General features: G+C 30.5%; 56 protein-coding genes and 1 other annotated feature. Of the genes, 11 read left to right on the top strand and 45 right to left on the bottom strand.

Annotated elements, in window-relative coordinates; genetic code table 11:
• Positions 1-152: 152 nt before the first annotated feature.
• Genes GXK57_RS00260 through proS form a run of 3 tightly spaced genes read right to left on the bottom strand, consistent with a single transcriptional unit; the run spans position 153 to position 2,598 of the window.
• Entirely contained in the window at positions 153-518 is a 366-nt protein-coding gene (locus GXK57_RS00260; RefSeq protein WP_160669720.1) for a hypothetical protein, read from the bottom strand.
• A gap of 54 nt (positions 519-572) precedes the next feature.
• On the bottom strand, positions 573-1,106 hold the full coding sequence (locus tag GXK57_RS00255) for a GNAT family N-acetyltransferase (RefSeq protein ID WP_160669717.1): 534 nt from the start codon (positions 1,104-1,106) through the stop codon (positions 573-575).
• A 49-nt stretch (positions 1,107-1,155) separates the two neighbouring features.
• The gene (gene proS / locus GXK57_RS00250) at positions 1,156-2,598 is read right to left on the bottom strand and encodes a proline--tRNA ligase (RefSeq protein ID WP_160669714.1); all 1,443 of its coding nucleotides are present in this window, start codon (positions 2,596-2,598) and stop codon (positions 1,156-1,158) included.
• A gap of 281 nt (positions 2,599-2,879) precedes the next feature.
• Positions 2,880-3,102 (bottom strand) — a binding site (T-box leader).
• Between the two features lie 547 nt (positions 3,103-3,649).
• Here proS and GXK57_RS00245 point away from each other — a divergent pair.
• On the top strand, positions 3,650-4,432 hold the full coding sequence (locus GXK57_RS00245) for a sugar phosphate isomerase/epimerase family protein (RefSeq protein ID WP_160669711.1): 783 nt from the start codon (positions 3,650-3,652) through the stop codon (positions 4,430-4,432).
• Positions 4,433-4,602: 170 nt separating this feature from the next.
• Here GXK57_RS00245 and GXK57_RS00240 read toward each other — a convergent pair whose 3' ends face one another.
• The 5 genes from GXK57_RS00240 to GXK57_RS00220 form a co-directional block, all read right to left on the bottom strand.
• On the bottom strand, positions 4,603-5,016 hold the full coding sequence (locus GXK57_RS00240) for a cupin (protein ID WP_160669708.1): 414 nt from the start codon (positions 5,014-5,016) through the stop codon (positions 4,603-4,605).
• 20 nt (positions 5,017-5,036) lie between these two features.
• The gene (locus GXK57_RS00235) at positions 5,037-5,924 is read right to left on the bottom strand and encodes a fructoselysine 6-kinase (protein ID WP_160669705.1); all 888 of its coding nucleotides are present in this window, start codon (positions 5,922-5,924) and stop codon (positions 5,037-5,039) included.
• Positions 5,925-5,979: 55 nt separating this feature from the next.
• The gene (locus GXK57_RS00230) at positions 5,980-6,795 is read right to left on the bottom strand and encodes a sugar phosphate isomerase/epimerase family protein (protein ID WP_160669702.1); all 816 of its coding nucleotides are present in this window, start codon (positions 6,793-6,795) and stop codon (positions 5,980-5,982) included.
• Between the two features lie 54 nt (positions 6,796-6,849).
• A complete protein-coding gene (locus tag GXK57_RS00225; protein WP_160669699.1) occupies positions 6,850-8,169 on the bottom strand; it encodes an anaerobic C4-dicarboxylate transporter family protein in 1,320 nt (439 codons plus the stop codon).
• A 383-nt stretch (positions 8,170-8,552) separates the two neighbouring features.
• Entirely contained in the window at positions 8,553-9,563 is a 1,011-nt protein-coding gene (locus GXK57_RS00220; RefSeq protein WP_160669696.1) for an SIS domain-containing protein, read from the bottom strand.
• A gap of 182 nt (positions 9,564-9,745) precedes the next feature.
• Here GXK57_RS00220 and GXK57_RS00215 point away from each other — a divergent pair, with 182 nt between their 5' ends.
• Positions 9,746-10,459: a GntR family transcriptional regulator gene (locus tag GXK57_RS00215; protein ID WP_160669693.1), complete on the top strand. Its 714-nt coding sequence runs from the start codon at positions 9,746-9,748 to the stop codon at positions 10,457-10,459.
• Positions 10,460-10,650: 191 nt separating this feature from the next.
• Here GXK57_RS00215 and GXK57_RS00210 read toward each other — a convergent pair whose 3' ends face one another.
• From GXK57_RS00210 to GXK57_RS00165, 12 genes are all read right to left on the bottom strand, one after another.
• Positions 10,651-11,652 (bottom strand): acyltransferase, encoded by a 1,002-nt coding sequence (locus tag GXK57_RS00210; RefSeq protein WP_160669690.1) that lies wholly within the window; start codon positions 11,650-11,652, stop codon positions 10,651-10,653.
• A gap of 933 nt (positions 11,653-12,585) precedes the next feature.
• On the bottom strand, positions 12,586-13,992 hold the full coding sequence (locus GXK57_RS00205; protein WP_160669687.1) for a DHA2 family efflux MFS transporter permease subunit: 1,407 nt from the start codon (positions 13,990-13,992) through the stop codon (positions 12,586-12,588).
• Positions 13,993-14,138: 146 nt separating this feature from the next.
• Positions 14,139-14,267 (bottom strand): hypothetical protein, encoded by a 129-nt coding sequence (locus GXK57_RS26795; protein WP_279285467.1) that lies wholly within the window; start codon positions 14,265-14,267, stop codon positions 14,139-14,141.
• Between the two features lie 323 nt (positions 14,268-14,590).
• A complete protein-coding gene (locus GXK57_RS00200) occupies positions 14,591-15,592 on the bottom strand; it encodes a hypothetical protein (protein WP_160669684.1) in 1,002 nt (333 codons plus the stop codon).
• A gap of 295 nt (positions 15,593-15,887) precedes the next feature.
• Positions 15,888-17,549 carry a recombinase family protein gene (locus GXK57_RS00195; RefSeq protein WP_160669681.1) on the bottom strand — a complete coding sequence of 554 codons (1,662 nt, stop codon included), beginning with the start codon at positions 17,547-17,549 and terminating at the stop codon, positions 15,888-15,890.
• Between the two features lie 319 nt (positions 17,550-17,868).
• On the bottom strand, positions 17,869-17,994 hold the full coding sequence (locus GXK57_RS26790) for a hypothetical protein (protein WP_279285466.1): 126 nt from the start codon (positions 17,992-17,994) through the stop codon (positions 17,869-17,871).
• Between the two features lie 80 nt (positions 17,995-18,074).
• A complete protein-coding gene (locus tag GXK57_RS00190) occupies positions 18,075-20,636 on the bottom strand; it encodes a hypothetical protein (protein ID WP_160669678.1) in 2,562 nt (853 codons plus the stop codon).
• An 82-nt stretch (positions 20,637-20,718) separates the two neighbouring features.
• Entirely contained in the window at positions 20,719-21,366 is a 648-nt protein-coding gene (locus GXK57_RS00185) for a hypothetical protein (protein ID WP_160669675.1), read from the bottom strand.
• A 325-nt stretch (positions 21,367-21,691) separates the two neighbouring features.
• Positions 21,692-21,985 (bottom strand): hypothetical protein, encoded by a 294-nt coding sequence (locus tag GXK57_RS00180; protein WP_160669673.1) that lies wholly within the window; start codon positions 21,983-21,985, stop codon positions 21,692-21,694.
• A 245-nt stretch (positions 21,986-22,230) separates the two neighbouring features.
• Entirely contained in the window at positions 22,231-22,368 is a 138-nt protein-coding gene (locus GXK57_RS00175; RefSeq protein WP_160669671.1) for a hypothetical protein, read from the bottom strand.
• A gap of 101 nt (positions 22,369-22,469) precedes the next feature.
• Positions 22,470-23,099, bottom strand: a complete 630-nt coding sequence (locus GXK57_RS00170; RefSeq protein WP_160669669.1) for a hypothetical protein — start codon at positions 23,097-23,099, stop codon at positions 22,470-22,472.
• Positions 23,100-23,166: 67 nt separating this feature from the next.
• The gene (locus GXK57_RS00165) at positions 23,167-23,367 is read right to left on the bottom strand and encodes a helix-turn-helix transcriptional regulator (protein WP_243156336.1); all 201 of its coding nucleotides are present in this window, start codon (positions 23,365-23,367) and stop codon (positions 23,167-23,169) included.
• A 156-nt stretch (positions 23,368-23,523) separates the two neighbouring features.
• Here GXK57_RS00165 and GXK57_RS00160 point away from each other — a divergent pair, with 156 nt between their 5' ends.
• Positions 23,524-23,874, top strand: a complete 351-nt coding sequence (locus tag GXK57_RS00160; protein WP_243156335.1) for a helix-turn-helix transcriptional regulator — start codon at positions 23,524-23,526, stop codon at positions 23,872-23,874.
• 26 nt (positions 23,875-23,900) lie between these two features.
• On the opposite strand, the gene GXK57_RS00155 is transcribed toward GXK57_RS00160, so the two are convergent.
• From GXK57_RS00155 to GXK57_RS00140, 4 genes are all read right to left on the bottom strand, one after another.
• The gene (locus GXK57_RS00155; RefSeq protein ID WP_160669665.1) at positions 23,901-24,257 is read right to left on the bottom strand and encodes a hypothetical protein; all 357 of its coding nucleotides are present in this window, start codon (positions 24,255-24,257) and stop codon (positions 23,901-23,903) included.
• An 18-nt stretch (positions 24,258-24,275) separates the two neighbouring features.
• Entirely contained in the window at positions 24,276-24,590 is a 315-nt protein-coding gene (locus GXK57_RS00150; protein ID WP_160669663.1) for a DUF960 family protein, read from the bottom strand.
• 20 nt (positions 24,591-24,610) lie between these two features.
• A complete protein-coding gene (locus GXK57_RS00145; RefSeq protein WP_160669661.1) occupies positions 24,611-24,898 on the bottom strand; it encodes a hypothetical protein in 288 nt (95 codons plus the stop codon).
• Between the two features lie 65 nt (positions 24,899-24,963).
• Positions 24,964-25,326: a hypothetical protein gene (locus tag GXK57_RS00140; RefSeq protein WP_160669659.1), complete on the bottom strand. Its 363-nt coding sequence runs from the start codon at positions 25,324-25,326 to the stop codon at positions 24,964-24,966.
• A 156-nt stretch (positions 25,327-25,482) separates the two neighbouring features.
• On the opposite strand from GXK57_RS00140, the gene GXK57_RS00135 reads away from it, so the two are divergent.
• A complete protein-coding gene (locus tag GXK57_RS00135; RefSeq protein WP_347709073.1) occupies positions 25,483-25,914 on the top strand; it encodes a phosphohydrolase in 432 nt (143 codons plus the stop codon).
• 672 nt (positions 25,915-26,586) lie between these two features.
• On the opposite strand, the gene GXK57_RS26785 is transcribed toward GXK57_RS00135, so the two are convergent.
• From GXK57_RS26785 to GXK57_RS00045, 20 genes are all read right to left on the bottom strand, one after another.
• The gene (locus GXK57_RS26785; RefSeq protein ID WP_279285465.1) at positions 26,587-26,712 is read right to left on the bottom strand and encodes a hypothetical protein; all 126 of its coding nucleotides are present in this window, start codon (positions 26,710-26,712) and stop codon (positions 26,587-26,589) included.
• Between the two features lie 46 nt (positions 26,713-26,758).
• Positions 26,759-27,862: a Ger(x)C family spore germination C-terminal domain-containing protein gene (locus GXK57_RS00130; RefSeq protein ID WP_160669657.1), complete on the bottom strand. Its 1,104-nt coding sequence runs from the start codon at positions 27,860-27,862 to the stop codon at positions 26,759-26,761.
• Positions 27,859-28,932, bottom strand: coding sequence for a hypothetical protein (locus tag GXK57_RS00125; protein ID WP_160669655.1), 1,074 nt, complete (start codon positions 28,930-28,932; stop codon positions 27,859-27,861). Before GXK57_RS00125 ends, GXK57_RS00130 begins: the two co-directional genes overlap by 4 nt.
• Positions 28,929-30,260 (bottom strand): spore germination protein, encoded by a 1,332-nt coding sequence (locus tag GXK57_RS00120; protein WP_160669653.1) that lies wholly within the window; start codon positions 30,258-30,260, stop codon positions 28,929-28,931. The genes GXK57_RS00125 and GXK57_RS00120 overlap by 4 nt, the downstream gene beginning before the upstream one ends.
• A gap of 897 nt (positions 30,261-31,157) precedes the next feature.
• Positions 31,158-32,768 (bottom strand): ABC transporter ATP-binding protein, encoded by a 1,611-nt coding sequence (locus GXK57_RS00115; RefSeq protein ID WP_160669651.1) that lies wholly within the window; start codon positions 32,766-32,768, stop codon positions 31,158-31,160.
• Positions 32,746-33,996, bottom strand: coding sequence for a radical SAM protein (locus tag GXK57_RS00110; protein ID WP_160669649.1), 1,251 nt, complete (start codon positions 33,994-33,996; stop codon positions 32,746-32,748). Before GXK57_RS00110 ends, GXK57_RS00115 begins: the two co-directional genes overlap by 23 nt.
• A 13-nt stretch (positions 33,997-34,009) precedes the next feature.
• Positions 34,010-35,311, bottom strand: a complete 1,302-nt coding sequence (locus tag GXK57_RS00105; RefSeq protein WP_160669647.1) for a radical SAM protein — start codon at positions 35,309-35,311, stop codon at positions 34,010-34,012.
• Positions 35,312-35,397: 86 nt separating this feature from the next.
• Positions 35,398-35,529, bottom strand: a complete 132-nt coding sequence (locus GXK57_RS26780; protein ID WP_279285464.1) for a hypothetical protein — start codon at positions 35,527-35,529, stop codon at positions 35,398-35,400.
• Positions 35,530-36,007: 478 nt separating this feature from the next.
• On the bottom strand, positions 36,008-36,331 hold the full coding sequence (locus GXK57_RS26470; protein ID WP_243156334.1) for a type I restriction endonuclease: 324 nt from the start codon (positions 36,329-36,331) through the stop codon (positions 36,008-36,010).
• Positions 36,332-36,381: 50 nt separating this feature from the next.
• A complete protein-coding gene (locus GXK57_RS00095; RefSeq protein WP_160669645.1) occupies positions 36,382-36,642 on the bottom strand; it encodes a helix-turn-helix domain-containing protein in 261 nt (86 codons plus the stop codon).
• Between the two features lie 275 nt (positions 36,643-36,917).
• Positions 36,918-37,397 carry a 23S rRNA (pseudouridine(1915)-N(3))-methyltransferase RlmH gene (rlmH, locus tag GXK57_RS00090; protein WP_160669643.1) on the bottom strand — a complete coding sequence of 160 codons (480 nt, stop codon included), beginning with the start codon at positions 37,395-37,397 and terminating at the stop codon, positions 36,918-36,920.
• Between the two features lie 651 nt (positions 37,398-38,048).
• Positions 38,049-40,088 (bottom strand): LPXTG cell wall anchor domain-containing protein, encoded by a 2,040-nt coding sequence (locus tag GXK57_RS00085; RefSeq protein WP_160669641.1) that lies wholly within the window; start codon positions 40,086-40,088, stop codon positions 38,049-38,051.
• Positions 40,089-40,526: 438 nt separating this feature from the next.
• Positions 40,527-41,168, bottom strand: coding sequence for a lactate utilization protein (locus GXK57_RS00080; RefSeq protein WP_160669639.1), 642 nt, complete (start codon positions 41,166-41,168; stop codon positions 40,527-40,529).
• Positions 41,169-41,450: 282 nt separating this feature from the next.
• Positions 41,451-41,861: a hypothetical protein gene (locus GXK57_RS00075; RefSeq protein WP_160669637.1), complete on the bottom strand. Its 411-nt coding sequence runs from the start codon at positions 41,859-41,861 to the stop codon at positions 41,451-41,453.
• Between the two features lie 345 nt (positions 41,862-42,206).
• Complete coding sequence (locus tag GXK57_RS00070; RefSeq protein ID WP_160669635.1) at positions 42,207-44,204, bottom strand: methyl-accepting chemotaxis protein; 1,998 nt, start codon at positions 44,202-44,204, stop codon at positions 42,207-42,209.
• A gap of 496 nt (positions 44,205-44,700) precedes the next feature.
• Entirely contained in the window at positions 44,701-45,204 is a 504-nt protein-coding gene (locus GXK57_RS00065; RefSeq protein ID WP_160669633.1) for an SEC-C metal-binding domain-containing protein, read from the bottom strand.
• A 186-nt stretch (positions 45,205-45,390) separates the two neighbouring features.
• Positions 45,391-45,558 carry a CxxH/CxxC protein gene (locus GXK57_RS00060; protein WP_160669630.1) on the bottom strand — a complete coding sequence of 56 codons (168 nt, stop codon included), beginning with the start codon at positions 45,556-45,558 and terminating at the stop codon, positions 45,391-45,393.
• 23 nt (positions 45,559-45,581) lie between these two features.
• Entirely contained in the window at positions 45,582-46,373 is a 792-nt protein-coding gene (locus GXK57_RS00055) for an MBL fold metallo-hydrolase (RefSeq protein WP_160669627.1), read from the bottom strand.
• A 26-nt stretch (positions 46,374-46,399) separates the two neighbouring features.
• Positions 46,400-47,662 carry a UDP-N-acetylglucosamine 1-carboxyvinyltransferase gene (locus GXK57_RS00050; protein ID WP_160669624.1) on the bottom strand — a complete coding sequence of 421 codons (1,263 nt, stop codon included), beginning with the start codon at positions 47,660-47,662 and terminating at the stop codon, positions 46,400-46,402.
• A gap of 925 nt (positions 47,663-48,587) precedes the next feature.
• Positions 48,588-48,752, bottom strand: a complete 165-nt coding sequence (locus GXK57_RS00045) for a DUF1540 domain-containing protein (protein WP_128210902.1) — start codon at positions 48,750-48,752, stop codon at positions 48,588-48,590.
• 160 nt (positions 48,753-48,912) lie between these two features.
• Between GXK57_RS00045 and GXK57_RS00040 the strand changes: the two genes are divergently transcribed.
• From GXK57_RS00040 to GXK57_RS00020, 5 genes are all read left to right on the top strand, one after another.
• Complete coding sequence (locus GXK57_RS00040; RefSeq protein WP_160669621.1) at positions 48,913-49,461, top strand: 2'-5' RNA ligase family protein; 549 nt, start codon at positions 48,913-48,915, stop codon at positions 49,459-49,461.
• A gap of 647 nt (positions 49,462-50,108) precedes the next feature.
• Positions 50,109-50,585, top strand: a complete 477-nt coding sequence (locus GXK57_RS00035) for a dUTP diphosphatase (protein ID WP_160669618.1) — start codon at positions 50,109-50,111, stop codon at positions 50,583-50,585.
• Positions 50,586-50,826: 241 nt separating this feature from the next.
• Positions 50,827-51,258 (top strand): DMT family transporter, encoded by a 432-nt coding sequence (locus tag GXK57_RS00030; protein ID WP_160669616.1) that lies wholly within the window; start codon positions 50,827-50,829, stop codon positions 51,256-51,258.
• A 52-nt stretch (positions 51,259-51,310) separates the two neighbouring features.
• The gene (locus GXK57_RS00025; protein WP_243156344.1) at positions 51,311-52,090 is read left to right on the top strand and encodes an MBL fold metallo-hydrolase; all 780 of its coding nucleotides are present in this window, start codon (positions 51,311-51,313) and stop codon (positions 52,088-52,090) included.
• A 184-nt stretch (positions 52,091-52,274) separates the two neighbouring features.
• Complete coding sequence (locus tag GXK57_RS00020; protein ID WP_160669611.1) at positions 52,275-53,468, top strand: S8 family serine peptidase; 1,194 nt, start codon at positions 52,275-52,277, stop codon at positions 53,466-53,468.
• Between the two features lie 241 nt (positions 53,469-53,709).
• On the opposite strand, the gene GXK57_RS00015 is transcribed toward GXK57_RS00020, so the two are convergent.
• Positions 53,710-54,912 (bottom strand): M23 family metallopeptidase, encoded by a 1,203-nt coding sequence (locus tag GXK57_RS00015; RefSeq protein WP_160669608.1) that lies wholly within the window; start codon positions 54,910-54,912, stop codon positions 53,710-53,712.
• 376 nt (positions 54,913-55,288) lie between these two features.
• On the opposite strand from GXK57_RS00015, the gene GXK57_RS00010 reads away from it, so the two are divergent.
• Positions 55,289-56,275: a DnaD domain protein gene (locus GXK57_RS00010; RefSeq protein WP_160669605.1), complete on the top strand. Its 987-nt coding sequence runs from the start codon at positions 55,289-55,291 to the stop codon at positions 56,273-56,275.
• The gene (locus GXK57_RS00005) at positions 56,268-57,245 is read left to right on the top strand and encodes an ATP-binding protein (RefSeq protein WP_160669602.1); all 978 of its coding nucleotides are present in this window, start codon (positions 56,268-56,270) and stop codon (positions 57,243-57,245) included. The genes GXK57_RS00010 and GXK57_RS00005 overlap by 8 nt, the downstream gene beginning before the upstream one ends.
• The last annotated feature ends 426 nt before the right edge of the window (positions 57,246-57,671 follow it).

The following is a 57,671-nucleotide window of genomic DNA, read 5'->3' as shown; positions in this document are numbered from 1 at the left end:
TCAAGACATTTTTTAGGATTGCTTAGTTCTATCAACACTAAGCAATCCTTATTTATATATCAATTTTTACAAATAATAAACATATAGCATAAATTTTAATGTCGCATGTAAACTATATTTTATAATCTAAGCTTCCAATTAAGATTCAACTATCACTTCACTACACTCAAATCTCCATCAGAGAATCCTGTTGTTATATGTTCTACTTTCAAAATTGGTAAGTCCTTTAATTCCGTAACTAAGCCTTTTAAAATAGTTTCTATTTCTTTAAGCACACTTTCCCAGTTATATGTGTCATCAATCCCGAGGTTAGGGCAACTTCTTTCCATTGGTACAAAATCTTCTTCACATGCCCAATCGTCATCTTCTTTGTCATAACTTGCTGAACCTATTAACTCAATTCCATAAGGCTCATATAATCCAAAATTTAAAGCGACAACATCTTTGGGCAAAGTTTCAGCTTCATTCATTCTTTGAATCCATGCTTTGATTATATCTTTCACACTCTCTTGATCCATAATTAATTGCTCCTACAAATTATAATTTCTAACTACATTTAATCAATATGACATTTACACATCTAAATAAAAATAAATATTACTCTTATCTGCTTGACTTGTTCCTCCATATAAATGTGTGTTAAATCCACCTATTACAAATTCAGATTTTATATAGAATAGACACGCAGAAAGATTGTTGTCTTGGCCGATGGTATAGATGCCTCGATAACCGTTTTCGGCAGCAATTTTCTTTCCCTCATCCAGTAATAGCTTACCTACTCCATGACTTCTATATTCCTTACATACCTTTAAATCATCAAGATATAGGTATTTAAGCCAATCATGTCTATAAATCGCTACTCCTACACACTTCCCGCTCTCATTATAGGCTCCAACAAAGAAGCAATCTTTTTTTAGTGCATTAAAATCGTAGTTTTCATCAGGAAATACCATCTCGCTAACTTTACTTTTCTCAAATTCCTCGGTGGTGTAAGCCCATTCGTTACCATCGTAGGTTGGTATCATTTTTCCCCACAAGGTAAAAGGTTCATTGGGAATATTAATATCATTCTTAGTCCCCTCATCAATCCTTTTTACTTCAATCATCTTCAATCTCCCCTACAAATTACTATTTGTCTACTACTCAAATGTGTCCCTAATATGCTTTGCCCCAATAAACCATTTTTTCTGCTTTTTTACCACAGCATACACACTTGGTATCAAGCTCTTCTTGCTCAAATGGAATACATCTAGAAGTTAATCCTGCTACTTCCTTAATCTTTTCTTCACATTCTCTTTCACCACACCACATTGCTTTAGTGAAGCCTGATTTATTCTCAGCAATATCTTTAAGCTCTTCTATTGTCTTAGCAACAAAAGTTCGTTCTTCTCTATTCTTTAAAGCCTTTTCATATAAGCTTTTATGAATTTCATCTAGTACAGCTAAAACTCTATCCTCCAAACTATCTAAACTAACTACCTCTTTTTCTCTTGTATCTCTTCTAACTAAAACTGCTTGATTGTTTTCTATATCCTTTGGCCCAATTTCAATTCTAACTGGTATCCCCTTCATTTCATATTCATTGAACTTCCAGCCTGGCATCTTATCCGAATCATCTAACTTAACTCTTACAACCTTAGAAAGAATATTCTTTAACTCATTAGCCTTATCAAGAACTCCCTCTTTATGTTGAGCAATCGGAACGATGACTGCTTGAATTGGTGCTACCTTTGGTGGCAATACTAACCCACTGTCATCGCCATGAACCATTATAATAGCTCCAATCAATCTAGTTGTAACTCCCCAGGAAGTTTGATGCACATATTGCAACTTAGAGTTTTTATCTGAATATCTTATATTAAAAGCTTTAGCAAATCCATCTCCAAAATTATGAGAAGTTCCACTTTGAAGAGCCTTCCCATCATGCATTAAGCTTTCGATGGTATATGTCGCCTTAGCTCCTGCAAACTTTTCTTTTTCAGTCTTTTGTCCTTTTAGAACAGGAATTGCTAAATACTCCTCTAGCATATCAGCATAAACATTTAGCATATCTATAGTTTCTTTTTCTGCTTCTTCTGCTGTTGCATGAGCAGTATGACCTTCTTGCCATAAGAATTCAGACGTTCTTAAAAATGGTCTAGTTGTTTTTTCCCATCTCACAACAGAACACCATTGATTATATTTCTTAGGCAAATCATTATAGCTTTGAATAATCTTAGCGTAATGTTCACAGAATAGAGTTTCTGAAGTTGGCCTTACTATTAATCTTTCAGCAAGATCCTCTCCTCCTGCTCTAGTAACATAAGCAACCTCTGGTGAAAATCCTTCTACATGATCCTTTTCCTTCTGCAATAGTGATTCTGGTATGAACATTGGCATATATACATTTTCATGTCCTGTTTCTTTAATCCTATTATCTAAGTACTTCTGAATGTTTTCCCATATTGCATATCCATAAGGTCTTATAATCATGCAGCCTTTAACCGTTGAATAATCAATAAGCTCTGCCTTTTTTACGATATCTGTGTACCACTTAGCAAAATCCTCATCTATGGCTGTTATAGCTTCAACAAATTTTTTATTATTATTTTTACCCATAATTCTCTTCCTTTCTATTTGATAATTTTTTATATAAAAAGGTTGCTGAAACAACCCTCTTCAGTGACTTTTTTTGCGTATATGCCTTTTCTGAACATATGTGAAGAACTTCTCACAACCAACATAATTTCTTTTTTACTACTTACATTAACTAGAACTTCTGAACCATTGAAGTTACTAGGTTTGGCTAGCAAAAAAACTTTATACTTAACTATAAAAACAAGTTTTCTATTATAATTTCGTAGGAGTCCTAGGAAATAAAAAAACGCCAAGAAAAATCCGAAAGGGACCCTTCTTGGCGTTACCACCCTAATTATTATAAAATTGTGCATGATAATCTTATAATCTCTCTTTATCTATAACGGGAATCCCCGCTGTAGCCTACTATTATTTCGGTACAGAACTCCAAGGCTGGTTCAGTATATAATTTCTAGGACTTTTCACCAAGCATTCCCTCTCTAATAAGAAATCACTATACTTACTATTCCTCTTCACAGCAATAATATTTTTCTCAATATTAACTCAATAACCAGCTTACGTCAAGCATTATATTTCCCTTTAGATTACTTATAACCCTTTATTTATAATATCATTTGCAATATCACTAATAATGATTCAAAATGATCTTTTCGATAAATCTATAGACTTCTGTTTTCATAGATTGCAATACAAATTAGCTTTGTATATTTTAATTCCTAACAAGCTAGATTATACAACTAGATGCTCAGACAACCTACGTTACTTAGCACTTAATAAAATTCATATTAGTTATTAATTATAATTTTTTATCATGCAGATTACCAATAGACTCATAAATTGGGCTAAGTATATAATGTTATATATGGAATATTTTATAATTATGCAATTTAAAATATAGGCTATGTTTAGTAATATTGCTGAAATTCAGTGGTTATAAATGAGATTCTATATGAGCGAGCAATTAGCGCAAGCTCATCTAAGCATCGGATGACTGACCACTTAATTTCAACACAGTACTTTAACAGAGCCTAAATATAAAACTATGGTAAAAAATTGATAAGGAGCTTAGTCTATGATTACTATTTATGATTGGTTTGGCTACGAATTGCCCATAAAGGAACGTTATAAGTTAATAAAGGATGCTGGGTTTGATGGAGTTTTATTATGGTGGAGTAATGGCTTTGGCCGTGACGTCTTTGGACAAAATGATTACCGCAAAGGTCCCCAAATTGCAAGGGAAGCTGGGCTTTTTATAGAAAATATACATACACCAGTGCAAAACCAAAACGACCTGTGGCTTGACAGTATTGAAGGTGAAACATTAACCGATTGCTATCTACAATGTGTTTCAGATTGCGCTGAGTTTGAAATTCCCACTATGGTGGTACATCTTCCCGATGAAATTAATCCATGCAATGACTTAGGAATTAGTAGAATTAAGAGAATCGCTGAAAAGGCTGAAAAACTTAGTGTCAATGTTGCACTAGAGAATGTTCGTAATGTCTCTAATTTGATGTATGTTCTTAATCAATTAGATTCTCAACGTATTGGATTCTGTTATGATTGCTGTCACCATCACAACTACAATCCAGACATTGATTTATTATCCCTGTATGGTTCACGGCTTATGGCACTACATTTGCATGATAATGGAGGAAGTCTTGCCCAGCACCAGTTACCCTTTGACGGTAAGATCGATTGGTATAAGGCTATGAAGAAAGTTGCTAAAACCAATTACTTAGGTGCCACTGCCTTAGAGCCAATGAATTGGGATTATAAAGATTTGACCATAGAGGAATTTCTAAAAAAGGCATTTGAAAAAGCAAAAGCACTTGATGCATTGAGAAAATTATAAGATATGCAATAGAAATAATATACAATAAATAAAATACCGGATATATCAAATATCCGGTATTTTTTCCCATGGAATATATGCTCAGGTAAATATATCACATTAACTTAATTAAACCATTATTTAATTCAAACAAGATACCTAAAGCAAATAGCTTGACCCTAATCTCATTACTATTTTTCAAAAAGTTTACGAGCATTAGTTTGAATATACTCTATTTCTTCTTTAGATAAGTCACAAAAATCACTATTATCCATAGAACAGTTTGAGTCTTGAACATACATCATCTTTGTATCTTTCTGTGTTATAGAGTAGAACCAGCACTCTGCAGGAACATTATATACTTTTCCTTTTTCCATTAAAGTCAGCTCAATATTAAATTTATCATTTTCTCTTTCCGCAGTAATTAATATTGCTTTTCCAGCTGACAAAATGAACTGTTCATCTGTTGAGTGATGGATCTCTAAATGAGCTATTCCCTCAATATCATTATCTGGCTTCCAATTTTTAATGCAGACAAGCCATTTCTCATTTTTATATACACAAAGTATTCCTTCTTCATTATTCTCATATATATTTGGTTTCATTTTCATTTCTCCTTTTTAATTTATATTTGAGTTTTTCCTTGTATTGGAACCCCGTAACCAAATGCGCCTTCAATTCCACACACCTTTGCAGCAAACATTGCTCCACTTTTCATAGCACTTTCTAACCTCATCTTCATGCTTTCTTTTGTTCCTTCAACTAACTTTCCTGTTTCAGAAGTCTGTAGAAGTGTGCATAGGAAAGCCGAAAAATATGAATCTCCTGCACCCATTGTATCAATAATATTCTCAGCCATATTAGCAGGAGTGTACAAAAACTCACCATTATAAAGTACATATGATCCATCTTCTCCTATGGTTCCAAGGACTATATTCACTCCATAATTCTGAACCTTTTTCATCTCTTTTTCTCGTTCTTCAGCTGTGATATGAGCACAGGATAAGATTGCTACGTCAATGTATGGACATACCTTTAAAAGGTATTCATCTGTCCATCTCATAGAAAAATCATAAGCGATTGGTACTCCTGTTGCATGAAGCTCCTTCAGATTATCCTCAATATAGCTATTCAAATTTGTGTAAATCAAATTAAATTTTTTAATATATTCAAAATCGTTTTCATCAAAATTATAAGAATACTCTTTAGCAATACCACCTTTATTAGAGCCAAGAAAAACACGATCGGCATTTTTCAAAGTAACTAGAGCAAATCCATTTTCTCCTTCAAAATGACGAGAATGACTATCATCAATTTCCATCTGTTTCAATGTACTTTGTACACATTCTGCCACTTCATCATTGCCATACTTTCCAATATAGGCTGTCTGTGCTCCATTCATTTTTCCATACACGCAGGTGTTAACACACTGTCCTCCTGGATACATCTTCCCTCTTGAAAGGTATTTATCACACACATTATCGCCAATAGCAACAATTCTATAATCCTTCATTTTTCTTCTCCTTCTATAACAGTATTTAAATTATTCAACAGAGGAACTATTAGATCTACTCTAATTCGTTTGTATTATCTTTCATCCAAGAAACAATATCATCAATGGCTTTATCAGGATCGCAATAATATCTTCTATCACAAATTTCAAAAGAAACATTTCCTGCATAACCTCTTTTTTTCAGTGCGTTATAGTATTCTTTCATTGGAAAATCACCATCTCCTGGTACTGTATGTCCTCTATCATTAAAATGAATATGCTGAATCTTTTCCCCAAGATTATCAAAATAATCATCAATTGTTTCTCCTGCATAGGTCATCTGATCTAAATCTATCAAACCTGCAATATTGGGAGAATCGATTTCATCAATCATATCTGAAATATCTTTACTAGAAATCAATACATTAGTTGTTGTTTCTTTTAATTCCTCAAGAATTAATCTAACGCCTTTTCTTTCACAGTAAGCTATAACCTGAGCCAAAGAATCCTGACAGTACTTCCAAGCTTCATCTCTTGGCTGGTCAAAATATCCAAAACCTGTACTAATTTGAACATTGCTACACCCTAAAAATTCAGCTGTATCTACTGCTCTCTGATAATAGCGAATACTGGATTCTCTTGTAATAACATCTGGTGTGCAAAAATTAACAGGATATATGCAGTTTTCAGGTGTAATTGCCATTACATCTAGTTTTCTTTTTCTTATACTTTTATCCAACTGGATTAGATTTCTAAGTGAATAATCAAAAATATTCAATTGCGGTGCTGAGCAATAAAGATCAATGCTATTAAACGGAGATCTTTCCACCTTATCAAGAAACTTTTCTATTGGGTAACGTAAATAATGATAATTCATAGGAGCAAACTTCATATACATATCCTCCTTCACCAACTATACATTAATTCAAATTATATTTTCTCTATACTAAAAAACTATTGCGCCAAGCACCAATGCAACTAATACAGATACTATTGTACATACCAATCCTGGAAGCATATAACTATGATTCAATACATATTTACCTATTTTTGTAGTTCCAGCAGAATCAAATGCTATTGCAGCAACACACTGTCCAGATGCTGGAATGAAGTAGTTTGAACTACAAGCAAGCCATCCTGCAATTATGATGTTAACTGGAAGACCTAATGCAATACCAATTGGTACCATAATCATTGTTGTAGAAGATTGACTGGTAGTAATTGCACCAACAACAAAAACTGATATTATATAAATCCACGGATATGCATTAGTTAATGAAGACATATTCTTAGTGATAAAGGAAGCTTGATCACTAATAAAGGTATTTACAAGCCAACAAAGACCAAAAGCTAATACTACTGCAAACATTCCTGTTGTGAATACTGGTTGCTCTAAAATTTTTCCACTATCTAGTTTAGTTGCAAGCACTGTAATAGCCGCAGCTGTAAGCATGAAAATCTGAATTACAGTTGTAAGTGGTAACTTTGTATTGTTTGCGAATACTGGAAGGAACTTATTTACTGCCCCTAAAAATACAATGCTAACCATTGCAATTAAGAAGATTATTACAGAAATCTTTGCTTCTTTAGTAGAAGGTTTTTCTTTTCTCTCTAATTTAGAGAAATCTTGAATCTTACCTTCAGCTACACGAGCTTGGAATTCAGGATCATCTGCCAATTCTTTTCCCTTCTTTAAAACTGATACTGCACATAAAACAGTTCCAATTAATGTTGCTGGAATACAAACTATAAGTAACGTAAAAATATTGACAGAAGTATATTGTGATTTAGCCATAAAAGCCAATACTGCTACAGTAGCTGCTGATATCGGGCAGGCTGTAATAGCTTGCTGTGATGAAATAATAGATGCCGAAATTGGACGTTCTGGACGAATTCCTGTATCAATGGCAATTTCATTAATAACTGGGAGCAAGCTGTATACAATATGCCCTGTCCCACTCATAAATGTAAAAAGATAAGCAATAACCGGTGCTAAAATTGTAAGCATCTTAGGATTTTTGCGAAGTATCTTTTCTGCTATCTTAACTAAGAAATCCAATCCTCCACAGGCCTGCATTGTAGCTGCAGCAGAAATTACTGCAATCATAATCAAAATTACTGTAATAGGCGGATCAGCTGGTGCCACATGTAAACCAAATGTCATAATCAACATTCCAAGTCCACCAGCCATCGCCAAGAATGTTCCACCTATTCGTACCCCTAGAAAAATAATAGCGAGAACAATTACTAACTCTATCCAAAACATAGATTATCCCCCTCAATGTTAGATTCATTTTTAAATTGATTGTTGTAAGAAAGTTCATTATTTAAGAATGGTGCGCACATTCTTAGTGACACAAAATCGAGCTAGCTCTTGTATTGCTTTGTATCATAATGTATTGTTTTGTATTTAACGCAATTGTATTCCTCGAATATATTTTTGTCAATTGCATTTTGACATTTATTTAATATACATAATAAAGGTTATCCCTTATTGTTGCCCATTTTAATGTAATCGTTTTTAACCTATCTAAATAAAAAAGTTGCTGAAGTGAGTTCTTTTTCCAGCATAAATAAAAGTATTTTGAATAATACTTTTATTTATGCCCATAGTTATTTCATAATACCTTAAAGCAAACAAGTAATATTTTAATATTCTACCTTCCACATGTAACGACGAGTAGCTAATGGATGCTCACGTTTTGTTGCAAGTGCATGGTTGTATATAGGATATACATTATTGAACAATGAATGATTGAAATAGTCAACAACAGAAGCATCAATTGTTGAAAGACCAAGTTCTTTAGCATCCAATACTTCTATACGCTTTGCATAAGTATTTAGGAATTTAAGAGCTCTTTCATCTAATTCACGTGTTGATCCCTCAGATATCTGTATCATGAATGGGCGGTTTGCATCAGTAATTTCAAAAGGTCCATGGAAATACTCGCCAGTATGTATGCTACTAGAATCAAGCCATTGCATCTCCATAAAAATGCATATACTTTCCATGTAAGCAGCTCCATAACCTGCACCACTTGCCATAGTATAAATAACTGAATCATCTTTATACTTTTCAGCAAACGCTACTGCTCTCTCTGCTACATGATTACGAGCCTTTTTTATAATATTGCTAATCATACCAGTGCCTTCATAGAACTTATTGTAGTTTTCATATCCTTCTGTCTGAGCTAAAAGCTCTACTGCAACCAAAAGTGCACATATTGTCTTCTCACCTGAATAGTCAATATCTCCTTTAAGATGATCTGGACTAGCATCGAAGCTATAGTGAATAATGTAATCACCAAATTCTATGATTTCTGATTCATTAAGCCATGTTAGTATAATAACAGTTGCTCCCATTTCCTTACCAAGTTTAGCAGCTGCAATTGTTTCTGGTGTATTTCCTTTATGACAAGCTAAACAAATTATTGAATTTTGTCCAAAGTCTTTAGGTGTATTGTAAACGAATTCATTACTGTTAATCCATGCAGATTTTATTGAGGCAGCTTCCTTCTCCATAAAAGTTTTTGCTGGATAAAGAGCTCCTAAAGATCCTCCACATCCTACGAAATAAATACTTTTTATTCCACCCTTTGTTTTCTTCTTCTCAAGAATTTCTGAAATAATACTTTTAATATCTTTGCTAGAATAATTCATTCTATTCATTCCCCTTTTCCTTTATTGTATTCATTTGTCTGTATGTATAGGATAATACATTATAATACATTGTGTCAATAAAAATTTCTATTTTTTTGTTTATATACTGTATATACATCGCTTTATCTTTGTATTATAATAAACACATACATTACAATTAGGTATTGGTATGGAGGTTACATATGGAACTAAATAATACAATTGCTACACCTTTGTACAAACAATTAGAAAAAAAGCTGCAGCAAGAAATAGACAGCGGTAAAAGACCTGCTGGTAGTCGTATTCCAACAGAGAATGAATTGAGCAAAACTTATAATGTAAGCCGTGTGACTGTTCGAAAAGCTCTTTCTGAACTATCCGCCTCAGGATATTTAGAGCGAAAATCAGGAAAAGGTACTTTTGTTGCTGAAAAAAAACTTCAACGTGGAATAACAAATGGTGTTTTAGGTTTTTCTGAGATGTGTAAGATGATGGACGCAATTCCAGGTGCTAAAATTATAAAAATTGCCCTTGAAGAGCCGTCCGAAAAAGATATACAGCAAATGTCTCTTGCTGAAGATGAAAAAATTCTTGTGTTAGAGCGTGTACGTTATGCCGATGGCAAACCAGTATTATTAGAATTGAATAAATTTCCCGAATCTTTCTCCTTTCTATTTGGAGAAAATTTAACCGATACATCTCTATACGAGATTTTAGAAAAACATAATATAATTTTAGATCATTCCCGAAAAACGCTAGATATTGTATTTGCAGATACAAAAGAAGCTAAAACCTTGGGGATATCTAGAGGATATCCTCTTTTAAGAATCAATAGTGTAATACATAACGCAGACAATACTGTTACTAACCTATGTCAACAACTCTGTATAGGAGATAAGTTCACATTTATAATTTAGCCGCTTAATAGTATTTTTAGAATCCCATTATGCTTCTATACTGCAAAGTAGGTACTATTTAAAAATGATTCTTTGGATTTATTATTCAAAGTGTTTTATATTTCTTCTAGCTATCTTACGGTAGTTGAAACAAAAAAACATCGATTTCTCGATGTTTTTTCTTTTCTATTATTTATCTTAAACTTTCTATTTTACCTTAAAAGAATTCTCTTTAACTTAGTTCTTCTCAAAATTGCTATGATTAACGCAGAAATACATAAAGTAAGGGTAAATCTAACCACTGTATTGCCAAAAAGCATTGGAACAAACGCTCCAAGTGCAAGCAATATTATTTGATGAGAACAATAGAGCCCTACACTGTATTCTCTACAAAGCGTACAAACTTTTCTTGAAATATTTTTCTTATAGTTAGTAGCCCAAATAAATATAAATGGAGCTGAAATTATAGAAGATAAATACATATTAGCATCTTTAGCAATACCACTTTTATTTAATATAAAGGTCTCAACTAATAGGACTATTATGAAGATTATGCTAAGTAGTCCTGAATTCTTTATTCTTTCATTCAACCTATATTTGCCTATTAATGCTCCTATAGATACAAAAAGCATGGATTCAACAATTCCTATCTGTGGAAGAAGCGCGATTGCATTATATCCCTTAATTACTGGGCCAAGCATAGTTTTCATAAACAATCCATAGTAAGTATCTGCGCTTGCTCCAAATAAAAATAGTATTATTCCTATTATAAGTAAAGGAAGTATTTTATCTTTCTTTAGCAAAGGTGCTATTATAAATATAGTAATAATTAAAGAAGCTATATACCAAAGACTTCCCGATATACCTATAAGTAAAAATCTTATGATGATCATTATTAGTGGCAATTTTAAAATACTTAAAACAATTGGAAATAACGTTATAGACTCAATAAGAACCCACGCAAAGTAGAGAATTAATAATCTCTTCAATGTAGTACTAGGTTCTTTTGGTGATTGAATTCGTTTGTATAAAAAATAACCTGAAACAATAAAGAAAAATGGTACTGCTAGCCTGCAGATTCCCATACTTGTTGCCATCCATAAGTCTTTGTTTACAGACTCTAAGGCCCTAGTATGAATCATCATAACTCCAATAGCAAATACCAACCGTAATAAATCAACCATTCCATAGTAAGGACTATTCTTTGTTTCCATAATCACTATCCCCTATTAAAATTATTCCTAGTTTCCTTTACCATTCGCTCGGCAAATACTTCAAGCTCACTTGAATACGATATCATAATTGTATAAATCATAAAACAAGCAGCTCTCCTACCATTAACGTATTCTGCTCCTTTATTATTTATGCAGTATTTATCTTCTAAGTTGCTTTATATTTTTAGCTCTCAACAAACTTATCAAAATCACCATAACCATTTAACATTTCTATTTCTTGCTTGTCCCCTCCTTAAAGCTAGCTACCGAAATGTACAAAAACATCTCCGTTACTTATGTTAATGCTCTCCGTATCTAGTACAATTGAGGTTTTTTTCACCTTATTGCCGTGTATGTATCCTACATAATTATGGTATAACTCTAAAGTAGAATTTAAGATTTCCGTAATGGATGGCTACGGTGGTTTTGAACATTTGCCCCTATGCATTCCTAATACTATCCATAAAGATTATTAATCTTTATTTTCTCCTTGGACTACTGGTGAATTACTTCACTATAGCTAATGGGTGATACTAAATAGGTTTAATACTTTTATAGCATGTACGTCAATTATTTATGTGATTAAATTAATTTTAAAATATAGTCTTTTCATACATCATATAAAGATTAAAATTAAACGTCTTGGTATTGATATAGAGGTTAAAAGCAAAAAGGTGCTTCATCTCACAAAGATTAGCACTTTTCCTTCAAATTAATTTTAAGTTAATATGATCCAATAACCCTAAAACAAAATAAGTGTTATAAGGATTAGCTTAGTGTTAGCACACTAAGCTTTTGTTATTTATATAATATCAAATTTCAATAAAAAATAAACATAAACAATTTCAATGAATTTCTTAACTTGTCCTTCAATTTATTATTCTATTTTTCGTCTTATATCAATGTATATCCTACTTATACTTATACTTATACTTATGATTTATTTCTGCCAAAGAAAAAAGATAAAATTAATGCCACAAGTGCAATTCCGCAAACTACCATCGTTGCAGCCGAAAATCCAGTAGCTACCGCAACTTCATTAGTCGCACGGTGTACTTCTAATGCATTGATTTGAACTGCTGACATTATTCCAATAAAAAGTGATGATCCTATGGCAGCAGAAATTTGTTGAAGCGTATTTACTATTGCTACTCCATGAGGATAGTATTCTTTTGCCAACTGATTCAACCCATGGGTTTGAGAAGGAGACATAAATAGTCCAATTCCTATGCTCGTACATATATATATTATCACTAAGTGTGCCAACGATGTATCGCTTTTAGATAAAGATATTAAAAATACAAATACTGTTACCATTGCTGTTCCTAATGGTATTAATAATTTCACCCCAAATTTGTCGTAAATCTTCCCACCTACAGGCGCGGCTAGTCCAGCACAAATTACAGCTGGTAATAAGGCTATTCCTGCTACAAAACTTGATTTTCCAAGAGCTCCTTCTATAAACATTGGTAACATGATACTCATAGTGAAAGTAACCATCATAGCTATCATTACTAAAATTGTTGCCATTACAAACTTTGGATACTTAAACGGAGATAAATTTAACATTGGTTGTTTTAAGGTATTTTGACGTTTGATAAATGTTATTAAACAAATAATTCCTATTATAAAGCACATTAAAGTTGTTTTAATATTTCCTCCACTTATACTATTTATAGAATATATTATTGTTCCCACTCCAATTGTAGATAACACTATAGATAAATAATCCATTTTAGGTTTGGTTATTTCTCCTACATTAACTAAGAATAGTTTTCCTATAATCATAAGTACGATTATAATTGGTATTAACATTATAAACAATGCATGCCAACTAAAATATTGTAATACAATTCCTGATACTGTTGGACCGAATGCAGGTCCTAGTAAAATTGCTGGCACACATATTGCCATTGATATTCCTAGTTTTTCTTTTGGTGCTACTAATAATATGGTATTCGTAACAATTGGTATTATCATCCCTGTACCTGATGATTGTATCATTCTTGAAATTAATAACATCGCAAAAGAATTTGAACACGCCGCACATATCGTTCCTATAAGCAATAATCCTATTGCACTAAAAAATAATGTTTTTGTTTTAAATGATTGAATTAGAAAAGCAGTAATAGGTACCATTACTGCTGCTACTGTCATATAAGCTGTCACAAGCCATTGAACAGTTCCAGCAGAAACATTCATATCCTTCATAATTCCAGATAACGCAACATTTAGTATGGTTTCATTAAAGGTTGCCACAAATGCACTAGCTACTAATATAGCTATAATACTTATAAAATTTATTTTTTGATTACTTTCTACCTTATGTTTTTTGTTCATAGTTCCCTCCATAAATTAGACCGATATAAATAATTGATTGCATAGTAATGTACTCCTGTTGTCTATATTAAAATTTAACTCAGTCTTATTGATTAATTATTTGCTTAACTTGTTTTCCAGTTTTCCTTAGGTATTGTGAATTTTTCTTAAACACCTTCTGTCATAGAAGAAATAGCCACAGCCATGGTCCTTGCCTTATTTATCTCAATTCTGCAATCAAATATAATCACTCCTTTTACATCGCTTTTTTTGAAATACAGTACTTGCTTTGTCATTATACTAAGGTTTCATTACGTCTCGTAAGTTAAATTTTTTCTAAAAATCAAAAAAATTTTTTCAATTTCAGTTATCGATTACATAATAGTATTTTGCAAACTATACTTACCTAACTTGAGGCAATATAGTGATTAATGTAATAACTGCATTTAATAAAATTGATTACACCAAAGAATAAAAATCCTACTAAACAAAAAAATAACCTATATTATAATTCATATAATATAAGTTATTTCCTTAACTAAACATGCAGTTTTAATAGCTTATCATTTATTTGTGGTATGGTTCACCGTAACAGTTGCAAGTGAGGTTTTTTCTTTTATTATTTATCGTTAAAATCTTTAAATAAATCAAATTTACTATTTTTAAAAATCAGCATACCCATTAATGAGATAAACTTTTTATAACTAGACACCTTCAATTTATGTGCATATCTATAAAAATCTTGCTGTTCTTCTTCACTCCAGCTATTCCAAAGTTGTGGTCCTAATGTTAAATTTATATCCTGACATACAAGTATTTTATTAAAGTATCTCTCTATAACTTCATATTTATTTTTCTTGACATACTCATCTATCTGTTTGCATAACTTTCTGCAATATTTGCTATCTTTGAAATATGATATTACTATATATGCTTTATTCCCCTGAGGAAAAATATTAAAGAATGCTTCCTCCTTCACATATCCTTTATATATTCTCTTTAAGTCAGTAAACGGGTAAAAACAACTACATGATATGAAATCTATCCTTTTATCCAATATAATATTATATGTTTCTATCTCACCCCACTCGTCTTGTATATAACATTTCTTAAACCTTTCAAATAACTTATTCCTTCTATTGAGAGAAATCTCTGCCACTCCATCTATATACTTATTCCCTGAACTAAAGTTGTTTTTTATACAATTTTTGGAGTAATCAAATGTAAAGGCTCTAAGTGCAAATTGGAAACACTGCTCTTTGTTATTTATATTAAATTCATTACCATTTTCAATAGAATCAAATAACTTTTTATCATGTACATCACAAAACACTTTATATCTGTGAGCTCTTTTCACATGAACTCCTGTCATTTTTCTTCCATATCTATAGTAATCTTCATCTTCTACATTACAAATCATAACCTTTCCGTTATAAGCAATTCTATCTAAATAATTTCTTCTCTGAATTAGATGATTCTTTTTTAATCTTTTTTTCTCCTCATTATTACATTTAAATTTTATATCGTTAAACAAACATTTTGATTCTTCTCTGAGCTGAGCATTCTTACTTATGGCACTCTTTGTATTTTTATTTAACAAGTCGTATTCTTTTTTATACATTATCCACTATTTGTTACCTTTCGTAATCTCAATATATTTTTTACTAAAGCCCTAATCTTCACTAAATAGGCTATATATATTTTTTGCTTCTTATATTATTTCTATAGTACTTGGTTTATTCTCTAATATATCTATACACTCTTTATTATAAGTCTTTTTACTATCTAAACACTTTAACAAAGAAAGATTTAATTGCTTATAAGTAGGTATTTGCAGATTTATTCTACTTTTAGCAAACCCTTTTTTTATATTATTCTTTAATTATATATTAGTAATATAATTATAACATTTTAACTTATATTTCTATATCTAAATTCAATACATTTATTCCTACATTTCTTAATATAAAAGAAGAAGGAGTCCCCTTCACAGGTACTCCTTCTTTCTTATTTAGATAATCAACCAGACTATCATTTATTTTTAGTTTTATTGTTTCTATTTCTCTTAATTCATTTATTGTAATTTCTGAAATTATCATATGTAATAATTTCTTCTTTTGCTCTCTGCTTATACTCTCTATTAATACTTCACCAAAGTTTCCCAATATGTTTTTTATAAAATCATATGGAATCTCCTGATTAATATCGTCTGACAAAGTTACTATCAATGGAGCTTTCTGCTCTTCAAGTTTTTTTGCTCTGTTGTTTAATTCTTCTCTTCTTTCTAAAAATTCATCTTTAGTTATTAGTTCGTCTTCATACGCTTCAAAAATTTTCTTTTTCTTCTTGTCTAATTTTTCTAGTTCCTTATCAATTTTCTCTATTTCTCTTTTTGCTGGATTAATCTTACTACTTCTCTCTTTATTAATATTGGTTACAATGGATTTAATCATTTTTTCATTAGTCAGCAACTCTGAAAGCCTATTAAAGACAAATTCATTAGCTTTTTCAACTCTGATTGAATTAGAGTTACATACCGCTGTGCCCTTATTCTTCCAGTTACCACAAGCATAATATGCTATTCTTTTTTTGCTCCCATCTGCTAACTTATTTATAGTTCTCATTATTACCATTCCTGCTCCACACTTAGGGCATTTTAATATTCCTGTTAAAGGGTATTCTCCATCATATATTCTTGATGGTTTACCTTTTTTAGATTGCATTATAGCTTGTACCTTATCCCACGTATTAATATCTATAATAGGTTCATGTATTCCATCTACCACTATTGGATTCGCATTTATGTTCTTTCTTCTTTTCTCAGACCAATTCTGTCTCACATTGTATCTTATTTTGCCTATATAGACAGGGTTAGTTAGTATATCCTTTATTGAGCTTATTGAAAAATTATTACCTTTCTTAGTCTTATGTCCAAGTTTATTGAGATTAGTAGTTATTGATTTATAACCTTTTCCATTGCAAGCTTCATTGAATATAAATCTGACCACTTCTGCTTCTAATTTATTTATAACTAGCTTGGTTTCACTTCTCTTCTTATTCTGGGAATCTTCTATCGGCACTACATCATATCCTAGAACTTTATTTCCACACCACTTTCCTTCTCTTGCTCTCGCACACATTCCCATCTTGACATTTTGTGCTATAGTCCCTCTTTCAAACTCACCTATCAATGCCATCATCTGAAATTGCATTTTACCAGCTGGCGTATCTGTTGCAAACGGCTCTGAATATGACTTAAAAGTTACGTTATTCTTTTCAAATATATCTACAATTTTCAATACATCTGATAATTTACGACTTAAACGATTAATCTTCCAACATATAACATCAGTTACTTTTCCTGCTTCAACATCTTGTAGTAACTCTTTCAAAGCTGGCCTATGCTTTATGTCTTTTCCACTTATCCCTCTGTCAGAGTAGCACTTGTATACATCTATATCATTTTTATTACAATATTCTAATAATAATCTTTCTTGCTCATCTATGCTGTAACCACTTTCCGCCTGCTCAATTGTACTTACTCTAGTATAAATAGCCATAACTTTTTTTATACTCATTCTTTATTCCTCCTTAGATCTTCATCAAAAATATAATATATATATGAATTCAACTTTATTACTTTCTTGTGGGCTTCTATAGTAATCGTAGAGCTTTACTGTTAAAGTATATGTATACCTAAACCTTCTTTTTTTATAATTGATATTGAGTTAGCTAATAGACTTATTCTAAAGTAATAATAAACATTAAGCCATATAGCAGCAAACAGTACTGTGTAAAAAGAAGCTTATTCACTATTCTTTCAATCCATTTTTTAAGTTGTTTTTATTAATATCTCTATGTATTCTTATTACTTACGCATCACTTCAATCACTTCAATCACTTCAATATTTTCGTCTCTAAAGTGTTTGATGTACTAACTTTTCTCTTACTATTTGATATGTAGTCTAATATTACCTCTGATATTGTAATAATAATTTCATTTATTTCTTTATCTTTACTCATTATTAATTCTCCTTAGTATCTTATTTTTGAAAATACCGACATTATTGAAATATCGAAGCATCAATAATGTCAGCATTAAACTAAAATTCTATAACTTCTGAATCCAGCTCATTAAATGAATCTAAGACATCTTTATTGAATGAACATTGAGTATTTGAAAGCTCACCAGTAGCTTTTCGTATTTCAATCTTTCTACCAGTATTTGTATTTCCTTTTAAAAAAGTTATACCTTCCATAAGTAAGTTGGATTTTATTTCATTTAGTCTTCTACTAAGAACATTAGGTTCTCTTGCCCATAACTTTGACGTAACATCTATACTTAAATCAGAGGCTATCTGATTTAATGCTGCTAATAATTCAGAAGGTGTCCCTTCAAAGTACTGATTTGTTTCCATAAGTCTTATTACTGCACTTGCGATTGGATTAGAACTAACTGCTTCATCGTTGGCTTTGTATTGATTATTAAGATACGCTTCCTTAAACTTTTCTCCACCAATACCACAAGCCTCAGCCACAGCATACCCCCACCTCGTAAAGTCAGCCATTCTTCCTAATTTATTTAACTCTACAGTAGGATAAATTTTTAATGTTTTTGATATAATATGAAATATTGCACCAAGCATTTTAGGCTTATCTTTCTCAAATTCTTCCCATACTACTCTTTCTTCTTTTCTCTCATCCTCTGGTATTCTTTCAAGTCCTAAAAGTAAACTTCTATCAAGTAAATCTGGTCTTGTAGCAACGACGTTTATACCATTTAAAACTACTGGTACTTTAAATTCATAAATTGTTTCTTCATCATCTGTAAATAGTTTTCTTCTACTAAACCCACCTCCAGTTGCCGCAGTACAGAGAATATCACTCTTCTCCGCAGAAATATTGTCTATGTTGTCAATACATGGCATATAATTATTATTTAATACTAAGGACAAATCTGTAATAGACTTTGGCATTGAAATCACATCTCTTACTGCAGGATCTACTATGCTTCTATCCATTCTCATAGTAGTTGTCTTAGATGCACCTTTTTCTCCATGATATACAGTTATCGGATTACCAATATTTAAAAACTTAGTTACCAGACTTACTGTGTGTAGGATTCTATCCTCTTCTGTTTTAAATCTATAGTGTTTATCTATTATAGATATATCTTCATGCTTTTCTGGCATAACTTGTGGTCTCATATTGTTACGTCTTATAAACAGTATTTGACCGTCTTCATCCACTTCCCACCCATTCTCTGTTATTTTAATAAATGTCCAATTTTCATCCCCTAAATCATAATAAATAGCATCTTCTATTCCAGTGCATCTTCTAGATACATTTATTTTTTTTCCTTCATATTGAGCAATTGCTTTTAGTACCCCTACTGCTTGATTAACCGAATCTTTAGAAGGTGCTTTTCTAGTATCCCTAAAAAAACGTTTTACTAAAAGAGATTTGTAGGATTCTTCGTTAATTTTATATACGGATGGATTTCCTTCTTTTTCTATTGCTACATAACATTCATTAGATACATCATGAAAAAATTTATCTCCAGCTTCCATAGCAAGTTCAATCATTCCGTCTGCCTGGCTTTTTCTTTCTTCTTTTGTATTATTGTCATAATTTTCAGTCTTTTTTTCTTTATATTCGGGTTCATAAAGTTTTCTTAAGGTGCCCCAATTCTCATTCGAACAACTATCATGATGACATTTAGCACTTATTCCCCCATTATTAAATTGAGTTACTGATGCTGATTTATCATCATGGCTAGAATTCCAAGGACACCTCTCTAAAACATAACATACTCGATCCTTCTCTGCCTTTGTATGACTTATTCCTATTCCATTTCTCTCAAGCCATTCTTTTGCGTCAAAGTTTGAATTGATAGATGTTTTATTCTCTACTTTACTAACTTTCTTTTCTTCCTCAGTACTGTGTCCTATTATCTTTTTAATAAAACTTTCTTCTACAACATTGAACTCCTCTGGAGTATCAATTATACTGGATCTTCTATGAGGTCTTCTTTCATCGTTATCACCTTTACATGCTATAGTTCCATAAAGTTTAGTAATCCTTGATGGATTAAAAGTTGTTGTATCAATTTTAGCTTTATCTGTGCTAAAAAGCTTGTCCAAGGTATTCAAAAATTCCTTTATCATATAAGTAATCTCCTTAGTATTAGGTAAATCAATCTTATATAATAAGTGAAACCCGTTACCACTACAAGCCTTAACTGGGTCAGGAAACCCATTATCTGATAAGTACTGTCTAACTCTATCTGCCACTTCATTAGCAGACTTTAACTCCTCATCACTTGATGAAATTCCAGCCGCTCTCTGTGGATCAACATCAATAAGAAGAAGTACTCTTCTAGTTATGTCAGAATCTACTGTAGTATTTTCAGCAAAAAATCTAAGCTTGTTTTTCCCTCTAATAATTAGGTCTTCTGAAAATGTATTTAATGTGAAGAAAATATTATTTACTCCATCATATCTAGTGATGTCTTGTATAAGTTTCTCCTTATCCTCATAGTATCCTGATATAACACCTTTACTGGTTTTAATCATCCTTACCTCTATTGGTGCATTAAGCTTTTCTAAAACCTCCATCGCTTTATTAACTTCGTTTCTTAGTTCTTTAACATCTTTTTTTATCATAATGATTCCTCCCTAGCATGTATGTTTCTTTCCATGCCTAGAGTTTATCATCATAAAAAAAGAAAAGCTAAGACAAAAAATCTTAACTTTTTTTGTCCTTGCTTTTCTTCTCTTTTATATTACGAACCCCGTATTGAGATAAACCTTTCAATATTTTTTCTTTATATCTCTCATCATCAATCTCATCCAATTCTTCACAACGCTTTTGCAACCACACATTCAGCTCGTCAACTTTTGTTTCATATTCATCTAGTACAATATTCATTAAATCTGTAGATTCAATATCAAAATATGTAGGAATTATATTTACAAAACGTGTAACCTTTCCAGTTATATTTTCTATTTTTTTATTTATCAATCTCATACCATTAAAAATTTCTTTATCTTTTTCATTATCTATATACTTATAAAAAAATTCATGATACATATCATCTTCTATTTCCGTCAGTTTTTTCTTTCTACTTATTTTAAGAATTACTTTTTTTAATTCTCTATCGTTAATTAACTCCCTTATCATTAAAACATATCTGTCTCTATTTCTTTGTACTACACCAGTTGTCATAGAAAAATCACTAATTTGCCTTAGTAATTTGTCTATTCGTTGCAACTCTTTGTAGCAAGCTTCATAATTTTTAGCAGTCTCCTTATCGATATCATATATATCTTCTACTAATTCAGTTAGTGGATATACTTTTTCTAATTCTTCAAATTTACTTTCTTCTTTTTTCATAATGTTTTTTTACTCTACCTTTCTTATGTTATTCTCATAACTTTTTGTAATATTTGTATCTTTAAGCCTATTTTAACATGAAAATATCGATATATTGATTATGTCGATATTTTCATTTTTTTTATAATATTCTAACTGTTATATATTAATTCCACCTATTTTTTTTAATTCAATATATATATATTAAATAATTTATCTTTCACTTTTACTTTTAAGTATTTAATTACAAAAAAAAAAAGAGGATACCCTCTTTTTCTATTATGTATAAAGTTAATTTTATTAATGATACTAGACTCATAGTTTATCCTTGTTAAACACATCTTAACTATTTTAACTTATTAAATATACGCTTTCCTATTGAACCTAATATGGTTATTATAGCTACTACTTTTATAAGAAACCAGATAATTGAAAAAACACCTCCAACTATCCCTCCTAAAAAATTAATTATAACAGCAGCTACTATACAGCAAGTAAACCACATACCAGCCATAGCTCCAAAACCAAAATGAACAATATCAAATATTTTATGTAACAATATAAATATTACTGTTCCCCCTACTATAGCACCAACTACCGCTATAAAAGTTATAAATCCGCCTGCATCAAAAACATTCATTTCTTTTCAGCTCCTTTATATAATTTATCATTATTTATAAGTTATTAAGTATTTGTCTTTTAGATTATTAGAACCCTTGATTCTATATTAAGTTTTTCGTTAATTATCCTACTAAATATAAATCATAAAAAAATAATTTCTTTAACTCTATCCAAAAGTATAGTCACATATTCTTTTTATCAAATATATAGTAATCAATTATCATTGGAGTTTTATTTTTCAAAGTCCAATGATAATTGACTAATTTATAAAAACTCTCTTAAAAATGATGCTGAAATATTATGCTCATTTGCTATTTTATTTATTGCAGATTCTGAATCCATACCTCTAGCTATCAATTCTAAGATTATTATTACTATTCTCAGTATATAAATGGGGTTCATATCTATTCTCCTTCTTTGATTATATGCTTAAACTCTCGATGTTCTCTGTTTCAGATAATCTAAGCAATATTTCTATTAGATATATAACTTCTATGCTTGTACTATTTTACAATTGCTATTGCTTTAGTCTTATCTGTAAGATTACAATTAAGTATTTCTGAGCTAGTTCCTTTAGATATAAGCGTAATATTTGTATCACTTTTTTTATCAATAATATATCTAAACCCATCTTTAGAAGCATTCCCTGAACTATTATCCATAACTAAAAATAAATTAGGCATTCCGTCTATTATCTTAATTTCATATTTTCCCTTAATCTTAGCCCTATTATCTCCAAAGATAAATCTTAGCTCCTTATCTGTATCAGGATTTATAGGAAATAGTATAAGATATTTCCCCGTATCAGCCTTCCATGCTGTATCGACTAATAAACTTTTTGTATCAATCATCAACTGTTCCTCTGGAGAAATATTAGTATTTGAATCCTCCGAGTAACCGTCAGCTTTTACACTTGATCCTGTATCCAACGTTGAATTGTTCTTTTCTTCAGCCTTAGAACCGTCTTTTTGATTATTATCATCTGCCTTACTATCATTTGGTTTACCTTGCTCATTTTGCTGAATTTTTGGCTTAGACTCAACATCCGCTTTTTTATTACCCTTATTCCCACATCCAACTAATGATAGTGAAACTATTCCAGTAACAATGATTACTATAGTTTTTTTATTCATAATTATTTCCCCTTAATCTAATTTTGTATATTTTATAATTATCTTAACTTATCTCTTGTATATAAAATTATAGGAACCTCTTAATATCAACTTCCAATGCTTTTGAAATCTTCTCTAATGTCTTTAATGAAGGTGATGTTCTTCCAACTTCTATGTCTGAAAGGTATGTGTTTGATATTCCCACCTTTTTAGCTAACTCATATTGTTTTAAACTTTTCTTGAGCCTTTCACATTTGATTTTTTCCCCTATATAATCCAAAGTTTCCACCCCCATACTCTTATTATACGATAAAAACGTAATTTTACAATTATTTTTACGTTAATTATATAATATTTTGTCATATTTACAAAGTATTTTACATTCTATCAAGTTTTGTTTATACTAAAATTAATACGTTATTTACGGAATCATGAGGAGGATATTATGGAATTAGGAGATAAGCTAAAAGCTATAAGAAAATCGAAAAGATTATCTTTAAAAGAGTTATCAGAAAAAACTAAAGGAAAAGTATCTTTATCCTTTCTTAGTGATATTGAAAACGGAAGAGGAAACCCATCAATAGATAGCTTAAAAATTATTGCTAACGCCTTAAATGCACCAATATCATACTTTGTAGATGATTCACAAAACAGCGTCTTTAACGAAGCTATCGAAGATATAGAATTCATTCCAATAGTTGAATTGCTTAGAGATTTCAAAGATTGGGACATAGAAGATAAGAAAGAGTTAATCTATTATTTAAAGGCTAAAAAGACTATTCGGGATAGTATATAGAAAAGTTATGTTATGTGAAGGGCTCTTTATTTCATATAAGTGTATATATAGCTATAGGAATCTCTTACTGGTATAAGCTTAATTGCATAATCAGCATAATCTAATGAAATTGAAAATAAGGTTTCTTTGTCGTAACCATTACCATTGCAGTACTGCTCTATTCTTTCAAAGTTTGAAAGAAGTTCAAACTGAATGTAGTTAATTTCCTGCTGTAGTTTACATAGGTAAATCTTTGAATTATTTGTTATATGGGTTAGAAGCTTTGTAGGATTCCATTGATTACACAAACCTCCATCACTTCCGCAAAAATCAATTCTCATTGTTCCAATTCTCTTTTTTTCATCAATCTTAAATATTATCCCTCTCCATAGATTCTTGTTCATTTACATCACTCCAATCTTTTAATATTCTTTTGATAATAACATAGTAGAGTATTCTCCGCTGTCAATAATAAATATTTTTTCATTAATTGGCTTTTCTACATTAATCAGATACTTTTTATTGTATGGTGGCTCTTCTTGTGAATGAGTAATACTGAGATTATACTTTTCATTACCAGTAACGTACTCAAAATTAAATATCTGTAGATAATCTAACTCTATGTTTTTATCTTCCTTTAATGTATCTATCATATTCCATAGTAGTAACTGCAAATTAATACTTAGTCTTTCATTAGCTCCTCTAGTAATGTAACGATCTTTCTTATTTTCAAACATTTTATACTCCTCCTAGCTTTTTATTGTAATATTTGAGATAAGCTCTCTATAAAATTTTTTGAGAATACTCCTTGTGCTATAGACTGTTTAATTAACTGTAATAATTGTTCTTCAGTTACATCTAATGAGCGCGGAATATAAGTCTCTGTTGACCTTATTGTGTCTTTATAAAGACTAAATCGAATTTCATCTCTCTTTACAGCTTTGATAAATATTTTTTCAATAGAATAAGTATATTCCTTATCAGCTATTTTCCCTTGACTTAGTATCTGACAATACTTAGTATCTTTTATTACTTTCCTTATCATTGAGCCCTCCTATATTCTATTAATAACAAAAACCTTAATCACCACTCTATTGGCAATTAAGGCTTTTAATCAATAATATATTTTCTTAAATTATCTGGTGTTAACTCTAGTGGAATTATAATAGATACAGCATAATCACTATTGCATATTATCAGGCTATTAGTATAGACTACTCCGGTACTACATACTATCTTATCTACATATTCTGCAATAATTTCATCACAATCAATATGAACTCTATCTTTTAGTTTATTGAAATCATCAACATTTTCTACTACAACTACATACCCTCCATCATCTTTATACTTATCTCTATCTTCTCCATATTCATAATCAAGTATTTTCAATACTTTTTTTATAGATTGCTGTACCTCTGATGGGAATTTCTTAATAAGTTCTCCTTCCTTTAAATGGGTTAGTTCTATCATATATATTACCTCCTATATTATTAATCAATGTTATAATATATATTTATATTTTAGACTCAGTTAAAAGATGCTATTGAAATTGAGTAATTTGACAAAAAAAGAACAAACGTTCGACATTCTGTGTCTATGGAAATTTTATAAATAGGAGGTAAATATATGAATACAGAAACTAAACATAGAAAGATTATAGAAATTGTTCAAGATAAATTAACTTGTTCAGCACATAATTTAGGCAGTGTAATTGCAGACGATATATTAAGAAACTTAGAATATGAAGAAGATAAAATTGAGAAGACAAAGCACTGTATTATATCGCATAGGTTTAGAACTAGAAATAAACCTAATTCAATAGAAGCAAAAATACCCTTTGATTCAGATAAACTTGATGTTATAGGAGCAAGTGGATTTGCTCGTACCTTTATGTTAGCAGGTCAATTTTGGAAAAGACTAACAATAAATAAATCATTAAATGATAATCTCAAATTTAACACTGTTGAAAATGGAAGATTAAAGGATGTTTCAAAACACACCCCTTTTATTGAATACGAAGTAAAGCTTAAAAAAATTCCAGATAAATTATATACTTAAAAGGCAAAGGAAATTGCAAAAGAAAGACTTGATTTTATGGAGGTACATTTTGACAGACTGAAATTAGAAATAGATGCCATGAAGTAAAAATTATTGCGTCATCTTTTTAAACTATAAATTAAGTGGACAGAAAATAAAGTTTCCTTAACTTGTATTACATTATCAACACTGTTCTCTAACATATCCTTATTTTTTTATTATATTACTCTTTGTATATATCTACCTGAAGATATTTGATCTTAGACAACTGCCTTCATTGTTATTATTATGTTAAAAGCCTATACATTTTATAAGAATGTAGCTGACTGACCTCACTAATATGAATAAATTAACTTATACTATTAAAGAGATTAGATGAAATAATGATGTTAGACTGAATTATAAGTAAAAAGATAGATATACAAGTATTATTAATAATTAACTAATATAAAATGACGTCATATTATGCTGCAATGGATTACTTTACTAAGTTAACCACAAAGGTTTTATTATATTTTTGCATTAATTAGTGTATAATAAGAATGTAGTAAATATTCCTCATATGCCTTGAATCGTATTTATATACTCTCTTCCCCTTAAATACGATTCTTTTTTATTTTCTTATTAATTCTTTTTAACTATATTGCTTCAATATACAATTTTAAATTTTTATAATACTTCCACGCTTGCGAGCTAGATGTGTTTATCGTCTGAATATGCCATTTTAAATGCTACTATTAGCAAAACTGCTGAAAGAATTATAAAAATCACTAAATCTGCGTTTCCTAAATACTTATCTAGTATATCCATAAGATTCAATTTTCTCACCTTACTCTTTTTAAAATTGTACTAATGTTATAAATAATTATCTTGCAGAGCTTTTTCCCTCCAAACTAGTATATACATTAACCTTAAACTGTATTCTAGTATAATACTCATTAATCCAATCATCACTTAAGTCATAATTAGGTCTATATTCCCAATAACTTAATTCTAAATTTAATGGATCCGCTTTTTCTTGTTGAAATTTATCTAGCAACTTAAGAATTTTAGATTTTATCTGACTTTGGATTAATTTTCCAGCTTCTTCCTTTGAGAGATGATATTCAGTGCCCTCTTCAGAAAGCAACTTCAATTTAACATCTAAGTTACAAATAAGCTTATTCTTTTCATTATTGAATGAGTATTTAGTTTTTGCTCCTTTTAAATTAAAGCCTACTATTTTGTCTTTATCTTCAATTGAGTATATAAACGCTGAGTTTGGTGTCTTATTAAGCAGTATATTAAGTATTTTTATTTCCTCATCATGAATAACGGAATGACTATTAACGTCCTTCGTAAATATAGCTGTATTTGCCATTTTTATTTTACCATCGAATTTCTCAAAAATAGGCATTAACGTAGTTAACCCAGGGGTTGTTAATTCTGTATAAAATTCAGATAACTTTTTTTTGCAGTTATATGGAGAATCTACTCCCTGACCAAACCTCATGTAGATTTCAGCTCCTGCATAGTTTTCTGTTGAAGATTGAAAATCTAATATTTCTTTTGCTGATGGATTTGCCATTGTTATCCACATTAGATTTTGAAAATCGCGTCTTAAGATAAAGAATTTAGCTATATGTACTAGTTGATCTTTATTGCCATCAATAAAGCTTTTGCCAAATAAAAGAGTTTTCATATGGCTATAGTCTGGTTCTAATGATAGTTGTTCTTTTACTTTTCTTAGGCCTAAACCTATAGAATCGGCTTCAACTTGAATTAATTGATAATTTTCATTAGAGCTTTGTGACTGTGATTTTCTTGGGGGGATAGCTCCCTTAAATGTGAGCGTTAACCCACTGCCACTATCGGCATGATCTATACCTATTGCAACTATAAATATTCTCCTATCTATATCCTTATAATCGCAATCTGTAAGAAAGCTAGATAAAATTAAGAAACATAAAATAGTACACATCTTTTTCATATCTGCTTTTTCATCCATCCTTTACATTTAATATATATATAAGGACACATTAGACACATAATTATAAACCAAGCATACCCCCAAAATCTACCTATATTTAACATAGATTCAAAATCAGTTAGGTATAATGGTGTTACTAGCAACAATATAAAAATAACAAAAAATATAGCTATTTTTATTTTATTATTACTAACGCTTTTATTTATTAAAGTATATGTAGTATAAAAATATGTGATTGAACCAAGTATTTGCAATGAAATATATAAAGGTAACATTATATATAAAGTTCTCTCAATTATAAACAAATCAAGTGCTACAGTATCAGAAGTTGCCAAAATAGGAAGCGTTAAATCTTTTATTGTATGAGGTCCCCATACTCCGATAGGAATAAGTATTGGAAACAAAGATAAAGGAATACCTACAATTGCATACAATAAAAAGGCTAGTTTTATACTTTTCTTACCAAAGGAAGGATTGTATACTGCTAAATTTTCTATACCATCAAAGAAATAAGTTGCTGATATTATCATCACTAATAGAGGCCTTCTTGTCGAGTGACTTATAGATCCAACTATAAACCTCATATCAATTTCTTTACCTATAATAACAAAAATTGTAGGAACTAATATAGAAGCAAACAGGGCAAAAAAGCCTATTCCATAAAGTATCGTATTCTGAGTATTCTTCATTGCCACCATATATATTAAAACAATAAATACAGATATATATAATCTGCTAGTGGTTGGCATAATATTACTTCCCATAACAATTATTAAAGGTATATATAATGTTATACCAGTTATAAATGAAGTGATAATATGTATAAATACAACTAGTTTTCCACTAAAATTACTAAATACTTTTTCAGTTATAAATATGAGATCTTTACCTTCAAATATATTATATGAGCTTATTAAAAAACAACTGTTAGTCATCGCTATACAATAACCTAATATTATTGCTATTAAGAACCCATTATAAACATTCTTGCTTTGTAAATTAGGATAGTAAACTATCATGCTAATAAATATATGTCCAATAATATAATAATAAAAAAGTTTAGATTTCATTTAGCTTTCACTTTCCCAAATATCTGTTTTAGTTTGCTTAAAGGTATATTAGCTGGGTCAAAGAATGCACCAGAAAAATTATTTAATGATGTCAAATAGAAAACAGTAATAATCATTGAAGATACAAATCCAATCATTCCACCTATCACAGTAAAAAAGAGTATAAAGTACTTAAGAACTCTAATAGAAAGACTCATAGATGTTGTTGGAATAACAAACGTAGATATTGCTACTGCTGACACTATAATAACCATAATTTCACTAGCTAGATTTGCAGCTGTAACTGCTTGCCCGAGTATAAGGCCACCAACAGTAGTAGCAGTAGAACCAATCGTTTTAGGAAGTCTTAAACTAGCCTCAATAAGGAACTCCATCATTATAAGCATGAATGTAACTTCTATGTATGAAGTATAGGGTACTCCAGACCTTGAGCCTGCGATTGATAATGCAAGTTGAATTCTAAACACTTCAGGATTATAAGCTACAAAAGCAACATATGCAGCAGGAAGAGTAACACTTATACATAAAGCTAGATATCTCAAACATATGAGAAATACAGCTGGAACAGGAAGTAGGTATTTATCATCAACAGTAGTAAAATATTCATGAAAAGTTGTTGGTGTTATAGCCACTACAGGGGTACCTTCTAACATTAATATTACCTTTCCTTTATCAATTGAATTAATAGCTTTATCTGGTCTTTCAGTAGTTACAAGTCTGGGAAATATTAGTTGACCTCTTACTAAAACTTGTTGAAGCTCATTTAATGCACCAACTGTATCCAACTCTACTTTTTCTAACATACTGATTACTTTCTTAAGTATTGCAGAATCAACAGTGTTTTTATTATAAAGTAGGGCTATTCCTTTTTTATTTTTTTTACCTATTGTCATTATATCTACCATCAATTCTTCTGTCTTGTATAGATTTCTTATTAAGTTTATATTTATATCTATTTGCTCTACAAAGGATTCTAATCCTCCCTCAAAGCTCGCTTCCCTGATAACCTGATCAACATTTCTTCCATGCTTCTTTGAGAATCCACTAATCGCGATTATATCTTTTTCTAACTTTGTAATTAAAAAGCCATTTAATAAATACTCAATTATATCTTTTTCCTCAATCACATAAGATATATTTCTAATATAATTATTAAATGTAGATTTATTTACCATATAAGGAATTTGAATTCTATTTACTATCTCATCATAATTTACCAAGGTCTTTATAAAGTAGATAGCTATATCAGAATCAACTTGCATTATAGCACCATCGGATACTTCTTTTAAATATTCTTCAATTTTACTTGGCATACCATTACTATTCATGAATTTATCACCTACTTAATATAAAGTAAACATGTTATATTTTGTGTTTAGAGATAGTTTTTATTCATTTATCTAAACTAAGTTTTATTAAATATAAACTAAGTAATTTAATTATTTTAAGTTCAATTTTAAGCTGTTTATAATCAGATATAAAAATAAGCTAGGAGATTAAACCTCTTAGCTTATTTTTATATTATTGGATAAGGGGATTGTAGATATTTTGATGTTTGCAACACATAAAATAATAATATTCCAAATCAATAAAAAAGGTTACATAAAAAAATAAGAATCTTATTTTATAGGGTAATAATCCTGAGGTATATATCTATTTTGGGTAAGTTGTAAAAAAATATACTTAAAATTTAAATTTATTTAAGAGCTTTAAAATAATCAATTAAATATTTAATATCAATAATAGCTTTTTTAAAAAAATATGCAGATAAAATTACACATTCAATAAATGTAAAAAAATCATATAAAGGTATGCATATTTACAAAGCATAGTAATCATTAAACACCTCCAAATTGCATTATTTAGAGGTATTTTAAGTAATTGCTCAATAAAATATACATAATTAAAATTGCTACACTAATTGATAATATATTTAACTCTATAAAGAACCCAATAATAATATACAACAGCATTAAAAAACACAAAACATAAGTCGATGCATCCAATTATATGCAATTACTTACTCTAGTCAATAAGATTAACGTTATAACTAACTAAACAATAAATGCTCTTTTCCTTATTACTATCGCAATTACTGATATGCTTCGTAATTTAGTAAAAATCAATTTATCAGATACAGACATTTAAGATTGGTTTAAGTTTAATTGATTTTTTTGCTAACATCACATCACTTTCCACTTGTATGAATTACTGCAAACTTAATTCTATTGTAGCAACAAAACCTCATCTGCTAACTTAGCAAAATCATCATCATGAGTAATTATGATACAAATTATATTAGGTAGTGAGTTCTTTAGAAATTCCTTTATTGATTCTTTCGTTTCTTGGTCAAGATGAGCTGTAGCCTCATCGAACACTAACACACTTGGTTTTCTTGAAAGTGCTCTTGCAATTGCAACTCGTTGTTTTTGCCCTCCAGATAAATTCTTTCCACCTTCCATAATCGGCATATATAATATAGCGCTTATTTCTTCTTCTGTCATATCTTTTACTAATCCACATTGTTTTAGTGCCTCAATAATATCTTTATTATCTGCTTCTGGAGCTGCACACTTTATATTATCAAATAATGTTCCATTAAATAGAAAAACATCTTGAAATACTATAGAAATTTCTTTTCTTAAACTTTTAACCGAAAAACTTTTCATATCAGTGTTATTGTAATTAATATGCCCTTCATAATTATTATAAAATCCAAGTAGCAACTTAGCTAATGTAGTTTTTCCTGAACCATTAGGCCCTACTACAGCAAATTTTTGACCTCTTCGTATAGAAAAATTAATATTTTTCAAAACATACTTATCGCTATATCCAAACGTAACATTTTTACAGTCTATGGTATTAATTTCTTCTATGTCATTTCCTTCACTATATTCTTCAACCTCTAATTGATTTAATTCTTTTATTCTCTTAAAACTAACTATTCCAGGTTGCAATGAGATATATGCAGAGGCAACAAGTTGCGCTGGTGCTAAAATTAATGATGTATATTGTGTTATCGCAAGGTATTCTCCTATAGTCATCCGCTTCTTTATTATTAAATTTGCACATAAAATTGTAATTCCTAATGAGATTAAAATATTTAGTAGTGCCATAATTTCGCTACCTGCAGAAACGAATAAATTCTGCCAAAGAGTTTTCTTATATACTTTAGAGGTTAGCTCATTAATCTCCCTTTCCTTCTTACCTCCAAGATTGAGACTCTTTACCTCAGCAATTCCTTGTATACTCTCTTGTACTATTCCATTAGTTTCACACTCTAAATCAGCTGTTTCCATAAGACTATTTTGTAGTAAACTAGCTATCTTATATGATAAAAACGCAACTAATGGTATAGCTGGGCAATAAAATAACACTATTGAAGGTTGTATATTTAGTACAACAATTATTCCACCGATACAAGAGGAGACACTTGTAAGTATATGTAGAAATGTAGGTGAAAATAATACTGATAGTCCATCAATTTCGTGAATCCTTTGCGTTAATTGTCCACTATTTCTTGCATCAAAAAATGCCATTGGAAATTTAAATACTTTTCCTATAAAGGCCTTTTTAACATTACTTACAACTCTAATACCTAGTTGAGATATTATGCCATTACTTAAGAACTTTAATAAAGAATTCGAAATATTTAGTATCAGTAGAATAATACAAAACCTTATAACCAAATCAATCTTATTATTTGCAATACCCTTGTCTATAATATTTTTATTTAAGATTGGAATATATAGAGATATACCAGAAGATAATGCCGAAATAACAATAGCTGAGACCGCAGTTATTAATACTGATCTAAGTATTGCTTTTTGCTTCATTTAATATCTCACCTCCATTGATTTGGTTACAATAATATTCCTTATCCAATTTTTTATTCACTGAATACTCTATAGCTCTACAATCAAAACACTGAATGCTATATTTACATTTATCACAAGGATCTATTTTTGACTTTGACAAAAACCAGAACTTTCTATAATCTTTCTTAGCTATTATCTCCTGAAGTGTATTTTCATTTAAATTCCCTAATTTAAAGTCTCGCAAAAAAGCGCAAGGATAGACATCCTGTTTACATGAAAAAAATAACTGACCATATAAGCATCCATTTAACTTCTTTGCAATGAGGTGATTTGAAATGTCTAATGTAATTGTCCTTTGTTTGTAATCACCTAATTTATCTTTGCAAGCTAACTCACTATTATAGAGGTAGATATACGATATTGGTATTCCTATGTCTTGTTGAAATGACTCCGAATGATTAACTTGATTTTTATTACTTATTAAAAATGTTCCTACTACAGATATTTTTGCAGCTTTTAATAATAAAACATTATTAAGAACCCTTTTATACCCATCTGGAATCTTACTTATATTAAAATACTCTTCTTCATTAAATCCTATTAGTTGTATATTAAATAGAATATTCTTATATCCACTCAGATAATTTATTATTTCTTCATTTAGACTATATCCGTTTACTGAAAAGCAAATCATCGTGTTTGGACTAACTTTATTGACCCTATCTAAAATTTCTTTTATAAGCTTTAATGAGTTTTTATCGTTAAAAGGATCGCCACCTTGAAACACTATTTGCCTTGTTCCAAAACTTAACAATGTCTCTATAAGCTGAATATAATCATAATTGTTCGCATTATAACTCCATCTTTTGCAAAAACATGATGCAAAAGCTTTATTACTGTTCTCATCACAAAATTCACAATTAAATGTGCAAGTAGTAGTTAGTTCTAGTACAGCTTGATTTAGTTGAAACTCTGAAAGGTTACCTTTTAGAAAGTCTACATCAAAAATTGCAAGTTCTTCAGGATAATAAGATGCATTGCTTTGAATAATAATATTTTCATCCAATAATTTATTTATTACTTCTTCTTCCTCTTTACAACTTATAGCTCCACTATTCATTACATTCTCATAAAACACTGCTTCAGTACTATCCAGCTCAATATATCTACTATTTAGTAAGTCTACAAATATTATACCGTTAGTACCTTTATTGGTTATAATAAAGTTCATTAAAGAATATTTCATTTTTATTCCTCCACTAATATTCTAATGTAGTACAATAGTACTTTAGTGCATTCTTAGTGCCTTTAATAGCATTTTTGCAAAATGACTCGTCAATGTTCATTTCATTACCATCTCTTTGTATTTGTGCATAACATAGTCCACATATATTTCTAATCTCACAATCTTTACATACATTCTTCCTAATATAGCATAGCCTTGAATAATACTTGTAAGATAAATCAACATCTACACCATTAAACACATCTCCTATAGAATAGTTCTCATTAACTTTTTCACATATATGCAATTTACCATCAGTACTTACAGTCAACCTAGATTTTAATGGAGTACATATAGAACATAATTTATCATTAAAATGTAATCTCTTTGAAATATCTAATAATAGCCCGTCAAAATACTGTTTCACAAAATTAGATATCTTTTCGTCCTTCCCCCTCTTTGACATCATATATATATTAAACAATTGATCAAATTCCTCTTGAAATTTAGGATAAGCTTCATAACGCTCATAGTATCCTGTGTTAATGTCTGCAACAGAATTAACACGTGTTATTCTTTTATCTAAATCATCATTTTCCAAGAAAAACTCATGCATCTTTAATGGACTAAATCTCATATCTTGGGTCATTAAAATACTTAACTTTCCTTCCGTCTCATTTTGCAAGCAACTTCTGAAATTCTCAACTACCCTTTTAAAAGTCTTCTTTCCATCAATTGTTTTTCTATTTAAATCATGATACTCTTCATACCCATCAAAACTGACATTGATGTAAACATTATTTTTAGATAAATAATCAAATTTTTCTCTGTTAAGAAGGTATGCATTAGTGGTTAATGTATATTTGGCATCATTTATGTTATATACCTTTTTAACTCTTTCTATTGTGTAACATATTAAATCATATTTTAGCAATGGTTCGCCACCGTAAAATCCTATAACAAATGATAAATTAGGATTCCATTGAAAAGCTTCTTTGTAACTTTTAACATACAACTCCAATGCATGATCAATAATTTCTTTAGACATATGTTCATTCTTAAAACCTTTAGAATATTTATATTCATCTGAATTAATGCAATAATTACATCTAAAATTGCATTGATTGGTCAAGACTAAACAAAGTTGCATAAATGAACGTTGTTTTTTATCATTAAAAAATTCATTACACGATATCTCTTTGTGTATTATCATTTGAGTACTTGCAACCTCTTCCAAGGTTTGTCTACAGTACAAATCACTAGGTTGAATGATATTATAATCAGAATCATATATATAATTATTACCTTTAAGAGATGTTACTTCAAAATAATTCATAGAATTCTCCTTCTTAAATAGTATATGAAAAATTATGCGGCATCACTTTATTAAATAGTAATACCGCACTTCTTTAATTATATTCTTTAACCTTTTGACCACTTAGCTGCTCCAGTCGCACCAACAAACCAATCTGCAACTGGAATTGCTGGGCTATCTGCCTGGCAACCTGCAACACATGTCGCTCCACATTTTACTGCACACCAAAGTTTTGCCATAAGTACACCTCCTTTCTATTTCAGTAATATAAAATTTAAAATATAGACAAACTGTCTACACATTTAATTTTAACTATATTTTACTTTAATTGTAAATATATTCAGTTAGTCAAATTATTGCAATATTTTTCATAAAAGATAACGAGTTGAGTTTTTATTCATAAACATAACTTATTATTACAAAATGTTTGATATATTTACATAGACTTTTCTATATCACTAACCAAAAACATTGATCTTTGTACAAACTTCTCGTATATCTCCTATGAACTTATATAAATTTGAATTAATAACCAATAATATTAAAGAGCCGAGGTTTTCTTCTCGGCTCTTTAACATCATTGGTTATTAAAAGTTACTTGTCTATTCATTAACAATGGCAGTAAGAACTTTTTTGTCCTCTCTAATAATAAGTTCTCATCATAATAATCTCTTATCTGATTATCAATACTTTGAACTTTTTCTTCAAATTGTTGTATTATTTTCTCTGGAGGATTAATAAATCAATCAATTTTATAGAATTACCTAAAGTTAGCCTATCAAAGAATGGCTCACCTTTATTAATACTATTATTAGTCAAGTCCCAAATTTCTTTAATTAACTCATCAATTCTCAAATCAGAATATTCTTTTCCATTAATTTTTTCAATTGATTTTTTCAATATTGATCTAAATATATTATTCCTTTTATCTATTTCATTAGATTCTACTTTTTTGGTTTGATATTCATAACCAAGTCTTTTAAAGTGCAAAAGTGCTGGAAGTTTCACTCTAGAATCTTCACTAAACTTTTTTCTATCCATACCCGTATATTCCTTTCTAATTCAGCACCTAAAAAGGCAAAGACCTACAATCATGACAGCCTTTTTATTATTTGTATCGCCTCATACAAAAGAACATAACGTCCTTTTGTATTATTATACATCTCAACATACTGCTTTTTTATTAATTCATTTAAAATGGAGTTAATCTTAGCTTTACTAAAACCAGACATATCAGCTAATTCTTGCTGAGTAATTGGACATATCATAACGCCATTTATATCCATTTGATGTTCATAAAGCACTCTTAAAACTACGAATTTATCATTCAAAAAATACTCTACACTTTTCATTTTTTAATCCTCTGTGTTCAGATTTTTATACCCTAAATTATATTATATTAGAACATTCATATAACAGCAACACTATTAAATAGATTAATTTCTATTTAATCTATAGTAATACCTATTTTTTTAATATTGAATATAACATCAGCATGTCATTAATAATCAATCATTTCTTTTTAAATTTGAAACCTACGACAGCTTTTGCCGTAGTTTTTTTATTGATATATACAAGGTTCACCATATCTCTCTATAACATCATCCAGTTTTAGTAAAAACCTCCGTTACTTATGATACGGTTCACCCTTCATTATCCTATATGCCCTATAAATCTGCTCAAGTAGCATCACTCTAAAAAGCTGATGTGGGAAGGTCATCTTTGAGAAGCACAACTTATAGTTTGCTCTTTCTATGACATCCTTTGATAGTCCTAAGGAGCCTCCTATTACGAAGCAAAGTTGACTCTCACCCTTAACCCCTAAATCTCCTATAAGGTTTGAAAAATCTTCTGAGGATATCATGTTACCTTTTAGATCTAGCGCTATTACATACATATTTTCTTTTATAGACTTTAGTATAAGCAGTCCTTCTTTCTCTTTTATCTGAAGTTCTTCCTTTTCTGATGCATTGTCCGGAGTTTTTTCATCGGGAAGTTCTATAACATCTAACTTGCAATATCTTTTTAGTCTCTTTGAATATTCATCTATAGCATCTTTTAAGTATTTTTCTTTTATTTTACCTACTGTTATTAATGTTATGTTCATAAATCTATATCTCCTAATCTGCTCTTATCCCTTAGTTAATAAGTTTATACTTACTATTATTTCTTATTTATTATATATTTACTAAACAAAAGAGTAAACATGCTATTTAATAATAACTATATAGATTTGCTCCACATATAACAATCTCCTTTATTCTTAAAATAATCAATAGTTTGGCTTTTTATCTATATAACTTTACTCCGCTTAAAACTCTTAACTTTTTAAGAATTTACTTATAAAATGCTGTTTTGACTGTATTTCACTATATTACTTATAGTTTCAACTTAATGATCAATTCCTAGATAGTAAAAAAGTCGCTGAAGCCACATTCTTTAGTGAGCCTTTTTCACCATATGCTTTTTCTTAACGTATATGAAGAAGTTCTGGAAGACCACATATTTTCATTTCCTACTATTTATCCTAAATAGCTATCCTAAGACATCTAAATTACTAGGTTTAGCTAGAACTTTTTATATAACTATTCTTAGCAGTAAAAAATACAAGGGTTACCTTTAAATATCACTTAACCAATTAAGCAATCCTAAAGATAACCCTATTTATCATTAATTAAAATTGTCTCTATTTAAAGTTATAAAATATATCTAACTCTTAAATTAATAATACTACATATTTTTAATGATTTTATAACTACTAGTTAGCAGCATTTCTTCTAACAAGCATGAACCCACCTAATACAACTAAAGCACCACCAGCTATTAACATTGCATTAAAATCTAAAGCTGAACCAGTCTTAGGTAAGACTTTAAGTGTTTCTATTTTAGTAGGCGTTGCAGTACTAGGTAATGCTTCAGATGTCTCGATTTTTGTAGGAGTTGCAGCATTAGGCAAAACCTCAGGCGTCTCTATCTTTGTAGGCGTTGCAGCATTAGGTAATACCTCAGATATATCTACCTTTGTAGGCGTTGTATTCGCTGCAACCTTTGTCATTATAGCAAAGTTTGTAAAGTGAGGAGTTTCAAAAGTAAATGTCATATTTTCTTTATCAAAGCGTCCTCCCATTTCAACCCATTGTTTCTTGGCTTCATCAAAATAAAACATACTTAACTTGCTTGTATCTACATTCTTTATTTGATCTTCAGTTAAACTTATTACTATCTTAACCTTCTGACCATTAGCAAATTCATGTATATCTTTAATTAATTTGTTATTACTATCAAATAACTGCATTGTAAAATTAATAGCATCCCTCAATGGAGCTACATTACTTGGAAGGTTTGAAAATAATTCTTTTGCTCTATCTGAAGGCAATATCTCTTGTGTTACTTTGATATAATCTGAACCATTCAATCCATCTGTGTATATAACCTTTTCTGGAATTGACATAGTAACTTCATCTGACTTAATCATCAAAGTATCTTTTCCATCTTTTATAGCATCTACTTTTTCAGTAGCATTAACCTTATTACCATCTTTAGTAGTATTTAATTTCACCTCAGCAGGTGTGCTAGTCGGATTATTGTCTACAGATTTCTCCACCTCGTTATCATTAGTAGGAATTGATGGTACCACTGGAACTGTTGTGATTTGAACACCTTTTACATTAACAAGATAATCTAATTGTGCTATTTCATCTCCCATTTTCATAGTAGCTTTTAATGTTACAGCTACAGGATCCCCAACTGGTCTATGTACTGTACCATTAGTTTCTATATAATTCACAGTATTACTTTCCCATGTTACTGAAGCTCCATATGTTGAATTTGTAGGAAGTCCTAAGTTTTTTGTAACACTTTCCTTGCTATCACCTTCTGCGTAAACTATGTCTAAATGTTTTGTAGCATCATTAATTATTGACTTACAAGTATATTTGTTAAATGCAGAAATCACTTCATTAATATTACTTAATTTTCTACCCTGTATGTCATGCAATAAATCAAGTAGCAAATTATTCTTCATCTCACTAGATAACTTGTTATACTTATATCTAGCTAAATCTATATGTAATATAGGATTTTCTATTGCAACTTTCAAGTTAGGAACAATATATGCATTCATAACAGCATCTACTGCTGCTTGATATGGCGTTATTTGTGGTTGTGGAGCTGTTTCTTCAGCTAATACCGTTAAGGTTCTAGTATCAGTTATAGGGCATCCGCCTCCATCTATACTATTAGCAGTTAAATGAACAACTTCATTTGGTTGTCCATATGCCGGTCTTTTAACCACACCTGTTGTAGATATTACATCAGGTTTATCACTTGTCCACCTAACGTAAATTACACTATTATATAGTTTAGGTAAACTCATACGTGATCTGACATGATCTGCATCATCATTATAGTCAAATTTTATCTGTATCTTTGCTAATTGTTTTGTATATTCAGTCACTTGGTTTACATACCAATTAACATAACCTTCTACTGATTCAGGACTAGAGAATAGTCGAGTATTTCGAGAATTTTCTCTTCCTATAACTGTAGCTAAATAATCTTTTTGTTCATTTGAAAAAGTACTATATTGGCTTAAATCAATACCTAGCTTTGGATTTTCAACTGCTGCTCTAACAGCCTTAGGCTCAGTAGCAGTATTTAATTGATGTAAAGCTATACTCTGTTCTGTGGTAAATACAGCTAAAGCAGATACATTCACTGGTGAAATGATACTAAATAAAAATATCATAGATATAACTGTAGTAACTATTTGACTAACTATTTTCTTTCTCTTTTTCATGTTATTCATAATCCCCTATCTTTTGCTTTAAATCATAATTTTTAATAAGCTAAATGTTATTACTTTTATTTTCAGTTAAGCTTATCCCCTTTATTACATTTATGCTATAACCGAAAATATCCTTCACCTCTTCTCTTAACTATTATAAAAAGGACTTTGTTTTAATACAGTGTAGGCTCAATGCCAATGATAATTGCACTTAAGTAACCACTTAACAATTAATCCAACACCCTCATAAAACAAAGCCTCATATGTTACTTTTAAAATAACTACCAGATCTCATGTTAACGTTTTCTAAAGTCAATGTTTACGACATTATTTTTCCATTTTTATTATAAAGCGACTCTATTCGATAAGTCAAGTAGCTTGACTAGCGCTTAAATACAAGAATAGTACCACTATCATAGTGATACTACCCTATTAAATAAAGTTCACTATTTAATACCCTAAGCTCTCATTAAGAATCAATACATGCATCCTAGTTTTGTCACCTTGTCTCTTTATAACAGTATACTCGTTGCATATCCTATCATTACTGCTGCAATCCATGCAATAACCTACCTTAGCACAAGGAGTGTTTCTATTAAGCCTCTTTGCATTTATAGGTGCTGATACTCTTTTGTTTCTTTCAATGGCTTCTTCAATATTTTTTACTATCTTATTAACTCCACATATAACTAAAACTTTATCTGGGCCAAAAAGCATAGCTGCAACTCTGTTTCCACCGCCATCTACATTGAATAACTGACCATCCTCTGTTAAAGCATTAGTGCTGGTAAAGAAAGCATCTGCACTAAAGGTCTTTCTGTGAATCTCCTTCTTTTCCTCTTCAGTAATTACCTTAACAGCTCTATCTAAAAAGTTATATCTGCCACTTCTAAGATGCTCTAATAAGCCTAGTTCCGTAAGGGTTGCCGATCCTCCACAGCTAACTGTAGCACCTTCAGAAACTAATTCCTTAATCTTCTCTAATAGCTCGTCTCTACTTTGTATATAGTATCCGTTTATGTTATTCTTGCTTAAAGCCTCTATTGTTCTCTCTATTTTTTTCTCATTTGACCAACACACATTTGAATCCATAGCTACTCCCCCAACCTTAAATATTATAACTAATTATATCATATAATTAACATTCCAATGCTTTCCATAAGGACTTCATCTTTACTTAATGGCTCTGTTAAAGTACTGTGTTGAAATTCACGGTCAGTCATCCGATGCTTAGATTAGCTTGCGCAAAGAATTAATATGATTTTATCGAAAGACTTGTCTTCAAAAATCTTTAGTAGTGTAATATAAGTTTTTCAAAACACAATATTTTCATTAATTCAAAGAAGTTACTTTTATAAATTTTAATATGAAATGTTACCTACTGTCTTCATCAATCTTATCATCAACCTTCCTCTTAACTACGGCAGGTAAAAAGGCAAATAGATTGACTATAGGTAATATAACTACTGCTAAAGGAAGATAAACTAATAGCTCCATATATCTCATCAATGGAATATTTAATGCTACTAATAAAAATAGAATCATTAGATTAGTTGCTTTACCTAGCTTTACGTCTAACATAGAAAAATATATAGCCATTAATACTGCTACATATACTCCTCTAATAGACCACACTAATAAGGCAATTGCACCAGTCATTGTAGGGTGTTGTCCTTCAACTGCAGAGATTGACCTTTGTTTAAATAATCCTATTAACACAAATACAGCAACAGTAATGAGGGGTAAGAAACAAAATTTTAGCGGTTTTAAATCCCTTTTCTTCATATTGATTTTATTACCCTCCTTTTATCAAGCAACTCACATACATATATTTCCTATTATATATTATAAGAATATAGTTTTACATATACTTGAAATATTATACCCTGTTTTATACTGCAAACCGGCTTTAGATCCATCATGGTTCCAAAGTTCTGACAGGCGGTTATAAAAGCTATAAAGCTAACAGTAGAGATCTTTCAGAAGTAGAAAGCTTTATAAGCGAAATATCTTCCTATACTATAACAAATGCAATTATAGCCCTGTCAGAGGTAGGAATATAAAACGGAATAAAAAAATATAGCACTGAATCATTATAATTCAGTGCTATATAAATTAAATTATTATATTCTAAAGCTTAAATCTATCTATCTTCTCTTCAAGGTTAATAGATATATCCTTTAGTATTGTTGAGTTTTGGTTAAACTCATCCATAGTTGCCGCTATTTCCTCAGTAGATGCTGATACTTCTTCCGTACTAGCTGCAGTTTCTTCAGATATTGCTGACATGTTTTGCATGCTTTCCATTATCTGATCCTTACTCTTATTAACCCCATCTATTGATGCTTTAACATTTTTTATAGCCTTTGATAGTTCCTTCATATATTCAGAGATATTTTGAAGGTTATTCTTAGTTTGATCTACAGAATCAGACTGGCTATTTATAGCTGCTTTTGTGCTAGACATTGCCTTAATAGCATTCTTTGACTTTCCATCTACTAAATCGATTATTGATCCTATTTCCTTAGTAGATTCAGTTACTTGTTCTGCAAGCTTTCTTATTTCATCAGCTACAACTGCAAAGCCTTTACCAGCTTCTCCTGCTCTAGCTGCCTCAATAGCTGCATTTAATGCTAGAAGATTTGTCTGTTCAGCTATTTCATTTATTATGTTAGTGAAGGACTTAATAGTTCCAACGGAGCTTGTCATATCATTTACTGCATCTTCTATGTTTTCAGAAGACTTATTGGTTTCTACTGACTTCTCACTTAAAACATCCATAGTTGTTATTCCATCTTCAGTCATTTCTTGAGTTACCATAGCTAGGTTTGTCATGGTATCTATTTGGTCATACATTTCTTTAAGCTCAGTTATTAATTGTTGAACTTCATAAACTCCTTGCTCTATATCATGAGCTTGTTCTGAACTTCCTGAAGCTACTTGGTCTATAGTCTTAGCAACATCATTGACCGCTGTAGCTACATCTTCACTCATAGTTGATATGGTTACTGCTGTCTTTTCCATTACTAAGGAGGACTCTTTAACTTCTCCTATAAGATTATGCATGCCATCAGACATCTCGTTAAAGCTTTCTGCTAACTGACCAAACTCATCCTTTGATTTTATAGATACTTTATATGTTAAGTCACCGTTAGCTGCCTTATTAAGACCATTTCTTATTATGTTTATGTTTTTAGCTATAAAGTTACTAATACCAACTGCAAACATAATGTTTAATATTAAAGTTAACACCATATCAATTATGGAAACATTAGTTAATGCTTTAGTATCTTTTGTAAGTTCGCTTTCATTCATTGAAGCAAATACTATCCATCCAGTAACTTTATTTCTGTCATAGCTTACAAACTTTTTATCACCATTATATGTATAAGGTTCAAAGCCACTTTGACTCTTCTCAACATTACTCCAGTAACTCTGTTTTTTAGCTTCATCTGTGCCTATAATCTTGCTGTTAGGATGAGAAACTAATACACCTTGGCTATCGCAAATATAAATGTAGCCTTGTTCTCCAACCTTTATGTTAGAGAGACTCTTAGATAACTTATCTAAGTTTAAGTCTATAGCTGCTACGCCTATTATTTGTCCGTCTTTTTCAACAGTCTTTGATAAAGATATTACCATCCCCCCAGAAGCTGCATCTTTGTATGGTGCGCTGAAAGTAATCTTCCCCTTGTTATTCATTGCATCTGTATACCAAGGTCTAGAAGTAGGATCATACCCACTTGGAAGCTGTGCTGCAGGATATATAAGCATCTTTTTATTAGCACGTCCAATATATATACTTCCTATATCAGTGTTCTTTTCCTGAAATGTCTTAAGAGTTCCCATAACCACATTATCATCATCACTTTTTATGCTATCCAACCCTGATACTGCATCAACCGCAGTAGAGAATATGGTAAAATAGTTGTCAACTAGTTTATTGGTTAGGTCAATTTCTTGAGTAGTAGTTACTCTAAGTTTATTATCCAATGTACTTCTCGATTGATGATTTGCTACTAGAGCGAAGATTAATAATGGTATTTGGCAAATTAATATCATTACTATAACTAATCTTACTCTTATGCTCTTTAAACCTAGACTATTCTTTTGTTTTTCTTTCTTCATAGCATCCTCCTAATGTTAATCTATATAGTAGCATAACAGCCTCCATCTTGTAACATCATTGACGCTTCTTTAATTATGGACGCACGTATCTGCAAATTATATATATAATTATCGTCATTTTCGCTAATTTATTAATGCTTTTGCACTATCCTTGTTATTTTTTTATTTTAATCATATATACCAAAAATGTGAGTCTTTTTCATAATACTTTTTAAGAGAATTGCTATACATAAAAACTTACTAAACCTACCTTCCTTAGTAAACCTTTGGCGCATCTGCCTTTCCAAATTCATATGAGGATAATCTGGTAGGCAGCATAATCTTTTTTACTGTTCACAATACATAACTATTCCAAATCCTTAATATTAAAAGGTTTAGCAAGTAAGAAGTTCATACTGGTCTTAATAAACAAAAAAGCCCAGTAGTAAATCCACTGAACTTTCTCTCTATATCTGATATTGCAAAACCTAAGTAATAGCTAAACATAGTAATCTAATTATTCAGCTTTACCACAGCACTTCTTGTACTTCTTTCCACTTCCACATGGACATGGATCATTTCTGCCTATCTTGTTTTCATTTCTAACAATCTTTGATTCTCTATATTGAACTGCTATCTCTTTTCTCTTTTCTGCTGAGAATATTCCTTCCCATTGTGGAAGCTCATAAAGATAGTCAGCCTTAGCATCTAACATGTTAAAGTATAGTTGTTCAAAGTTAATATCGAAAGCTAATTCTTGGTCAGCTTCTACAGTTTCAAGATCATATGGATTTTTAAGACTTTCGTTTATACCATCAACGAATCCCATGATAAATTCTGTTGTTGTGTTATAAGTTTTAGCTAACTCTGCTATAGTAGATTTCTTTACTGTATTATGAGCTGCAAGTAAGTCAGTATATACTCTTCTTTCTATATCACTGTACTCTACCCAAAAAGCCTCTTCTCCTTTAGTTTTAACATACTCTACAACCATATCTGTCCATTGACTATATAAACTCATTCTTATATCTCCTTCTTATTGTTATTCTATTGAAATTATACTAATTACTTTTATGTTTTTCAAGATTATAATTATAATTTTGCTACTTATACGAAAATTATATGTTAATCCATAATTATAAAGCATATTATTCATATAAAATATAGGTAATATGCCTTAAAACATCAATATTAATTTGTGTTATCTTTACGAGGCGCTGCCGCTGATTTTATATATAGCTTTTAATTCACAATAACTACACTTTCCCTCATCAATACCTTCAAGGTTTGGAAAAGTTTCATACTCATCTATGTACTCATCTATAGCCATGTCAACGTGATCTTCGCAACTTAGTTTCTCAATATAACTGCTCATTATATCATACCTTTCTTAATTAGTTATTTAAGTTCGATATAACTACTTGGTTTATGTCTATCCGCTAAAGTTAAATAAACATCCTTACCATCACTTATATTGTTGTCATTTAAAACATTTAAAACTGTTTGGAAAGCTAAGTCAGGATGATTGTTTGTGTTACTTAAATGTCCTAAAATTATCTTTTTAGGCTCATCCTTTAATATATCTACAATAGCCTTTCCACAGTCCTCATTGGAAAGATGCCCTATTTCACTTAATATTCTTCTTTTTAAAGGATATGGGTATGGCCCGTATTTAAGCATTTGTATGTCATGATTACTCTCCAAAAGTATAACCTCAGAATCTTTTATATTCTCTTTTATCTCTTCTGTAAAAGTACCAAAGTCAGTAGCTACACTTACAGCCTTTCCCTTTGATCTTATAGTATACCCCATAGGTCCTGCCGCATCATGGGGTATATTAAAGCACTTAACCTCTAAGTCCTTGATTCCAACAACACTTCTCTTATCTATAATTCTAATATTATCTTCTTTTATCTTACCTATTAGACTCTCCATAGCATTCCAAGTTTGTTCATTTGCGTATATTGGAATATTATACTTTCTAGATAAAACACCTATTCCTTTTATATGATCTGAATGCTCATGGGTTATAAATATTCCATCTATCTCAGAAGGATTTTCTTTTATTGCAATTAAAGCCTCATCTATTTTCTTTCCTGGCAGCCCGGCATCAATAAGTATCTTACCGCTATCAGAGCGTACAAAAATACTATTACCGCTACTGCCACTGTATAATGAGCAAAATATCATGCTTCTTCCCCCATGATTCTATTTTTTTATTCTTCTTCTATTCTGTATATATCCGCACCTAGTTCTCTAAACTTCTTTTCTATATGTGGGTATCCCCTGTCAATATGCTCAATACTGCATATTTCAGTTCTTCCCTCAGCAACCAAGCCAGCTATAACCATAGCAGCTCCAGCTCTTAAATCTGTAGCTTTTACTATTGCTCCAGTAAGCTTGCTTACTCCTTCTATAACAGCAACCTTGCCTTCTACCTTAACAGATGCACCCATCTTCTTAAGTTCATCAAGATGCTTTAGTCTGCTTTCCCATATTGTTTCTGTTATCATACTTCTACCGCCTGCAACACAAAGAAGCGTAGACATAGGCTGTTGAACATCTGTTGGAAAACCAGGATATGGAGATGTCTTTATGCTAACTCCTCTTAGTGGTTTATCAACAGCTACTCTAATACTGTCGTCGCCTTCTTCTACTATCGCGCCAGCTTCAAGCAACTTTGCAGAAATTGATTCAAGATGTTTTGGGATTACATTTGTTAAAGTAACATCACCTTTAGTTGCAGCTGCTGCTATCATAAAAGTACCAGCCTCTATTTGGTCAGGTATTACACTATAATTACAGCCCTTCATGGACTCAACGCCTCTTATTCTTATAACATCTGTTCCCGCACCCTTTATATCTGCTCCCATAGAGTTCAAGAAGTTTGCTACATCTACTACATGTGGTTCCTTCGCAACATTCTCTAAAACAGTTACTCCTTCAGCCATAGTTGCTGCTATCATAACATTTATAGTAGCTCCAACACTTACAACATCAAAGAATATATTAGCTCCTACAAGTCTATCTGCCTTAATATTAACTGCACCATGCTCTATAATGACTTCTGCTCCCATAGCCTCAAAGCCTTTAATATGCTGATCTATCGGTCTAACTCCTATAGGACAGCCTCCAGGTAAGTCTACCTTAGCTTTCTTAAATCTTGAAAGCAAAGCTCCTATAAAATAGTAAGAAGCTCTCATTGCCCTAACATCTGCAGTGCATGCCTCTAGTGTGTTTATATCTGTTGCATCTATTTCTAAAGTATTATTATCTATCTTGTTTACTGAACAGCCTAAGCCTTTAAGTATTCTCTCTAAGCAATGAACATCCTCAATGTCCGGTATATTATCTATTAAAGATTTTCCTTCACTTGCTAATATAGCTGCGGGTAATATAGCTACAGCTGCATTTTTTGCACCAGCGATTTCTACTCTTCCCCTAAGCTTGTAGCCTCCATTTATAACTAACCTTTCCATACTACTTCACCCTTGCTCACATATTTTATAATATATATATAAATTCCCCTATCTAAAGAACAATTATCCAAATAATGCCTTACAAATTTCAACAAATTTATACATCACATATTGTCAAAATTCACTAAATAAAGCACTTGTCCATAGTTTCCATTATATCATAACGTAATAATAATTAAAGTGATTTTTTACATTGATTGCTTGGAAAAATGTACCTTTATGAAATCACCAAACAACTTTGTATATTTATGTATTATTATCAAAAAATATTCATGAATTTTTTTAAATATTTATATATCAGCTAAAACCTCTTAATTACTTAAGCGATCTATACTGATACATACATATATATTCAAGTGTTTTAAAAAAGTTAACACTTTATATTTAGGCTAATATTGCTAAACTACTCCTTAAGGTTGTAATCTTTTATCAGCTTCCAATTATACTTTCTAAAAGAATTAATTTATACAGGTAATCATTGTAAGATAAAAATTTCTGGTTACGAAAACCTTTTCGCCGACCTTTTTTGCTATATTAATTTTATGATATGCTAAAGTGCTGTGTTGAAATTAGTTGGTCGTCCATACTATGCTTTAATCACCACTTAATTTCAAAAATGTTATTAAACATGACCTAGAAGTATATACGAGAAAAATATAGTAGGTGAGTCTATTTTGTTTTTACTCAATCTAACTTTTGAAATATATGTGAGGAAAATCTAGCAGGCAAATAAGATTTATTTCTTTACTATTTATGCTATAAGTCCATTGTAAGCCCTTGATATTGCTTATTTTATGTAGAAAAAACTATACTTTACTAAGAAAAAGAGAGGTTCTTTTTCATTGGTACTTTGTGGTTTCCCTATCATTCACGGCCGGTTCCTAGACAGTGAAAAAGGACAGCACCTTAAGCACTGTCCTATAAACTATCTTCCTTCTTCTTCAAAGCTTCCACAATCTGTTGATTCAACACTTTCAGCTCTTGATGCATGTTTTACAACCATTATCTGGTCTAGGCTGCAATAATTTTTATCTTTAGCATGATATTTGCATTCGGTAACTACACATCCTATACTATCATTATGTTTCATATTCTTATCCTCCTCTAAATGCTATATGTTTAAATTTTCGCAAAATTGTAATTTGCATATCTATTTTAAGTATTCATATATTTTTTTATACCTTGTAATATGTTATAATTTATAACAAAGTCTGTATGTTAAATGAGAATTGTATTGAAAGAGGTTAAAGATGAGGTATTATTTAGTTGCGCTATTTGATGATGACTCCTATAAATCAATAGAACCTATACAAAAAAGTATTTCTAAAAAGTATAGGCTTTATAAAAACCTGCCGACGCTACATATAACATTAGAGGTGGTAGAAAACCCAAACTTAGAAAAATTGGATGAAGTTATCTCTAAAATAATTAAACCATATAAAAAGTTTAAAGTTGAACTTAAAGATATTATTTGCTTTGGAGAACCTCATAAATCAGTAAACTTAAAGGTTGAAAATAAAGGGTATATAAAAAGACTATCTAGAAATATAAACGACACCTTGAAACTACATGGTTTCTCAGTTAGAGACAATATAAACGAATGGGACTTACACGTTTCTCTAGCTAATACCAACTTTGCTCAGAGAGAGTGGAAAAAACAAGAATATGATATTGCCTGCAGTACTGCAAAAACTGAGGGCTTTTACAATATGGCCAAGATAGACCGAATAGAGTTATGGAAGCCTGTAAATAATAAAAAAGACATGATTATAAAGACTTACAACTTGAAGTCTTATTAGTTATTCGTAGAAAACAAGGCCTTTTAAGTTAGGGAGGTTAAAATCTCCCATTGAAATTAAGTAATTAATCATAGGATGCTTCAATTCTAAAAGTTCTATAATATAGCATTTCCAGAATAAATTCTTAATTCCAACAAGGTTATTGAACATAGCACTAAGTATAATAGAATGCTGTACTAATACTATATATAGATGTACCACTTCCTAATAAAATTTATATTTTCAAAGCCTCCTATAATAAAGCAGAGAGTTGTGAAAATAATTTTGTTATTGAAGTGGTATATCTTTGAGTACAGCATTTTTACCTTTAATATTAATACATATAAAAATATTATTATTATTTTATTGTAAAAAATACTACATAAATCTTTTTAATATAAAGCCGATATATCTAAATAGATAGTTTTTATTATTTACCTTGTATTAAGTCTGTAACCTTATAAGAATCCCTTATAAATTATTTTACCTTAACGTTTCAGTAAAAAATGCATAACATTATTAGTTTATGTTTTAATTGTCAAATTTATATATTTTTTTAGAAAATAAAATATTTTTAAACTGTATTCGTTTACTGAACTTTTCATTTTTCAAAAGATTTTGTACAATATTATCGTGGCAATTGCCCAAGAAGATAGGGGGATATACATATGAATCTTAATAAGTTTTTTACAAGACAAAAAGAACTAAATAAGACATTAATCCTCGACCCAAATCTAAATGATTATAAACTTAGACAAAGAAAATTTTTAGAGCTTCAAATAAAGATAGGAGCATTAGCTGAAGATACAAAATGTTATAAGTATTGGGTTGAAAAAGATGCAAAACTAGTGAAAGCTTCAATTTTAGACAATTACATAAATTGTTTAAGCAGTATTCTAACTATTGGAATATATGAAAAATACGATGAGATAGAAGAATTAATAATTAAACCTAATGATTATTGTTTAAGCGATCAATTTTTAAACTTGTTCATAGATGTTAATGACTTAATAATTTCTCCATCAAAAGACCACTATGAAACATTACTAGATGATTATCTAAGTCTTGGAATAAGCCTTTGCTTTTCAGAAAAAGAAATAGAAGAAATATTTTTAAAAAACAACTTATGTAAATTGGCCCTTTAAGGGCTTTTTTTTATTTCTTTAAAGCTATAAGTATGATAAATTCCTTACAAATACACTATTAATATCAAATCACATGGAATGTAATAATACTAGCCTTACCTTTTTCCTAGATAGCTTGTATACTCAGATAACTTTCCTCCTTATTATGCTAAAAAAACTAAAACAATTCATGTAAATGAGCTAAAAAATACGAATATGTCATAGCTATTAATGGTAACAATAATTGCTGAGGTGATTATTGATGATGGGAATTATTTTTTCTATAATAGCTGGAATCGCAATGAGCCTGCAAGGTGTATTTAATACAAGGGTTGAAGCACGAATAGGAACCTGGGAAACCAATGCAATAGTACAAGGCTCTGCTTTTATAGTTACTATTATACTTGCTCTTACCATCGGCAAGGGCAGTTTTAAGGCCATAAAAGATGTAAGTAAAATATACCTACTGGGAGGAGTTCTTGGAGTAATTATAATTTTTACTGTAATAGAGGGAATAAAAAACTTAGGTGCAACCTACTCCATAGCTACTATCTTGGTGGCCCAACTCACTGCGGCAGCCCTTATAGACGCCTTCGGTCTTTTTGAAACCAAAAAAATTTCTTTTGGTCTAAACGAAATACTTGGAGTTATAATAATGATTACTGGTATAATAATATTTAAATGGAAAAGATAGATAAGGTAGGATATTAGATATGGTATTTTCAAACGTTGCATTTTTGTCTAAAATGGCATGGAAAAATATAAGGACTTACGCGAAGCCAATGGAGGAAGCTCATAGAGATGAAGTTAAGGAAAACTCCATTCGCTGGCTTGGTCATGCCACAGCTTTAATTAATATAAATAATAATATAGTTATAACAGATCCTGTATTTAACTCCTTCTTAGGTCATATAAAAAGACAGGTAAAGGTACCAGATGATATAAAAGGCTTAAAAGTAAATTATATTTTGCTGTCTCATGGACATACAGACCATATAAACTTTCCGTCTCTAAAAAGATTAAATAGAGATGCAATAGTTCTTTGTCCTAAAGGTTATAAAAAATTATTAAATCTTATAGGCTTTAAGAAGGTTTTTACTATAAGCCCTGGTGAAACCTATTCAGATGAAAATATATCAGTTAAAGCTTTAGAAGCCAATCATGATGGCAGACGATTCTATATAGGAAAAGTCAGCCATTCAAACTCTTATTTAATTGAGTCTAGTGACAAACAAGTATTTTATGCAGGTGATACTGCCTTTACTGACGAGTTTAAAGATCTAGCTGCAGATATAGCACTAATGCCTGTAGGCTGCTACAAACCTGATAGGTTTTGCTATATGCACTGTACTCCAGAAGAAAGTTATAAAATGTATAAAATGATGAATTGCTCTAAGATGGTGCCTATTCACTACAAGACCTTCATATTGTCCTTGGAAGACTTTAACGAAACCCACTCTAGATTAAAGTCCTTAGGCGATGATTCAGTTAAGATAATAGATATAGGCCAATGTGTAGACTTTTAAAAACAGAGCTTGTTGAAGATTATTTTCGAATTTTTTAACTATAGTTTTCATACCGTATAGCAAATTCGCACTCTAACATATAATATATTGTATGAGATTTTAGCATTACTAACTTCGGGCATTCTAATATTCTTATGAGAAGTTATAATACAATAAATCTTTTAACAATTTAAAGGAGTGTACCATGTTTTCTTTAAAAAGCAAGCTAGATACTGCTTTAAGGTATTATCTTTCTAAAGAATATTATAAAAGATATAGAGTTATTATAAAATATAAAAAATTCGGTGATACTATCACAAAAAAGATTACATCCTTTAAGGGAACTATAATAAATAAAATAGATTGGCTGGAATTAATAACTGCTGAAATATCTCCTAGAGCTATAGATAGACTTATAGAATATCCTGAAGTGGAATATATAAGCTTAGACGGATATTGTATATTATGCGGGTCAAGTATCGCATCTGCAAACGGAATAACCCTTTCAGGAAGATATAAGTTCACCGGTAGAGGTATAGGGATAGCTTTAATAGACAGCGGTGTATTTCCTCATCCTGATCTCTTAAGCCCTTCAAATAAAATAAATACTTTTTATGATTTAATCAATCAATATAAGTACCCCTATGATGACAATGGTCATGGAACCTTTATCAGCGGTATACTATGCGGAAGTGGAGGAAACTCAAACGGATTATATAAAGGCATTGCAGAAAAAGCTAGCCTTCACTGCTACAAGGCCTTTAACAGTACCGGCAAGGGATATGTATCTGATATTCTTTTTGCCTTAGATAGCATTATAGCCTCTTCTGAAAATGAAAACATAAGATTAATTTTGCTTCCCTTTGAACTTGCAAATGACAACATATTTTTCCTAGAGCAGTTTGATAAACTATTAAACTTAGCAGTTTCTAAAAGCCTAATTCCTATAGTGCCAGCAGGTAGTAATCCTAGTGTAGAATATTCTATGAGAGGAATAGCCACCTTGAAGTATTGTATAACTGTAGGCGGCTTAGATACAAATAAGTCTGTTAAACCTTATTTATATTCTTCTTGCGGCCCTGTTGGAAAGCTGCAAAAGCCAGAAATCTCTGCTGGATGTGTTAATATCCAATCTTTAAATTGTGATGCAAGTTATATCTCTGAAAGAAATGGATTAAAACTATATCCCACAAAGTTACCAGAACCTTATGCTATTTATTCTGGAACCTCTTGCTCAGCCGCTTATATATGCGGCATCTGCGCACTAATTCTCGAAAAAAATCCTTCATTAAACTTTAATGATATGAGATCATTACTGCAGATATCAGCAAAGCCTAATGATCTTCCTAGGTACTGCCAAGGGGATGGAACTGTTGACTTAGATAAACTACTAATATAAACCAAAGGGGCTGTAGTACTATGATAATTAGTTAACAGCTCCTCTTTTTTCGCATCTAAATATCCGAATGTACATGAGGAAAATCTAGCAGGTGAATAATATTTCTTTTTTACTGTTTACTCTGAACAGTTGCTCTAAGTCCTTTATATTACTAGATTTAGCTAGCGAACTGTCTTATGATTTCCTAGAAAATAAAATCATTTTACTTTCTTCTGCAATAATTAACTCCACTTAAACAATACTACTTTATGTACTTATTAGGATTTATTGCTGTTCCATTTACTCTTAATTCAAAATGCACATGAGGTCCAGTACTTCTACCCGTGTTTCCTACTCTACCTATTACATCCCCCCGTTTTACCTTATCCCCAGCCTTAACCAAAACCTTGCTACAATGGCCGTAGACTGTTTCAATACCTTCTCCATGGTCAACTATTATCATATTTCCATATACGCTGCTATAAGAAGTTTCTTTTATCTTTCCATCCATAGCCACACCTATTGGGTCTCCTACATTTGCAGCTATATCAATACCATGATGTACTTCCCCCCAACGCGCTCCAAAATTAGAACTTATCACTCCTCTTGAGGGTCTTGAAAGAAAAGCTACTCCAGAAGATATTGGATTTTTTATTCCTCTAGTTATAACTGTATCCTTTGGTTTAACCGTAACTTTCTCACTCAATTTTTCCGTATTAGTCTTTTTCCCATTTATAAAGGTTTCTTCTTCCTCAATCTCAGCTTTACCATTTGTTCCTTTATCAGTCTTTGACTCTCCCATGAATAAGTCTTCACTTGAATCTATAATAGTAGATGGTTCTACATCTATGAGTTTCTTATTCTTTGTCTTGATTTCAACCTTCACTAAAGGATTCTTACTATCTTTATCTGCATCTATTATTTTATCTGCTATTTCATCTGTAGACAGCACATTGGATACTGATGTTTTCTCTTCTATGTACTGATTATGACTTTCTACTCCTATAGAAACAACCTTGCTTCTGTCTATATTACTCATATCTATGTATTTGTCTGCAATCTTCTCTAGTATCTGCTTTCCTTCTTCCTTTTTAGCTATGTATCCAAAATCTTTATCTCCTATAATCAGCCTAAAGGCATTAACATTCATATTAAAATTCTTTATTATATTATCTTTTAAGTTATTTATGGTATTTACCGCACTATCTGAGCTACTTGTATTTTTGAAAGACAGTTTCTCATCCTTATCAACTTCAATACCAAACCTACTGTTTACTTCATTCTTGGCCTGATTAAAAGCTTCAACTGCCACTTCCTTATCAGTAACACATCCTATTTGTACTCCATTCTCATATGCATCGTAAAAAGATCTATGCCCACTTGATAATGCTATGTATATTAAAGTCGGCAATACTATTAATAATGTACTCCTTAATATAAATAATTTAACTCTCCTACTCTCCATACTTTATATCGCTTACCTCTCTTAAAATATTATGTAAACAAAATTAATGCTTTTTTAAGCGGTTCTTATCTTATAGAATCACTCCTCAAAATTAAGTTGGTATTTTAATAAAATCGAAGTAATCTACCTTTAATGCTCAGGTATTATAAGAGTAAAAAATCAACATTCTTTTTTAATATCTCCTATTGGCTTACTTATTATTCATACCTTTCTATAATATTCAAGATTATAGGTTTTAAGCTTTCCTTAGTCATTAATTGACAGCGTAGTATTGTTGAGAGAACCTTACCCCTCTGTTATAATATAAAGGAACGATTTTAATTGTTTGTTTTACTTATTTATTTGAAAATTATTTTGAATGGAGGGTTATGACCCTATGAGTACATTTATGCTTAAAAATTCTCCTGTAGAGTTTACTCCTGTAAGCAATATTTTTCTTGAAAAATATATGCCTAAAGCAAGAGGTGAATTTGTAAAAGTTTATCTACTTATGCTAAAGTACAGTATTTCAGGTGAATTAGGAGTTAGCTCATCCATTATAGCTTCTAATTTAAGTCTTCTAGAATCTGATATAATGAATGCCTTAAACTATTGGAATGATGAAGGTGTCATTCAGTTAGTTCCTATAGATAAAATGGGCAACTTTAATATAAAATTCTTAGAGTTAAATGCTGATGAAGATAATTCATCAACCCTTAACTTACTAGACGAGTTAAACAAAGACAACACTAAAGATATGCTTAAAGAAGTTGAAAGATTGTTAAGCAGACCTCTATCCCCTAAAGAAATGACAACGTATCTTGGTCTTCAAAATGACTTTTCTTTTTCTTCTGAGATGATATTGATGCTTATAGAATATTGTGTCTCCAAAGGTAAAGCAGATTCTAGATATATAGAAAAGGTTGCATTGGCTTGGCACGATAGTGGAATAAAAAATATTGAAGATGTTCATGCTTATATAAGTAAGAGCGAGGATAAATGGGTAAAGATAAGAAAGATCCTAGCTTATCTGGGCATAAAAAACGGTGAAGTAATGAAACCTCAGGAAGAGCTTATGGAAAAGTGGATGTTTACATATAACTTACCTAATGAGGTAATATTAAAAGCCTGCGAAATATGTTTCGAAAGACTCAACAGAGCTGATTTTAGATATATAGATGGAATATTAACAAGGTGGAATAATGATGGTATAAAGACCTTAGAGGATGTTGCTACCAAAAATCTACCACCTAAAGGTAATAATAAACAAAATAGTTACGATAACTCTAAGAAGAGCAATTTAAAGTTTACAGATTATGAGCAAAGAACCTACGATTACGATTCTTTAGAGAGAAAATTATTAGGATGGGATAACAATGATTAGTGGATATAAAAGTCAAGTTGAAAGTTTATATCAAAAAATTAGAGAAGAAGAAGCAGCTGCCTTAAAAAAGCGTAGAGAAGAGATAAAAGAAAAGCATCCTGAAATATTGGATTTAGATAATGAAATAGGAAAAATGAGTATTAAACTTTCTATGATTGCTTTAAGGTCAATGGACAATTTTGAAGAAGAATTTAAAAAAATAAAAGATGCCATAACGGAGCTTAGAGCAAAGAAGTACGAACTTTTAGTTTCTTATGGATACAATCCTGAATACTTAAATCTTCATTATAGATGTGCTAAGTGTAAGGACACAGGCTATATCGTCACAGAAAAATGCTCCTGCTACAAACATAAATTAGTAGGTTTATATTATAAGAATTCTGGACTTGAGAATGTTATACAAGAAGAAAACTTTAATACCTTCAACATCAACTACTATCCCACTCATAGGATTGGAGATGAAAAGTTTTCTCCAAGAAAAAATATGGAGTCTATACTTAGTTATGTTGTCGGAGACTATCTTCCTAACTTCTCTACTAAGAATGAAAACCTATTATTTTACGGTACATCAGGAACTGGTAAGACCTTTCTTTCCAACTGTATAGCTAAAGACCTTCTAGACAAAGGCTATTTAGTTGTATACAGAACTTCTGATGAACTAATAAGGGATCTAAAGGACGTTAGATTCAATAATAATGAAGCATTAGAAGACTTCTTAATTAATTGCGATCTTCTAATAATAGATGATTTAGGTGCAGAGCAAATAACAGAGTTCGTAGTAACTGAGTTGTTTACCCTTTTAAACAAGAAACTTCTTAATAAGAAGAAAATGCTTATATCATCTAATATGACCCTTCAAACCTTAACCAAGTATTATGCAGAAAGAATAACCTCTCGTCTCTTCGGAAATTTTAAACTTTTTAAGTTCTATTCTGAAGATATAAGAGTTAAAAAGAACTTATCTAGATAATTTAATTATTTATCAAAAGCTGATTTCTACCTTAAGAGAAATCAGCTTTTATTTTCTTCTAAAGCACTTTAATAAAAAGTCAGGTATAATCAGAAAAATGGTTATAAATATGCTTGCAAGTATAAAAACATAGAAAAGAAATTGTGGTAAAGACAATACGCTCATAACATCACCTTCATTTACTTATATATGTAATTATATTTATATCCGATTATTTATATTCCCTAGTGATACATAAGATTTATCTATATCGCTGTTAATGCATGCTGTTAAATTCAAGTGCTTAAAAATCAGATTCTTAGATGAATTTACTCAAATAATTGAAATAATATAACAAAAAAACATCTTACGAAATCGTAAGATGTTTTCTGTGGAGCTGGCAATAGGAATCGAACCTACAACCTGCTGATTACAAGTCAGCTGCTC

This window comes from Clostridium sp. C8-1-8, from assembly GCF_009928445.1.
GTDB lineage: Bacteria > Bacillota > Clostridia > Clostridiales > Clostridiaceae > Clostridium_AR.
Note: the sequence above shows the minus strand (reverse complement) of the source record. Positions and strands in the feature narration are given on the sequence as shown.

Excerpts from the sequence above, each read along its gene's own strand:
- GXK57_RS00215 (WP_160669693.1), top strand. The coding sequence starts at position 9,746 with ATGGAACTAAATAATACAATTGCTACACCTTTGTACAAACAATTAGAA.
- GXK57_RS00060 (WP_160669630.1), bottom strand. The coding sequence starts at position 45,558 with ATGAGCAGTTATATTGAGAAACTAAGTTGCGAAGATCACGTTGACATG.
- GXK57_RS26780 (WP_279285464.1), bottom strand. The coding sequence starts at position 35,529 with ATGGCAAAACTTTGGTGTGCAGTAAAATGTGGAGCGACATGTGTTGCA.
- GXK57_RS00210 (WP_160669690.1), bottom strand. The coding sequence starts at position 11,652 with ATGGAAACAAAGAATAGTCCTTACTATGGAATGGTTGATTTATTACGG.
- GXK57_RS00180 (WP_160669673.1), bottom strand. The coding sequence starts at position 21,985 with ATGAATGTTTTTGATGCAGGCGGATTTATAACTTTTATAGCGGTAGTT.
- GXK57_RS00035 (WP_160669618.1), top strand. The coding sequence starts at position 50,109 with ATGAATCTTAATAAGTTTTTTACAAGACAAAAAGAACTAAATAAGACA.
- GXK57_RS00225 (WP_160669699.1), bottom strand. The coding sequence starts at position 8,169 with ATGTTTTGGATAGAGTTAGTAATTGTTCTCGCTATTATTTTTCTAGGG.
- GXK57_RS00245 (WP_160669711.1), top strand. The coding sequence starts at position 3,650 with ATGATTACTATTTATGATTGGTTTGGCTACGAATTGCCCATAAAGGAA.
- GXK57_RS00140 (WP_160669659.1), bottom strand. The coding sequence starts at position 25,326 with ATGATAGAACTAACCCATTTAAAGGAAGGAGAACTTATTAAGAAATTC.
- GXK57_RS00190 (WP_160669678.1), bottom strand. The coding sequence starts at position 20,636 with ATGATAAAAAAAGATGTTAAAGAACTAAGAAACGAAGTTAATAAAGCG.
- GXK57_RS00075 (WP_160669637.1), bottom strand. The coding sequence starts at position 41,861 with ATGAAGAAAAGGGATTTAAAACCGCTAAAATTTTGTTTCTTACCCCTC.
- rlmH (WP_160669643.1), bottom strand. The coding sequence starts at position 37,397 with ATGAACATAACATTAATAACAGTAGGTAAAATAAAAGAAAAATACTTA.
- GXK57_RS00110 (WP_160669649.1), bottom strand. The coding sequence starts at position 33,996 with ATGAAATATTCTTTAATGAACTTTATTATAACCAATAAAGGTACTAAC.
- GXK57_RS00105 (WP_160669647.1), bottom strand. The coding sequence starts at position 35,311 with ATGAATTATTTTGAAGTAACATCTCTTAAAGGTAATAATTATATATAT.
- GXK57_RS00260 (WP_160669720.1), bottom strand. The coding sequence starts at position 518 with ATGGATCAAGAGAGTGTGAAAGATATAATCAAAGCATGGATTCAAAGA.
- GXK57_RS26470 (WP_243156334.1), bottom strand. The coding sequence starts at position 36,331 with ATGGATAGAAAAAAGTTTAGTGAAGATTCTAGAGTGAAACTTCCAGCA.
- GXK57_RS00220 (WP_160669696.1), bottom strand. The coding sequence starts at position 9,563 with ATGAATTATTCTAGCAAAGATATTAAAAGTATTATTTCAGAAATTCTT.
- GXK57_RS00185 (WP_160669675.1), bottom strand. The coding sequence starts at position 21,366 with ATGAAAAAAGAAGAAAGTAAATTTGAAGAATTAGAAAAAGTATATCCA.
- GXK57_RS00065 (WP_160669633.1), bottom strand. The coding sequence starts at position 45,204 with ATGAGTTTATATAGTCAATGGACAGATATGGTTGTAGAGTATGTTAAA.
- GXK57_RS00175 (WP_160669671.1), bottom strand. The coding sequence starts at position 22,368 with ATGAACCCCATTTATATACTGAGAATAGTAATAATAATCTTAGAATTG.
- GXK57_RS00025 (WP_243156344.1), top strand. The coding sequence starts at position 51,311 with ATGGCATGGAAAAATATAAGGACTTACGCGAAGCCAATGGAGGAAGCT.
- GXK57_RS00145 (WP_160669661.1), bottom strand. The coding sequence starts at position 24,898 with ATGATAAGGAAAGTAATAAAAGATACTAAGTATTGTCAGATACTAAGT.
- GXK57_RS26790 (WP_279285466.1), bottom strand. The coding sequence starts at position 17,994 with ATGAGTAAAGATAAAGAAATAAATGAAATTATTATTACAATATCAGAG.
- GXK57_RS00030 (WP_160669616.1), top strand. The coding sequence starts at position 50,827 with ATGATGGGAATTATTTTTTCTATAATAGCTGGAATCGCAATGAGCCTG.
- GXK57_RS00085 (WP_160669641.1), bottom strand. The coding sequence starts at position 40,088 with ATGAAAAAGAGAAAGAAAATAGTTAGTCAAATAGTTACTACAGTTATA.
- GXK57_RS00205 (WP_160669687.1), bottom strand. The coding sequence starts at position 13,992 with ATGAACAAAAAACATAAGGTAGAAAGTAATCAAAAAATAAATTTTATA.
- GXK57_RS00015 (WP_160669608.1), bottom strand. The coding sequence starts at position 54,912 with ATGGAGAGTAGGAGAGTTAAATTATTTATATTAAGGAGTACATTATTA.
- GXK57_RS00115 (WP_160669651.1), bottom strand. The coding sequence starts at position 32,768 with ATGAAGCAAAAAGCAATACTTAGATCAGTATTAATAACTGCGGTCTCA.
- GXK57_RS00045 (WP_128210902.1), bottom strand. The coding sequence starts at position 48,752 with ATGAAACATAATGATAGTATAGGATGTGTAGTTACCGAATGCAAATAT.
- GXK57_RS00020 (WP_160669611.1), top strand. The coding sequence starts at position 52,275 with ATGTTTTCTTTAAAAAGCAAGCTAGATACTGCTTTAAGGTATTATCTT.
- GXK57_RS00195 (WP_160669681.1), bottom strand. The coding sequence starts at position 17,549 with ATGAGTATAAAAAAAGTTATGGCTATTTATACTAGAGTAAGTACAATT.
- GXK57_RS00235 (WP_160669705.1), bottom strand. The coding sequence starts at position 5,924 with ATGAAGGATTATAGAATTGTTGCTATTGGCGATAATGTGTGTGATAAA.
- proS (WP_160669714.1), bottom strand. The coding sequence starts at position 2,598 with ATGGGTAAAAATAATAATAAAAAATTTGTTGAAGCTATAACAGCCATA.
- GXK57_RS26795 (WP_279285467.1), bottom strand. The coding sequence starts at position 14,267 with ATGACAAAGCAAGTACTGTATTTCAAAAAAAGCGATGTAAAAGGAGTG.
- GXK57_RS00135 (WP_347709073.1), top strand. The coding sequence starts at position 25,483 with ATGAATACAGAAACTAAACATAGAAAGATTATAGAAATTGTTCAAGAT.
- GXK57_RS00120 (WP_160669653.1), bottom strand. The coding sequence starts at position 30,260 with ATGAATAGTAATGGTATGCCAAGTAAAATTGAAGAATATTTAAAAGAA.
- GXK57_RS00255 (WP_160669717.1), bottom strand. The coding sequence starts at position 1,106 with ATGATTGAAGTAAAAAGGATTGATGAGGGGACTAAGAATGATATTAAT.
- GXK57_RS00150 (WP_160669663.1), bottom strand. The coding sequence starts at position 24,590 with ATGTTTGAAAATAAGAAAGATCGTTACATTACTAGAGGAGCTAATGAA.
- GXK57_RS00200 (WP_160669684.1), bottom strand. The coding sequence starts at position 15,592 with ATGTATAAAAAAGAATACGACTTGTTAAATAAAAATACAAAGAGTGCC.
- GXK57_RS00080 (WP_160669639.1), bottom strand. The coding sequence starts at position 41,168 with ATGGATTCAAATGTGTGTTGGTCAAATGAGAAAAAAATAGAGAGAACA.
- GXK57_RS00005 (WP_160669602.1), top strand. The coding sequence starts at position 56,268 with ATGATTAGTGGATATAAAAGTCAAGTTGAAAGTTTATATCAAAAAATT.
- GXK57_RS00230 (WP_160669702.1), bottom strand. The coding sequence starts at position 6,795 with ATGAAGTTTGCTCCTATGAATTATCATTATTTACGTTACCCAATAGAA.
- GXK57_RS00040 (WP_160669621.1), top strand. The coding sequence starts at position 48,913 with ATGAGGTATTATTTAGTTGCGCTATTTGATGATGACTCCTATAAATCA.
- GXK57_RS00240 (WP_160669708.1), bottom strand. The coding sequence starts at position 5,016 with ATGAAACCAAATATATATGAGAATAATGAAGAAGGAATACTTTGTGTA.
- GXK57_RS00155 (WP_160669665.1), bottom strand. The coding sequence starts at position 24,257 with ATGAACAAGAATCTATGGAGAGGGATAATATTTAAGATTGATGAAAAA.
- GXK57_RS00125 (WP_160669655.1), bottom strand. The coding sequence starts at position 28,932 with ATGAAATCTAAACTTTTTTATTATTATATTATTGGACATATATTTATT.
- GXK57_RS00170 (WP_160669669.1), bottom strand. The coding sequence starts at position 23,099 with ATGAATAAAAAAACTATAGTAATCATTGTTACTGGAATAGTTTCACTA.
- GXK57_RS00055 (WP_160669627.1), bottom strand. The coding sequence starts at position 46,373 with ATGATATTTTGCTCATTATACAGTGGCAGTAGCGGTAATAGTATTTTT.
- GXK57_RS00160 (WP_243156335.1), top strand. The coding sequence starts at position 23,524 with ATGGAATTAGGAGATAAGCTAAAAGCTATAAGAAAATCGAAAAGATTA.
- GXK57_RS00070 (WP_160669635.1), bottom strand. The coding sequence starts at position 44,204 with ATGAAGAAAGAAAAACAAAAGAATAGTCTAGGTTTAAAGAGCATAAGA.
- GXK57_RS00010 (WP_160669605.1), top strand. The coding sequence starts at position 55,289 with ATGAGTACATTTATGCTTAAAAATTCTCCTGTAGAGTTTACTCCTGTA.
- GXK57_RS00095 (WP_160669645.1), bottom strand. The coding sequence starts at position 36,642 with ATGAAAAGTGTAGAGTATTTTTTGAATGATAAATTCGTAGTTTTAAGA.
- GXK57_RS00050 (WP_160669624.1), bottom strand. The coding sequence starts at position 47,662 with ATGGAAAGGTTAGTTATAAATGGAGGCTACAAGCTTAGGGGAAGAGTA.
- GXK57_RS00130 (WP_160669657.1), bottom strand. The coding sequence starts at position 27,862 with ATGAAAAAGATGTGTACTATTTTATGTTTCTTAATTTTATCTAGCTTT.